The sequence below is a fragment of the Yersinia fenwicki genome, from assembly GCF_043099325.1.
GTDB lineage: Bacteria > Pseudomonadota > Gammaproteobacteria > Enterobacterales > Enterobacteriaceae > Yersinia.
This window is the reverse complement of record NZ_CP170755.1, coordinates 2,823,688-2,881,358: the sequence shown is the minus strand read 5'-3', so window position 1 is coordinate 2,881,358 and position 57,671 is coordinate 2,823,688. Positions and strand designations below refer to the sequence as shown.

Below are 57,671 nucleotides of genomic sequence, written 5' to 3'. Positions count from 1 at the left end.
GGTAATGGCGGCGGTGGCTGAATATTGCCCATAATCGGTTTTACAGGTGATATCAAAATCCAGATTGCGCTCGACTCCATTATTCAATGTGCTTGAGGTTACCAGGCCAAAATCGACAATTTTGGTACCGTCAAAAGTACAGGATGGGGTGCTGATAATAGTGATTTGGCCAATAACCAGTTTTTGTGCGTAGCTGCTTTCACTATTACTGTTCACCCAGTTGTAGGCCGCAGTACCCGCTGGTAAAACCTCCTGACCCGCAGGATTAGTCAAGGAGAGTGTCTCCTTGGTTTTATAAAACTCAATTCTAAAATAGGAGTTAGGTGGATATGTCCAACGGCCAATTTCAGTGGTAAATGACATTTTCGCGCTAGTATTGAACGTACCAAAGGCAGCCCCATTACTCCACATGGGCTTAATGGCAATACCGTCGATATTGGTGGCAAATAATCCCTTACCCAAATCTGCCCCTATCAAGGTGGCGACATTTTTGCCGTAAGGGTTACCAATGGCGCAATCGACATAAGTCACTCTGGTCCCTTGCGTTGCTGAATCCGCCTCGGCAATAAATTTGGTGGTATCGGCGGCTGCATCTGCATCAATAGTGATCGTTAAAGCAGATATATTCATGGTTGATGGCTGAGATCCGCCGTCTTTGCTTTCTGTATCAATGATACAGATGGCGCTTGCTTGCCCGGCAGTCATCGCGCCGAATGCCAATATAAAAAGCGTCCTTGTCATGGCTAACTACTCCTGTCCTGCATCAAGTTTAGAAATCAGTTCTGGTGGAATGATTTGCAGTAATTCACCAAAGCTTTTGCCAATGGTTTTTTCTGAGAAAGACAATAGCGCGATCACTGGGCTGCTAGGCTCGGTAGTTGCAAACCATTGGCGTACTTCAATGAGTCGAGATAAAGCGTCCGCGCGATTTTGAATTCCTTTTGGCGCGATTGGCACTTGTGCTACAACGGCTACTGGTGGTGGCGATTGCAATGGTGGCGACTGTGGCACGGGCGGATAAGTGGGCGTCGCAGTATCAGCGGGTACACTGATTGCGGTGACTATTTCCTCAGGCTGCCATTCCGGAGCTGCTGTATAGACTTCAGTGGCCTCGGACGCCGTAATATATTCAGGCGTTTCAAAGGCTGCGATAGGTGCGATATCGGCCATATTGCTTCCACCGAAGTGGCGTAACACCGTGGTCAATCTGACGAAGTCAGGGGTGACATCACCGAGAGAATGGTTAAGACGAGCGGTTAATTCTAATAGCAATGCATAAGCTTTTTGCAAAGAGAGGATCGCGCTATCGGAACGGGCCTGCCAATCATGTTCAATGGCTTGCAGAGTCGCTTCTTCCAGCGCACCTTCTTCGCGCGGGAACGAATATGCTTTCTCAAGCTCTTTGACTGATATTTGCATTCCTGCGGCTTTAGGCAGTGGTTGGTTGCGAAAATCAGCAATAAAACCATCGATATCGTCTAATTCCGCAAAAGCATTAGCCCGCATGAAAGGTTCAAATTCGCCTTCATCAAGTAACTGTGGATGCAGATCATCCGGCCAGGCACTCAGACACCACAGCAGGGCTTCCAGCCCTTCTTGCACCGCACTTACGCCAATTTGACGCATTCGACAGCGCATCAGAATAATCAGTAAACGGATGTCACGTGCTTTGCCTAGCAGCTCAAGGCATTTTCGCTCGGTATCGGTCCAGTTGGTAGGCTCCGCGACTTCAACAAAGTTGCCGTACTCAGCGGTCAGCTTGGGTTGCAGTTTTGTTTGCAGCATCAGAAATGCCGAGTCATATTCCAAACTTGGGCCGCAAGGATGATCACCCGGAATAGGCTGCATCAGGCGATGATAATAACCGGTGCTATCAGCGATACTTGGTACACTCATGTTTATTCCTTTCAACGCCATGGGTGGACGTCGTCAAATTTTTCGCTCTCGGGCTTAGCCGTGATGCTGATGGGTTAATAACGGTGCATTTCGGGTTCGAAACTCATTCCGCGTACGTTGGCTGAGACATCCTCCCGGGCTAACCAACTGGTGTATCCCAACTGGCTAGTGCCCTCCAACGTAGCGGTTGGAACCTCATTGGCGGTTAATAACAACTGCACTTCCCACGCATATTCAAATCCGACAAAGTTACGAACCCATTCACGTAATACCGGTAAATCCTGTCCTGATGGGCTGAAACGCAAATACTGTTGCAGGCTGAGCGGGCCAAGTATCAGCTCGAATTTATGCTGTCGGTCTAAAACGGTGTCGCCCAGAATGGCTCCGTCACCTAACAGCATCGCCGAGGCACTATCGCCCAATTGCGTCTGGTCACTTTTATCCAGAAAGATCCATTGTTGGGCGTATTCGACTATGCTGACCGGCACTTCAAAGTAGTATTGCAATGCACCGACTAAGCCTTCTGGGTTACGAGCTTCACGAATAAGGTGGGCGGATGAAGCGAGATGAGCATGCACTGGTAGCGCACTATGTGTCAGCTCCGCTGGATCTAAACCGACCAGGCTGCCGATATAAAAAGAGAATTTCTCATCATTTTGCCTGTCAAGCGAAGCAGTGTCTTGAGAGACAAACCATGCACGATAGAGCTGTGATAGCGCCCGATGATGAAACAGATCGGCAAAGTCGGTCAGTGTATGGTCATGCAACTCAGCTCGGGTGTAGGCCAGTTCGGTCATTTGTAACGGCATCGCGCCGTGAGGCCCCCAGATACCCAGACCAAAAAGCTGCAGGTCCATCTTCCCGTCTTTCATTTCAACATGTGCTATCTCACGAGGTGAGAACGCCATATTGGCACTTTGGCCGATACGGAAGGTTTCCTGTTTCGGCAGCATGGCTTTAGCGGGAGCGGGCATATCGGGCGTTCGGGCAGCATTCACCCGCATCATGCTGATAAAACCAGCATTCCAAGGCTCTGCTTGCTGATACCAGGTTTCCAGATTGAGTTGGCTCTGCTGCTGTATGCTGTCGTCGGGTTGCATCACAGCACTCCCCGGCGACCAGGACGGGCTTTCCACTGAGCGACACGTCCTCTTTGCATCGAGTGCAGTTCAGTCTCGGTAAACACATTAATCGCGGCATGGCGTGCCAAATAGTTTTCCATAATCAAGCCAAACAGATAGGGGCTGATGCCAGAGAACCCTTCCTCATCGACGGTCAGGGTGCAACAGATCCCACGACCATAAACCAGTAAGCCATTACCGGGTAGTCGTCTGATTACCGGCTCGCTTTTGCAGCCAACCAGTGCATCGATTTGTGTATTCGATTCGAGATCTGAGGCGCTAACAAACAGACGCAGCATGTTACGTAGCGACTCCCCTCCATTAGCATGGGTCATATCGGATAGCGGCAAGTAGTTGAAACTGAGCTGACGGATTAATCGCCAGGCTGATTCATCTATCGCAAAAGGAGCCCTAGGGGGGCTGGGCTGAAATACAAAGTGCGCACCGTGTACTGGCGCTGAATCCGACATGGTTAATTCAAAATTTCCATTACTGGTAATCAACCGTGGCAGATCTCGGTTAGTCACCTGCGCTTCAATGGATAAATACCGCAGATTATCGCCGTAGGGCGCTTCTTGTTGATCAACCAGCGAAACGAAGACCTCAGTACTGGCATAAGGCGTACGGGTGTCATATTTACGCTTATTGTTCTGACTCGTTCTGGGCTTACGGGTAATAGAAAAATAGCGACCAAAATTACCATTATCGCAATGGCGTGTTTGGTAGAGGGGGTTAAATACCACCTCGTTACTGGTTTCCGCTTGTTGACCAAAGACTTTCGTGATGGAGAAAACTTCGTAATCGAGCGGGCGGCTTCGGTCGGGCACCACATGAAAGTCATTCAGTGCACGATTAATCTCAATTTTGTCCATGCGCTTCTGGAATAGATTAATCACCGGAGTGCAGTTCAATAGGAAGCGAGAAGGGGCAACATGACTCACCAGCTCCTGTGGCAGCCGGTCCAGTAAGATAATAATCTCCGCTTCGTTGGTGTGATTATTGCGTAGACTTTTGGACAGTTGAGTCAGCGTGAAAAAATAGAACCGCTGGCGGCAAGTGAAGTATTCCTGCATCAGGTTATGGCCATGAAAAATATTCCACGACAACGGCAGTAGGCTTTGATCCGGGCTTAACCCCTCAAAAGCAAGAGCGTCATTACTTATCACGGTATCTTCAGCTGTCACGCCGTGCCCTGCACGGATGATAGTTGCAACATGGCTGGCATGCAGAAGTTCAAAGATGTGAGAGACTATCCTCTCGTCACCATTAATATAGATAGGCAGGCGATCCAATCCTGCTAGCTGCGAAAATTGCAGGTCGCCGACCAGTTTCAGCTTAATGCGCAAGGCACCCTTTAGCCGATGATAGGCGATACGGTGCTTTTCCAGATTAGGCATATCGGGAGGAATAGAGCTTAGGCGCGCTTCTGTTATCTCCAGTGGCCATAATCCGACATCCTGGCCACTGCGAAATTCACAGCGGGTCGTTTCACCTGGGGCAATATGGGTGAAAAACGAACTGCCACGAGGGACATTATAGCCCTGAGTCAGATCACCCTCTTTTAGGTTTGGCTTAAGTTGAATCACTCCCATTGAAGGGGTGGGGGAGTTGTAATTGGGATAAACGATATCCAGCAAGCGCTGAGTAAATTTAGGGAATTCGGCATCCAGCTTAATTTGTGTTCTGGCAGAGAGAAAGCAGAAAGACTCGATCAGGCGTTCGACATAGGGGTCAGCAACTTCAATCCCGTGCATGCCTAAGCGGCCCGCTATTTTAGGATGCTTATCTGCGAATTCCTGCGCCATTTCGCGCATGAAAGTCAGTTCTTTATTATAGTAATCAAGAAATTTGTGATCCACTTACTGCCTCAGTTGTTATGTCAGCTTTATTTCGTCTAATCAGTCGAGTCGTATCTGTTGATATTCACTTATTCGGATTTAACGTATTCAGCGATAACGAAACAACGGTTTTATAAATTATGTATATGCATGGGGGAATAATAAAATTAATTTTCATCCATTGCATTTATTATGCGGATGAAAATTCACAATAACTATTCTTTAAATCCTGTTTAATAGGTAAATTATTACACGCAAGATTTTTTGGCTCAATGCCATTTAAAGTATCGATAACTATTACATAGGTGCTTTCTGTTGAATATTCAATGCAAACAACGTGTTAAATTGTTGTCGATATGTAACTTTAGGACTTTGTTATGGGCGAAATTCCTAATTTAATTCAGTCACTCTTTCATGTTTTTCTCATTTTCTTTCTTATTTGTAGGAATTTTCGCTTATCGAAAAGTGAATTATCCTACATTAACTTTTTTAGTTTTTAGAATATGTCACTTTGCATGTTAAATTAATTTGAGCAAAATTCTTAAAATGCGCAATATTTAATAAATATACTTTCGTTTTTTATTTTACCCCTTTACTCTTAGCCCCACAAAAGTTCGTGGCGTAATAATAATGACCTCGCGATGCTCCGCAAATACGCATAAACATATAAGCTGATATACACATGTAGACATAAATACATGCAGGTGTGGATACAGTTAAAAAGACCAGGATAAACAACGTGGCTATTACAAGGAAAAATCTTTTCGGCAAACTGGATGCCACTCTTTTCAAAGGTATTGAAAGTGCCACAACGATTTGTAAGTTGCGTGGCAACCCTTATGTCGAGTTGATTCATTGGGTGAACCAACTTTGGCATCAAGAAGATAACGATCTAAAACATATTGTTCGCTATTTTGCTGTTGATGTAGATGCTTTTGAACGTGGCTTGGCTCAAGCACTTGCCCGTTTGCCCGTCGGGGCAACCAGCATCTCTGATTTTTCATACCATATCGAATTAGCAATCGAACGGGCATGGGTGTACGCCAGCCTGGAGTGTTTAGATACACGTGTTCGCAGCGGACATTTATTGCTGGCAATGCTAACCAATATGGAATTGCGCCGGGCACTGTTTGCTATTGCTCCAGAAATGGAAAAAATTCCACTGGAACATTTGAGCAGCGATTTTAACTTTATTACGCAGGGATCGCCCGAAACCAATGAAGCGGCCACCGATGGCAGCCCAATGTATGACGGCACATTACCCGGCGAAGCCAGCAATGCAATTAATGGAAAAAGTACCGCGACATTGGCGCAGTACACTACGGACCTGACTGCATTAGCCCGTGAAGGCAAGATAGATCCAGTACTGGGGCGCAACCATGAAATCAGTACGATGGTGGATATTTTACTGCGTCGTCGGCAAAACAACCCGTTGCTCACCGGCGAAGCTGGCGTGGGTAAAACAGCCGTAGTTGAAGGTCTGGCGTTGGCGATTGCTGCAGGTGAAATGCCTCCAGCACTGAGTCAGGTGAGTCTGTTAACTCTGGATGTTGTCGCTCTTTCGGCGGGTGCCAGTATGAAAGGCGAGTTTGAAGCACGCCTGAAGAATGTTTTAGACGAAGCAATGGCTTCACCAACTCCTGTCATCCTGTTTATAGATGAAGTTCACACGCTGGTCGGCGCGGGGGGAAATGCAGGAACCGGTGATGCAGCTAATTTACTCAAACCCGCACTGGCGCGCGGTCAGTTACGGACTATTGGCGCGACAACCTGGAGTGAGTTTAAACGCCATATTGAAAAGGATCCGGCGCTAACTCGTCGTTTCCAAGTTCTTCAGGTCGATGAACCTAATGAAGATACTGCCATTTCGATGCTACGTGGATTGACTCCAGCGTTAGAGAAACACCACGGCGTATGGATTATGGATGAAGCCTTGCAAGCTGCTGTGCGATTATCGCATCGTTATATTCCTGCTCGGCAGTTGCCGGATAAAGCGATCAGCCTGCTTGATACTGCTTGTGCGCGAGTTGCTGTCGCACAATTCTCGCAACCGGCAGAATTGCAGCAATTGACTTTCCAGAGTGAGACCGCGCAAACCGAGCTGTCATCGCTGGAAAAAGCCCGACATTTCGGAAAAGGGCAGGACGAGCGTGCAGCGCTATTAGAAGCTACGATTGCCCAGCATTCAGCAGCGGCAAACAAGCTTGAAGAACGTTGGCAGGCAGAGCGTGAATTGGTCGCTGCCATTACGGCTACGCGAACGGCGCTGTATGAACTGGTGTCGCAACCAACGCCTGATGAAGAAAAACGCCAGCAGCATCAGCAGCAATTGGCACAACTGGAAGAGCAATTATTGCTCATTCGCAGTGCACAGCCGTTGGTGCAAGCTGAGGTTAATGCGAATGTGATCGCCAACATTGTTGCGGATTGGACCGGGATTCAAGTAGGGCAAATGCTCAAAGACGATATTCGTGCCGTGATGGAACTGCCGCAACGTCTCGAAGAGCGAGTGATTGGCCAGCCTCATGCATTAGTCCAGTTAAGCGAAAATATTATGACTGCACGTGCGGGGATGGCAGACCCAAGGAAACCGCTGGGCGTCTTTATGTTGGTTGGTCCTTCCGGTGTGGGTAAAACAGAAACAGCATTAGCCATTGCGGAAAGTATGTATGGCGGTGAGCAAAACCTTATCACGATTAATATGAGTGAATACCAAGAGTCACACACGGTTTCCTCATTAAAAGGCTCGCCTCCGGGCTACGTGGGATACGGCGAAGGTGGTGTATTAACCGAGGCAGTCCGTCGTAAACCTTATAGTGTCGTGCTGTTAGATGAAATTGAAAAAGCACATTCAGATGTCCATGAACTGTTTTTCCAGGTATTTGATAAAGGTCAGATGGAAGATGGCGAAGGGCGGTTTATTGATTTTAAAAACACTATTTTGCTGTTAACCAGCAATGTGGGTAGTGAACTATTAAGTAACTTATTCGCTGATCCGGATACTGCCCCAGATCAAGATGGAATATTAAGTGCTTTACAACCTGAATTGCTGAAAGTTTTCCCAGCAGCATTTTTAGGTCGCGTCACTGTGATTCCTTATTTACCGCTACAGCAGAGTGCGTTGCAGCATATTGTTCGATTGCATTTAGATCGTATCGGCCAGCGGTTGCAATCTCAGCATCAGTTGACCTTGCAATATAGCGATGTGGTCGTTGACGATATAGTTAGCCGTTGCGCGGTAGCAGAAACCGGCGCCCGTATGCTTATTCGTTATATTGAACAGAATATTACACCAGAAATTGGTAAGTTTATTTTACGTGACCACGATGCAATGCCAAATCAGATTGTATTCGTCGATAAGGTTGAAAATAAATTCACAGTTTCTGTGCAGAGTGAAAAAGATAAATAACAAAAGACATCAAGTTTAATGTTGTCAGCTGAATAGTTTATCTCAAAAAGGAATTTGCTGTTTCTTGTCAAAATGAAAGGCAAAAAAGAATAGGGCGTATCTGTTATACAGATGTTAACTATATGTGCTGTATTTAAATAATTTAATTGGATAGTAAACTAAAGGATGAAAGTAATGCGTAAAGTAAATCTGGCTGTATGTGCACTGGCTTTGGCTGTTTCTTCAACAACCGCTTTTGCTGCCTCAAATGGTACTGTTACCTTCGACGGTTTGTTGCAAGATAATACTTGCCAGATTGAAACGGGTAAGGAAGATGTGCTGGTAAAACTGCCAACACTTTCTACTAGCGTTCTGACCAAAAATGGTGATCAAGAAGGTTCCACAAACTTCACTATTTCTGTCGTGGATTGCCCAGCAGCTGTGACTAAAGTTTCTGCCCACTTCAACGCAATTAACAGCGATGGTGTTAACCCAACTACGGGTAACCTGACCAATAGTGCTACTGGTGGAGCAACTGGGGCTGAAGTACGTTTGTATAACCTGGATAAAACTAGCTCACAAATCCGTGTAGGTGATACTGGTGCAGCGTTCAATGTGACTCCAGGTACTGGCGAGGATGCTAAAGGTTCTGCGACTCTGTCTTACGCTGGTGGTTACTATGCAACAGCAGCAACCACTCCAGGTGTAGTGGCAGCTAAAGTTCAATACGTACTGTCTTATAATTAATCACTCATTGAGTGATAGGTTTACGACCCAACTGTAATTGGGTCGTCATACCAAAGTAGTGATAACAACTTGTTGCTAAAGTTACAACAGCATTCATTAGTAACGAGTTGTTATATCACCAGACGTACAGCTCTAACTCATTATTATTTGGTAACGTTATGTTTTATAAAACGATTATTTTAGTGTTGTCGCTGATTGCTGGCAACATCCCAACGTATGCTGCTATGACCATCAGTGGTACACGTGTGATATTCCCAGCGGCTCAGAAAGAAGTTAACGTACGCACGAATAATAAAGGTAAGGAGCCCGCATTAGTACAGGTCTGGGTTGATGATGGAAGTAGTAATGCCAAAATAAATAATGTCACTATTCCTTTTATTGTGACGCCGCCCGTATTTCGTGTTGAGAGCGGTAAAGGGCAAAGTGTTCGTATGATTTATAATGGTATGGCTTTGCCGCAAGATAAAGAATCGGTCTTCTGGCTTAACATGCTAGAAATACCAGTAGTGCAAAAAGACAGTGCTGATAAAAATAAATTAGAATTGGCATTTCGTACCCGAATTAAAATTTTCTATCGGCCAACAGCTTTAAATAGCAGCAGTGCAGAACAAATTGAAAAGCTGCAATGGGAATTGATTAACGATAGCCAAAAAGGTCAGGGCGTAAAAGTAACAAACTCATCGCCTTATTACTTTTCCTTTGACTCCGGCATTGTGACTGCTGGCGGGAAAAAAGTTGATCTGAAGACAGATATGCTGGCGCCACTTTCCAGTTCGGTATTTTATCCGGAGAGCAAAGTTTCAGGCATTTCTACAATGAGTTACAAGTTATTAAATGATTACGGTGCAGCGATTGATGGAAATATATCTTTTGCACAAGGTAAAGGAGTCGTTGTCAAAAAATAATAAAACGCTGCGTAGCAAGGATAAGCGTGTCGGATAGGAAACCGGAAGCTATTGCTATGAAATGGCAGGTAAGCCGTAGGGTATTAAAGGGAGCTTTTGCTCGTGAATCATTCATGTATAACGCGCTACTTAAAAAATAAAATCGATAGATTAGTGAATTTACCTTATAGAAATTCATTGGGCTTTACGTTAACAATTATAAGTACGACTTTGTTCTTACATAAGAGTGTGATAGCGGCACCATTAGTGAATGAAAATAATGAGACTGAAGTTACCGCAGTCGAGTTTAATCCTGAATTTATTCGCGGTTCAGGGATTGATGTAGCAAAATTTATGAATGAAAACCCGGTATCCCCCGGAGTTTATGATGTGATGGTTATCGTTAATGGCAAGATGAGCGGAAAGCAAAGTATTCGCTTTGAATCCGTTGCTGGCGAATCCACCGCTGAGCCTTGTTTTAAATTGGACCAGCTTGATGCAATAGGTCTGAGAATCGAACTGAATGGTTCGACCAAGATAGCGAATGACGTAAAAGAAGCAGCGAAAGATCAATGCTACAACTTAAGAGATTTAATTAAAGACAGCAGTACGCGTTATAACTCAGGGGACTTTGAACTTTCAATTACTGTCCCACAGTTTAATTTAGTGAAACATCCGCGAGGCTATATTAGCCCCAGTTTGTGGGATGCAGGGGCCGCAGTCGGTTTCCTGGATTATAACAGCAATGTTTATAGCGTTTTTAACGGTAATAGAGATGACGGGCCAAAATCGAATTCCTATAACGCCAATATTGGCTTGATTACCGGTCTCAATCTTGGTGAATGGCGGTTAAGAAAACGTCTTAATACCCGTTGGAGCAATGATGGTGGTGCGCAAACCCAGAGTTTATATGGTTTTGCGTCCACAGATGTTATCTCGCTGAAGAGTCAGCTAACTCTGGGGGATAGTGATACCCGCGGGAGTTTATTTGAAGGGTTTGGTTTACGAGGTGTTCAACTGGCATCCGATAACCGAATGTTAGCTGAAGGGATCCGAAATTACTCACCGGTTATACGGGGAGTGGCGGAAACAAACGCCAGAGTCACGGTGACTCAGCGTGGACAGACGATATATGAAACAGTCGTTACGCCAGGGGCGTTCGAGCTGGCCGATATCGGCACCATGTCCTACGGCGGTGATTTAGAAATGACGGTGACTGAATCTGATGGCCGTACCCGTAGCCAAAGAATTCCGTTTTCAGCGCCGCCGATGTTGCTTTATCAAGGGGTATCTCAGTTTGATATCGCCGCTGGCCGATTGAATGATAATTCGGTAAATGCGAATCCGACGATTGTACAAGGTGCGTATTACTACGGTCTTGGCAACACTTATACGCTGTATAGCGGAGCGCAACTGGCAGAGAATTACAGTTCGGTAGGGATCGGTAACGCATTTAATACCCAAATTGGGGGGATTTCATTTGATGTCACGCACGCAAGAAGTGAATTGAGTGATGACCGCCGTTCATCAGGTAATAGTTACAAAGTTGACTATACCAAATACGTTGGCGAGACCGATACCAACCTGACATTGGCGGCATATAGATACTCGTCCAACGGTTTTTATACTTTTAGGGAAGCGAGTCAGGATCACTACGGCAGCATAAACGCTAACAGCGCTTTTGATTCTCGTACCCGCAACCGTTTATCGGTGAGTGTTTCTCAGCGGGTCACTGACAATATGTCGCTGAACCTGAATAGTAGTTTTTATAGTTACTGGGGAGGGCAGGATGCGTCACAGCAGTATGCCGTGACCTTTAATCATTCGCTGCGTTATTTCTCTTATGCGCTGACGGCAATGCGAACCAGTAATAGCAGTTACACCGGTAGTAATGACAACAGCAGTAATAACGATTACCAAAACAGTTATATGGCGTCTATTAGCATCCCTCTGGGTGGCAGTATCGTGAAGCGACCATTGTTTAACACATTGTATTCAATGGCCAGCCGTGATGATGCAGGAAATACGCTAGTGCAGATGAATGCCAGTGGTAGCCAGGGTGATCAGAGTGAGCTGGGTTATGGTGTCGGGACGTCGTATAGCAGTGGCAATGACTCTGCAGCACGTAAGACGGTGGTCGGTAACATGAGTTACAAGACCGGAGTAGGCCAGTACGGGATGACGGCATCAGCGAGTAACAACTCATCTCGTCAGTTGTCTGCCTCGGCCAACGGTAGTTTAGTTGCTCATCAGGGAGGAGTAACTATCGGCCCACGCCTTGGCGATGCACCTTTTGCTATCGTGCATGCTGAAGGCGCTACGGGTGCTAAGTTGTTTAACGGTAACGGTGCAACAATTGATAGTCGTGGTTATGCCGTTATGCCGTCGATGACTGCATACCGTGAAAATACAGTGGCAATTGATTACAAAGAATTACCTGATTCGGTAGATGTGCTGGAGAGTCAAAAAGTAGTGGTACCGAGAACAGGAGCAATGATCCCGGTCGCGATGAAGACCATTATTGGCGCACCATTGGTTCTTATCGTCAGGGATGAAAATAAAGAGTTTCTCCCTATTGGTACGGATCTATTGGATGCAGATGGTGTGAGTCAGGGGATCGTCGGGCAAGGTGGTATGGCATTTATTCGCGGTTGGGGGACGGGTTCACAACCCCTGCAGGTCATCAGAAATGGTGGTAAAGATAAATGCCGTATTCACTCAGGCACGGAAGCAAATGCTACAGCGAAGGCAGAACGTACGCATATAACACAGTTGGAGGTGGTATGTCTTCGTGGTTAAAAAGTAATGTTGTACTGAAACTTTTATCGTTTCTGCTATTGCTGGTTGCGGCTTTTATTGCGCGTCAGCCCGCTCAGGCAGCCAGTGCATGTGCTGGGGCGGCAGATTGTAAAGTTCAGGTTTCATTTACCGGTGAGTATCTGGAAGATACCTGTGAAGTCAGTATTGATGGCGGTTCTTCTTCAGAGTCAGTTTTATTACCGACTTTGTCGACCACCGAATTAAAAATCGATAAAGCAGAAGCTGGTAAAAAGCAATTTCAAATTGCGCTGAATAAATGTCCGGTAAATAGAACAGTGTCATTACGCTTTATCGCTGCTGGCGCTACCATGCCGGATGCAACAACCGGAAATTTACAGAATGAAGTGGCTGATGATTTCAGCAAAAACGCGCAAATCAGATTAAGTAAAGCTGCAGGGCAACAAATGGTGGTTGGCGATGAAAATAGTGTACAGGAATATGTTATTTCCAGTTCTGGTGCAGATGTCACACACTATTTTTTAGCGGGTTATTATGCAAAAGGTACGAATACGGTAACCCCAGGGCAGGTTAGAACAACTGCTGGTATTGAGTTGGTTTATAAATAGGGGAGCACGTTTTAGTATCATTTTTTACATTTGATCTCTCCAATAGCGGTTCAGGAAGCTTATTTCCTGATGATTTTACAATACGTTTTGAATAAAAGGCATATATGGTTAGTAAAAGTAATTCCCAAAAATTTATCGCTCGTAACCGAGCGCCACGCGTACAGATTGAATACGATGTGGAAATATATGGTAGTGAGAAGAAGGTTGAATTGCCATTCGTCATGGGCGTGCTGGCTGATTTATCCGGTAAACCTCTTGAACCTTTACCTTCTGTAGCAGATAGAAAGCTGCTGGATATTGACATCGATAATTTCGATGAGCGTATGAAAGCAATGAAACCACGTGTTGCATTTGCTGTGAAAAATACGCTGACGGGTGAAGGCCAGTTGATGGTGGATATTACTTTTGAGAGCCTGAATGACTTTTCTCCCGATGAAATTGCCAAGAAAGTCGATTCTCTGTCTCAATTGTTAGATGCCCGTACTCAATTGGCAAACTTGCAAACCTATATGGATGGCAAGGCAGGTGCAGAGGAATTAGTAATGAAACTTCTGAAAGACAAATCATTACTGGCAACACTGGCATCCGCACCGAAAACAAAGCAATCCGCTGCTGATGCTCCACAGTAAGATTGATTAAGAAGAGAAAAACCATGTCCACTTTAGAAGCAAAAAATAAACCAGCCGCTGTTGCGACTGAATATAGCGACTTTAATTCGTTATTGACCAAAGAATTCAAGGCTAAGTCTGAGCAGACCAAAGCGGCAGTAGAAGGTGCCGTTAAAACATTGGCTGAGCAGGCGCTGGCTAACTCGGTAACTGTATCTGACGATGCTTATAAGAGCATTGCCTCAATTATTGCAGAGATCGACAGTAAATTGTCTGAGCAGATCAATTTGATCTTGCATCACCAAGAGTTTCAGTCTCTAGAAAGTGCCTGGCGTGGCCTGCACTATTTAGTGAATAACACCGAGACTGATGAGAAATTGAGATTGCGTTTTCTCGACATCTCTAAAGATGAATTACGCCGTAATATGAAGCGTTATAAAGGTGTGGCGTGGGATCAGAGCCCATTATTCAAAAAAATCTATGAAGAAGAATACGGCCAATTGGGCGGCGAACCTTATGGTTGCCTGGTGGCAGATTACTACTTTGACCATACTGCGCCTGACGTTGACCTGCTGGCTTCAATCGGTAAGGTTGCTGCATCTGCACACGTACCTTTTATCACGGGTGCTGCACCGTCCGTATTACAGATGGAATCCTGGCAAGAGCTGTCAAATCCGCGTGATTTGACCAAGATCTTCACACAGAATCTTGAGTATGCTGCCTGGAACTCACTGCGTCAGTCTGAAGACTCTCGCTATATTGGCCTGGCAATGCCGCGTTTCCTGGCGCGTCTGCCATACGGTATTCGCACTAACCCAGTAGATGCCTTCCACTTTGAAGAGACTACTGACGGCGCTGACCACGGCAAATATGTGTGGTCCAACGCGGCGTATGCCATGGCTGTTAACATCAACCGTTCATTCAAAGAATATGGTTGGTGTACCCTGATTCGTGGTGTGGAAAGTGGTGGTGTGGTGGAAGGCTTGCCATGTCATACATTCCCAACTGATGATGGTGGCATTGATATGAAGTGCCCAACAGAAATCGCTATTTCTGACCGTCGTGAAGCGGAATTGGCTAAAAATGGCTTTATTCCTCTGGTGCACAGAAAAAATACTGATTATGCGGCATTTATTGGCGCGCAATCATTGCAAAAACCTGCTGAATATTACGATTCAGATGCAACAGCTAACGCTAACTTGTCGGCGCGTTTGCCGTATCTGTTCGCCTGTTCACGTTTTGCCCATTACCTGAAATGTATCGTGCGTGACAAAATCGGCTCATTCAAAGAGCGCGATGAGATGCAACGCTGGTTGAACGATTGGGTTATGAACTATGTAGATGGTGATCCAGCAAACTCTTCTATCGAGACTAAAGCACGCCGCCCGTTGGCCGCAGCTGAAGTTATTGTTGAAGATGTTGAAGGTAACCCAGGTTATTACCAGGCTAAATTCTTCCTGCGCCCACACTTCCAATTGGAAGGTTTGACTGTATCACTGCGTATGGTTGCTAAATTACCTTCACTGAAAGATGTTGCGTAATTAAATAGATGACAACAGGGCCGAGGGTAATATTTCTCTGCGTCATGTTGAAGAATATGGAATTTACATATATTTAATTATTGTTTAGTGGAAAGTATGTGTTTTCGTGCAATGCATCGCGCGAGGCCTTACGTCATTCAAGGCATGATATTGAATGACGTTAAAAGAAGTGGTGTATACGTAAAGTATTGTAATAGTCAATAATAAACTATTTGTAATGCTTATTTTCATAGGAAAGGGATGTGTTTTCGTAAATTTATTACGTGGGCCTTCCTACGCTCGATGTTTTTCATTGAGTGAAATTAATAGAAGTGCGAGAGAGGATTATTATGTCGCAAGATATGTTTATTAAAATTGATGGTATCGAAGGCGAATCTTTAGATGCTAACCACAAAAACGAAATTCAGGTGCTGGCTTGGAAATGGGACGTTTCTCAGCACTCAAATATGCACAGTGGTTCAGGTGGCGGTTCAGGTAAAGCGACTGTTTCTGACTTCTGTTTCACGCATTATATCGATAAAGCAAGCCCGAACTTATTGAGCTATTGCTTATTGGGTAAGCATATTAAGAATATCCAATTCGTTTTGCGTAAAGCAGGTGGAGATCCACTGGAATATCTGACTATTAAATTTACCGATGTAATCATCACTCGTGTTGATATGGCCGGTTCTCTTGAAGATGAGACTCGTCCACGTGAAGAGATTCGTTTCTCATTCACCAAGATGACTCAAGACTACGTTATGCAGAATGCTGAAGGCCATAAATCTGGCGTTATTTCTGCTAACTACGATGTTAAAGCTAACCAGCAAAGCTAAGCAATGCTGTTTTAGAGCAGACATTAAACTTGCCACTCTCGGGTGGCAAGTTTTCTCAGTGACGGAGCTTTTCCGTAATAGGTCTTCACCAAGATATAGGTTTTATCCACAATAGATGTAACAGGCCTGATAGTAGCGCAGGTAATAGGCAAAATGATGAATCTGCCGGTGACTATATTATTGTGGATAAAACTTAATGTTTTTTATTTGATTAGGTTGAGTATGAAAAAAAATATCCGTTGGTTTAATCGGATTACACAATACTTTTTCGTGGCATTGGTCACGCTATTAGTCATGGCATGTAGCTCGAAGCCTCAACCTGAACCGGTTGATAAATTGGTCGTCGAACTGACTACGGCAAAAAATATCAATCCAAATGACAAAGGTGTCGCTAATCCATTAAGGATCACAGTTTATACCCTTAAGAATACGGATGAATTTAAGTCGAGTGATTTCTTCACTATTACCGAAGAGGGCACACCATCACTGAAAGAGCAGATGGAGAAAGTGTTTGACGGAATCATGCTACCAAATGAGACAAAAACAATAGAACTGACGCTAAACAGTGGGATCACTGCGATCGGCGTTGTTGCTGCTTACCGTGAAATTGAGCAGGCGGAGTGGAACGCGGTTTTTAGTCCGTTACCCAAGAAACGCGTGCAGCCCTGGTATAAAAAATGGTGGTCAGGGAAACAAAACGATCCGGTAGTCAAGGTGCGCGTTGAGCGTCTGTCAATATCAATCAAAGAAATGGACTAAGTCGTGAGAACTAACAAAGTCGTTTGGAGTGAGGGTCTTTTTCTTCGCCCGCAACTTTTTCAACAGCAAGAGCGTTATCTTGAATATTACGCTCATAAACGAGCCGCCACGATTACCCCATTCTTCTGGGGATTCGCGCAATATGAAATTGATCGCGAAGCGCTCTCCTATGGCAAGTTGGTACTGCGATCTGGCAAAGGGGTGTTACCGGACGGTACGCCTTTTGATATTCCTGGTCATGCAGAACTGCCTGAGCCACTTACCATCACACCGGATCATTTAGGCAAACTAATCTATCTGGCGGTTCCATTGCGGCTGGATAACAGTGATGAAACTATTTTTGACGAATATGACATGAGTTCATTGGCGCGTTTTTATGCCTATGAAGCAGACCTCAGTGACACTAATGCTATTCGTCAGGGGCCGAAGCCGGTGCAGCTGTCGCGGCTGCGGCTTAAATTGGTTTCTGAAAGCGAAATGACCGAATCATGGATTGGGTTGCCACTGGCTAAAGTCAGGGCGATTCAGCCTGATGGTAGCGTATTGCTGCATCTGGAAGATTACATTCCTCCAGTGACGGGATACGCAGCGAGTTCACTGCTGTCAGAGTGGCTGACCCATCTTAATGGCTTGGTCAAAATGCGTGCCGATATGTTGGCTAAACGTCTGTCAAACAGCGATGGCAAAGCCAGCGCCAGTGCGGAAATTGTCGACTACTTACTGCTGCAAATTTTTAATAAATACGAGCCAAGTCTGGATCATCTGCGCAATATCCCAGAATTGCCGCCAATCGTGCTTTATCAAGAGCTTGCCAAGTTTGCCGGTGAATTATCCACCTTTATTCGTACCAAAACGCGTCGACCGCGCCCGGCTCCAGGATATGACCACGGTAAACTCTACCCGTCAATTCGCCCATTGGTGGACGATGTGCATGAATTGCTCAACCAGATTCTGGTACGTGCGGGGCAGATGATCCCGCTGGACCCAAAAGGGAATGGCGTGTGGTCTGCCTCTGTGCTGCCTAATGAATTACGTTCGTTTTCCAATTTGGTATTGGCTGTTCATGCGCAATTGCCAATGGACGTATTGCAGCATCAATTCTCAGTACAGACCAAAATCAGTGCACCACAGCAGTTGCATGAATTGGTGCGCTCACATTTACCGGGTCTTGAATTACAGCGGTTGCCGGTTCCACCGCGGCAAATTCCGTACAGTGCGGGATACGTTTATTTCGAATTGATGAAAAGCGGGCCGTTTTGGGACAAAGTTTCCAATGCTGGGGCCATTGCACTACACGTGGCTGGCGATTTCCCTGCATTGAAAATGGAGCTCTGGGGGATTAGAGATTCATGAGTGATAGCAGTGAATTGAACCCTGGGATACCGATGCCCTCATTTGATCAAAGCAGAGATGCGGATACCAATCCGCAGGCGTTAGGCCACTTCTTGCTTGATGAGCCGGGTGTCTACACCGAGAGCACACAATCTGGTGCGGCGTTCAGCCATGAGGCTACGCGCTCACCGGGTTTTCAGCCTTATGATACCGCCCAACTTCGGGGTGAAAGTGTCCAGCAGCGCGTGGCTAAAGCGGTCGCGTCTCCCACGCCATTATTGGAGGCGGCACAGCCGTTATTGCGCGCCTTAAGCGAGATGCCACAAGAGATAGCGGATGCCTCGCAGGTTCAGATATTAAAAGAGAGCCTGAAGAACGAGATAACCCTATTTAGCGTGGTATGTGATGAAGCCGATATCTCGTGGAAGAAAATGGCGATCGTCCGCTATTGCTTGTGTACCGCGCTAGATGAAGCGGCTCACACCATGTCGTGGGGCGTCATGTCAGGTTGGTCGCAAAGCAACCTGCTAAACCATTTTGAAGGTGACAACGACGGCGGGAATAAATTTTTCCTGTTAGTCGGTCGTCTCTCAATGAGCCCACATGAATATGCGGATTGCTTAGAGGTATTGCTGAGGATTTTAGGGCTGGGTTTTGAAGGTCGTTACAGCATTATCGAAGAGGGTGACCGGCAATTAACCAAAATCCGTCAGGGATTGTTGACGCTACTGCAAAGTACCCGCGATACGGTTCCTACCGCACTTTCTCCGCATGGATTAATCGCGCATCAGTTCCGGAAACGGCGAGGGATCTTTGTTCCGGTTCGTGTGTCGATGCTGCTGTGTGGTTTCTTGATTGCGGCCACCTTTATTGGCAGTAAATATTTTCTCTCTGTACCCGAAAGCGACTTGCTGAAGAGAATGGAAGCCTTGCAACGTCCAGTTATCGTGCCACCCGTTGCAGTGCAAAAACTACGTCTGGCTATTTTGTTAAAAGACGAAATAGCGAAGCAGTTAGTGAGTGTTGATGAAACAAGCAGTAGCAGCAAAGTCATCTTCAAAGGCGACACCATGTTCCAGGTGGGTTCGGATAAAGTCCGGTCCGAAATCATGAGTGTCATTGAGCGTGTTGCGCAGGAAGTTCATCGCGTACAAGGGACGGTGCTGATTGTTGGGCATACCGACTCTATGCCGATTAACAAACCAGGTTTCCCCAATAATCTGGTGCTTTCTGAGAAACGTGCCGCCAACGTTGCACGCTTTATGGAGAAAGCGGGTATCCCGACTGACAAAATTCGGTTTGAAGGGAAAGGGGATACGCAGCCAGTCAGTAGTAATGACGATGCAGCTGGGCGCTCACAAAACCGCCGTGTAGAAATCTTTGTTAATTATTGAGATATAGAATGTCTTATTTGAATCGATTGTTTTCTGGCTGGGCCATGAAACGAATATTGCTGGTGGGCTGCTTTCTGTTACTGGCTGCCGCAATATGGTTTTTGGGGCCTTTCCTCGGATTTGGCGAGGTGCGACCGCTCGAAGGTTATGAACCCAGAATCATTTTCTTACTGCTGGCTCTGGCTCTGTTATTGGGCTTTTGGTTTAACGTGCCGCGCTTTGTTATGTTGGCAGTGGTTGCCTGCGCCGCGGTATGGGTCATTGCGCCCTTTATATTAGTAGGGGATAACCATCCGCTGGAAGACCCATTGCGTCGTGGCGCAATTATCGCTTTTATTGCCTTTATCACCATTCTTTATGGTGTGTGGCGTTTTATGCGGGCTTTAGCGCTCAACCCTGCGCTACTGGATAACTTTATCAACCCGAAGAAAGCTCAATCTGAACTTGAACCTGACCTTTCTGAAATCAATGCGGTGATTCGCAATGGCATAAATTATGTCCGCCGTATTCACAGTGGCATTCCAACCTGGAAGCGTTTTTTTGTTTCCAGCCGCTGGCGTAGCGAACTGCCTTGGTTCATGGTGCTGGGCACCAAGAGCGCCGGTAAAACCTCGCTGATCTTCTCATCAGGACAAGATTTCCCTCTGCCTGAGCAGTTGGATCGTATTGGTAAAGAAAATGCACCGACTCAGCATTGCGAATGCCTGTTCTCTAATGATGCCCTGTTTTTAGATACCGCCGGTAAGTACATTGATGACGGCAAAGAGCATCAAATTGAATGGAATGGCATCTTAAAGGCATTGAAAAAGTATCGGCCGGTCAAGGCGGTTAACGGCGTTATTGTGGCTATTTCAGTCACCGATATTTTGGGTAAAAGCAAAGCCGAGTTATTGACGCTATCGGCTACGCTACGCGCACGTCTAGATGATGTTCGTGGCGCGCTCGGTGTTCGTTTCCCGGTATATGTGACTATTACCAAACTGGATCAACTATCTGGTTTTGATGAGTATTTCCGTAATTTAACCGCCGAAGATCGCGAACAAGTTTGGGGCGTGACTTTCCCTTATAACGAGGAGAAAGGGCGCGCGGATATGGAGCTTGAGCAGCGTATCAGCACTGAGTTGGCACTGCTTGAAAATCGCATCAGCAATAACATGCATGTGCGTCAGCAAGAAGAGTATTCCGTCACTGATCGTAAAGGCATGTATGCGTTACCTCAGGATTTCAGATTATTGTCCCAACGGGTGACTGAAGTCTTGCAGAATGTATTCTTTGCTTCACGTTTTGATGAGACAAAGTTCCATACTACGTTGCGTGGGATCTATTTTATCAGCAGTTGCCAACCTGCGAATATTGGGCTGTTAAATAACAGTACCTTGGTACAGAAATGGCGCAATGTTATTAGTCATACGAAGCCTGCATCCCCGGCCTCGCTTTCTCAAAGAAGTGATGATGAAGGTCAATTGATCAGCGAAACGGCTTATGGAAAACAATATTTCCTCAAGCAGCTATTCCGCGACGTCATCACCCAAGATGGGGATTTGGTGAGCTATAACCTTAAAGTGCAATCCAAATACCGTTTCCAGAATTTGTTGGGACACATGGCTTGTATTGGGCTCGCAGTGTGGCTGGTATGGGCATTCCTGATCAGTTTCCAGCACAACGATGGCTATTTACAGGCGGTTGGCACTAAGCTCCAGACCTTAGAGGGCAGCGTTAGCCGTTATGTTAAAACCACTAATGAGCAGATGTTACCCACGTTGTTGAACGCCACTCAGCAGTTGCCTGAGTACGGTACACTGGATGTGGAAAACCCGAGTCTTGATTGGCGTTATGGTTTATACACCGGCGGTGCGGTATCTCGTGGTGCGAACAATTTGTATCAGTTTTTCCTGCAAAAATACCTCTTCCCGATGGTTGAACGTGAGGCCGAGGTCTCATTAAAAAATGCGATCAAGGGTGGCGATTCTGAAGCAGTCTATGTCGCGTTAAAACTCTATCTCATGCTGACCGATGAAGAGCATTTCGATCAGAATTATGTGGTCGATAAAGTCACTCAAGCTTGGCAAAAGAGCGGGAAAATCGAGCCTTATGAGGAGAAAGGTATTTTCGCCTCCCATTTGAATACGCTGTTCACCCAAAAAGCGTGGCGACAATATGGACAAGCGGCAGATAGCGAACTGATCAAACAGGCCAGGGCAATGCTGGCAGAAAAAACGGAGACAGCCAGACTGTGGGGGCGCGTTCAATCTAATTTACAGGCGCAAGCGCCCGCCAATCTGACATTGCGTAAAATGGTGGGTGAGAATGCGACACAGGTTTTTACCCTATCGGATGACGAATTACTACATGAAGGAGTTCCGGGGTTATATACCCACGCCGGATATCATCAGGTGGTTAAAAAAAAGCTTACGCCATTGCTGATGCAACTTCAGCAAGAAGATCGTTGGGTGATGGCTCAGCCTTTGACTTCTCCATTTGATCCTCTGGCGCTACAGCAAGATGTGTTAACCCTGTACTTGAAAGAATACACCGATTACTGGAAACGCTTCCTCTCCAGTGTGCGCCTGATTTCTGTTGATGCTGACAGTGGAGAGTATGCAGAAGGGTTATCTCTGGATATTGCGCTGCTGAGAACGCTGGTGTCAGAAAACTCGCCTTTGCTCAATTTGGCAAAGCAATCGGTGAAAGAAACGACGTTAGTTGAAACCGTAAAAGAGAAAACACTACTCGACGATATAACAATAAGAAATCAGGGTAATTTAGTTAACCAAGCTAAAAAAGTGCAGGAAAAGATCGCTTTTCGTGAGAATAAGCTGGTTCAGGAATTTGTTGATAGTCAATTCGACGGACTGCGCGTTTTTGTTAAGGGTGAACCGAGCGATGGGGAGAATAACAGTAACCTTTCTGTGATTCAGGGCACCCAGATGAGCCGGGTTATTGGTGCGTTGAACGATCAATATACTCGTCTGGTGGTGTTTAACAGCGCGTTCGAATATGGCGATATTCCTCCGATCTCTCATGGTGGGGAGCGTATCGCGATTGAGTCACAAACATGGCCGGATCCGTTTAGCAATATCATTGCTCCACTTTTAACCAGTTCATCGCAGAAGTTTGAAAATAAAGTGATTACCCACACGTCGAAGGCCATCGATATGGGGGTTGGTGAGATATGCCGCAATACCTTACAGGGGCGTTATCCCTTTGCTGATAGTCAGAAAGTAGTCAGTTTGAGTGATTTTGAGCGCTTCTTCGGCGCTGGTGGCACGGTGGACAGTTACTTTAAGAAGAACCTGGAAAGTAAAGTCGACACCAGCACCACGCCTTGGCGTTATAAGGGCAGCGCAAGCCGTGATGGTCTGGAATTTTTTGAACAGGCGGCGGTTATCCGCAATGCATTATTTAATGCCAATGAAGGCCGTAAAGTGGCTTTGGACTTCTCGGTGTCCGTGCGTTATTTAGCCCCCTCAATTACGCAATTAATCATGAATTTTGACGGGAATATTGTGCGCTATGCCCATGGCCCGGTGACGCCATCATTCTTCAAATGGCCGGGCGTTCGTCAAGGAACAATAGTGAGTTTAACCGCTCAGCGTCAACAAGCTTCAGCGATGCCCGACATCCTGCTACGTGGCCCTTGGGCATTGTTGAAATGGGCTGATAAGGCTGATGAAGTGGCACAAGATGCCAGTGGGATGCAACTTTTGACCTATGTCATGGGCAAAGATCGCGTCGTGCTGGAAGTGTCCGGTTTGACTTACGGTAATGAGAGTATCAGTGAACTGCTTAGAGGTTTCCAATGCCCGAGTGCGCTCAATGATGACATGCCTGAAGTTTGGTGATTTAACAGGAAGTTAAAGCTTACAAGACTATGGATTTGGAGGTGTGTAGGTATGGAAAATTAAGGGAATAAACCGATTCATCATGATGCACCAACCATTAAAAGTGTAATGAACACTTTGCGATATTAACCGGATATTAGGTATTAGTATGTCAAGGACAATAAAGTTGAGCAGCCCGGCCATGCCCTATTTATTGGGTGAGCCTGCGCTGGTACTGTCGAAGTTAGAAGGAGAGGAAGCCTTTTCGACTTTGTATTCATATACCATCACGGCAAAAACGCCGGCTAATCCCTCCATTCCTTGGCAGACAGCCTCTAATGTCGATCTCAAAGCCTTAATTGGTAAAGAGATGACCATTGAAATGGAACTGGATGGTAACGGTCTCGATTATGTGAAAGGTGTCGGTAAAGGCACGCGTGAAATTTCTGGTTTGGTCGAAAAAGCCCGATTTATTGGCCGTGATGCCAATCAGGCAATGTTTGAAATTGTCCTCCGACCTTGGTTTTACCTCACAGACTTAACCTCTGACTTTAAGATTTTTCAGAATAAAAATGTAGTAGATATTATTGATGAAGTGCTTGCTGACTATAACTTTCCGTTTGAAAAACGGCTGGCGACGACTTATCCAATACTCGACTTCCAGGTGCAATACGGTGAAACCGACTTTAACTTCCTCCAGCGTTTAATGGAGGAGTGGGGTATTTACTGGTTCTTTGAACATGATGATCATAAACAGAAATTAATTCTGGTCGACCATGTCGGTGCTCACAAACGCTATTTCAGTGAAGCTTACCATACCATTGAGTATCTCTCAGATGAGCCAAAGGCTGGGGAAGAATACATCACCCAATTCCAGACTCAGGAAACGCTAACCACTGGGCGATGGGTCTATAACGACTACGATTTTACCAAATCTCGTGCTGATATTTTGACGATGGACAGCAAGCCACGCAAAACCAGTTTTAGTGATCTCGAGATTTATCAATGGCCTGGGGATTATGATCAGCCGGATATCGGGGAACATCTGGCGCGCGTACGTATCGAGGAGCGTGGTGCATTGGGTTCGCGTGCCGTCGGTTTCGGCGAAGTTCGTGGCATAGTCTGCGGCGCTAACTTCGAACTGGAAGGCTTCCCAGTTGATAAAGCTAACCGCGAATATATGGTTATCTCCAGCCGTTTGTCGGTTTGTGAAGTAGCACAGCTATCCCGTGGGGATGAATTTCGCTATGAAACTACCTTTACGGTTCAGCCAACCACCAAGATCTATCGTCATCCACAACTCACACCAAAGCCAAAAACCAGCGGGCCACAGAATGCTATCGTTGTGGGGCCACCGGGTGAAGAGGTATGGACTGATGAATATGGCCGGGTAAAAGTACGTTTTGTCTGGGACCGCTACGGCAAAAACGCAGAGTCGGACTCATGCTGGTTACGGGTGAGCCAGGCTTGGGCTGGGAACAGTTTTGGTGGCATTTACATTCCGCGTATTGGTCAGGAAGTGCTGGTGGACTGCATCAACGGCGACCCGGATCGCCCGCTGGTCAGTGGTAGCCTCTACAATAACGTGACTCGCCCACCTTGGGATTTACCTGCGAATGCCACACAAAGTGGCATGGTCAGCCGTACCATTGGCGGAGGGCTAACCAACTATAACGGTGTGCGTTTTGAGGATAAACCTGGCCTGGAGCAATACTGGGAACAGGCAGAGCGCGATATGGCGCGTCTGACGAAAAATGATGAAACGCAAGTCATTGGTGCTAATGCTGATCTGAGTGTGGGGGCCAATCGCAGCGTTATTGTGGGCGCTAATTCCACATCAACTGTTCTTGGTGCTTCAGCGCAATCCATCGCTTTGGCGTCTTCAATACAAGTTGGGTTGGCACGGAGTGTGGTGGTGGGTGCCACGCATGCTCTGAATGTCGCTTTAGCCAATGCCACCAACGTGGGTGGTGCCAACCTGACCAACGTCGGTGGTTACAACGCCCTTTCTGTCGGTGGTGCTCATCAGGTAGCGGCCGGCGGTGCTGCAACACTGGTTGCCGGTGGTGCTGTGGCAATCGGTGCGGGTGGTGAGTTGGTACTCAGTGCCGATACCATCAAGATTGTCGGCAAAAAGAAAGTCATTATTCAAGGGGGAGAGATCCACCTTAACTCTGATGACTGTTGTGGTGGCGGTGGCGGCGGTGCGGGTGGTGGCTTAGCCGCGCTTTCAAGTCTGGCGGGACTGAAGTTACTAGGGGGAGGCATCGGGCTGCCATTGCCATTACCACCATTGCCGATACCGCCGATTATTGTCCCGACGGCACCGCCAATTGATCCAACGCCGACCGTAACGCCAGCGCCGACCGTAACGCCAGCGCCGACCGAGACGCCAGCGCCGACCGTAACGCCAGCGCCGACCGAGACGCCAGCGCCGACCGTGACGCCAGCGCCGACCGTGACACCAGCGCCGACCGAGACGCCAGCGCCGACCGTGACGCCAGCGCCGACCGTGACACCAGCGCCGACCGTGACACCAGCGCCGACCGTGACACCAGCGCCGACCGTGACGCCAGCGCCGACTGAAACGCCAGCGCCGACCGAAACACCAGCGCCGACCGAAACGCCAGCGCCGACCGAAACGCCAGCGCCGACCGAAACACCAGCGCCGACCGTGACGCCAGCGCCGACCGAGACGCCAGCGCCGACCGAGACGCCAGCGCCGACCGAGACGCCAGCGCCGACCGAGACGCCAGCGCCGACCGAGACGCCAGCGCCGACCGAAACGCCAGCGCCGACCGAAACGCCAGCGCCGACCGAAACGCCAGCGCCGACCGTGACGCCAGCGCCGACTGAAACGCCAGCGCCGACCGAAACGCCAGCGCCGACTGAAACGCCAGCGCCGACCGAAACGCCAGCGCCGACAGAGACGCCAGCGCCGACAGAGACGCCAGCGCCGACTGAAACGCCAGCGCCGACAGAGACGCCAGCGCCGACAGAGACGCCAGCGCCGACAGAGACGCCAGCGCCGACTGAAACGCCAGCGCCGACTGAAACGCCAGCGCCGACTGAAACGCCAGCGCCGACAGAGACGCCAGCGCCGACAGAGACGCCAGCGCCGACTGAAACGCCAGCGCCGACAGAGACGCCAGCGCCGACTGAAACGCCAGCGCCGACCGAGACGCCAGCGCCGACTGAAACGCCAGCGCCGACAGAGACGCCAGCGCCGACCGAGACGCCAGCGCCGACTGAAACGCCAGCGCCGACCGAGACGCCAGCGCCGACTGAAACGCCAGCGCCGACCGAGACGCCAGCGCCGACTGAAACGCCAGCGCCGACCGAGACGCCAGCGCCGACCGAGACGCCAGCGCCGACCGAGACGCCAGCGCCGACAGAGACGCCAGCGCCGACAGAGACGCCAGCGCCGACCGAGACGCCAGCGCCGACTGAAACGCCAGCGCCGACCGAGACGCCAGCGCCGACAGAGACGCCAGCGCCGACCGAGACGCCAGCGCCGACCGAGACGCCAGCGCCGACCGAGACGCCAGCGCCGACAGAGACGCCAGCGCCGACAGAGACGCCAGCGCCGACTGAAACGCCAGCGCCGACAGAGACGCCAGCGCCGACAGAGACGCCAGCGCCGACAGAGACGCCAGCGCCGACAGAGACGCCAGCGCCGACTGAAACGCCAGCGCCGACTGAAACGCCAGCGCCGACCGAAACGCCAGCACCGACTGAGACGCCAGCGCCGACAGAGACGCCAGCGCCGACTGAAACACCAGCGCCGACGGAGACGCCAGCGCCGACTGAACCACCAGAGACACCAGAACCAACGCCAACGGATGAACAGACGCCTCCGCCTTGATTCTGAGAAAAACTGAACTCAGCATATTCGGTATGAGCCTGAACCATCGGACATGCCGATATGCTGAGATAAAAATTATTGAATGGTTATGCCGTTAAGAGAGATGAAATATGTTTTGTGCAGCAAGAATGGGCGACGCTACCAGTTGCGGTGCGATATGTAGCGGTTCACCCAATGTATCAATTAACGCAATTCCGGCTGCTATTGCGGGCGGGAGCGCGGCATCGTCCTCGTTAGTTGGGATGACCAGCGTAGTCACAGGTTCCGGAACCGTTTTTATTAATAAGTTTCCAGCCGCTCGTGTGACTGATGTGGCTGGAGATGGTGCCGCAATTGTCTGCGGATCGCCGAATGTCTTTATAGGCGGTTAATAGGCATGTTACTTGTATTAACCTGGCCACGGATGTCGCAACAGTTTCAGCTTAATGATGCGATTACGGAGCAAAATGCTGTCTGTTTCAGTATGGAAAAAGGGGAGTTTACTCCCCATTCTATGGGGGATGGACAAAATGAAATCCGGTTTTACCGGCATGCATCTGAATCAATGATCATTAATCAAAGTAGTGATTTCATCTGTATTATCAATGGAAAAGAGTTGAGTCCAGGTGAACATCACCCTGTGTCACTTGGCGCGGAAATTAAATTTGGTCATTTTGTCATTACCGCCAAAAAAGCCTCTGGGCAAGCAGCAGGTAAGAGTTTTACTGACAACCTGTTAATGCTGGAACATCCCTCGATATGTGATACGACCGACTTACCGGAAATAGAAGATATTTTGTCTCATGGTGGTCATTACATCTCTTATTTCGATGATGTTAATGAGGTGCAAACTCATGGGCAGCAGGGGCCCGATATCCTGAAAAGCCTGGAGTTAGAGTACAAACGTTTTTTAATGTGGGGTGAGCAAGGCCGGGAATTCTCAGAAAAAGATAAACGGCAGGTGACAAAATTATCTGCCAATGATGGTTTTTTAGAGAATATAAGGGAATGCGTAAAGGATAAAACGCTGACGCAATGTATTTTAGATTCCGGTGGACTTATCGAAAAAGTCACCAAGGAATTAAGTGTCATAGATTATCTGGACACATCCCATAATGACGAAAAAGTTGATTTATTAAAACTGTTGGCACCAGAACACCTCACTACAAAAGAAAAAAACAGTGTGCCTGCGCTGGTATTCCAGGAACTCTATAAGTTAGGGCTAGATAGCCATTTATAAATTAAAATATGGAAATAACAACTTAATGAATACGACCAACTTAAATGAATTATTGAAAAGCAGCTCATTGGCCGAAATACAATCGGATGTTATTGCCAAGTTGAAAGCTAAGCCGGCGGATACCAACGCACGCGAGCTATTATTTAAGCTCTATTGTCTGGCTGGATTATGGCAAAAAGCGTTATTGCAACTTGAAACGCTGACTAAGTTTGCCCCAGATATGACCAAGCAGGCAGAGCTGTATAAGAATCTTGTCTTGAGTGAGACGTTACGTGAAGATGTGTTGGCAGGAAAGCGCGATCCGGGAACCTTAGGTAACCCACTGCCTGAGTGGGCGGTATTGATGCAGCAAGCTAACCAACATTTGCATGAAGGTGATTACCCGCAGAGCGAAGAACTGCGTCAGCAAGCATTGTCACAAGCACCCGAAAGTGCTGGGGAAAGTAGCTCAGCGACGCCCTTTTCATGGATAGCGGATAGTGATAGCCGTATCGGGCCAGTTTGTGAGTTCATCAGCGCGGGCGGTTATCGTTGGGTACCTTTCTCTGATGTTCAATTAATGGCGGTTTCTAAGCCTAAAAATATTACAGACTTGGTCTGGGCACCGGCACAATTGACAGTGAATAATAAAGTTTGGTACGGCTATATTCCGGCACGTTATCCGTTAACTCTCGATGCTGATAATGACACTAAACTTGGCCTTAAAACCGAATGGATCCAACCGGCAGACTCACTCTATATTGGTTCAGGGCGGAAAATGTTTATTACCGACCAAAATGAGTATGCATTATTCGATATAGAAGAGTTTCGATTTGATGTTGAAAAATTTGGTTTTGACGAACAAGGCTAATTAATGGAAAAGAAGAGACAGTTTTTGCCTACTTTGCTTGAGCGTTTACTTGATGATGAGCCTAAGAAATTGTTGGAGCCTCATGATAAGTTTTTTTATGACTCACGCATGATGCGAAAACTGGTGCAGCGGAATATCGCTGAAATATTAAATAATGCCAATATTGACGACAGGCTTGATGAACAGCGCCACAAATGGGTGGCGAAGTCGGTCTTAAACTACGGCATTTCGCCACTGGTGGGGAGGCATTCAACTCCCCATAATTGGACGACTATCGAGCGAATTATCCGCGAAGCAATCATTCGCTTTGAACCCCGGATCATCGCAGAGTCTTTGGTCGTCAATCAGCAGCATAATGCGAGAAATGGCATTATTATGTTTGAAATCAGAGGTCTGATTGAGTGGGATCCGTATCCTATTGATTTGTGTATCGGGGGAGCCTATGACGTTGAAACCGATCAGGCAGAACTTAGCGCACGTTAGTTAAAAAGGCCAGTTATTGCTATATAAACAAAAGGTTAATTTGGGGAGCCCGGTACTACTGGCTCCCCATTCAGTTGTCAGGTGATCAATAAATGTACGTCAATTGAACACCTGAACTGAAGAATGGATAATTATTTGCTCTTATCCTGTAAGCCACGTGCAGCCAGATTATTATTATCCACCTGTGGCAATCCTACCTCTGCCGAAGCAGATAATAACCCAGTAGTGGCGTAGCTGAAGAGCTTCTTCCGTGTATCGGTGATATCCAGATTACGCATAGTCAGCTGGCCGATACGGTCATCAGGTGAGAACACTGAATCACCTTTCTCCATCGTTAAGCGCTCTGGCTGGTAAGTCAGATTTTCAGACACAGTATTCAGGATGGAATAATCATTACCACGACGCAATTCCAGAGTCACTTCACCGGTGATTTCGCTGGCAACCCAACGCTGCGCCGAGTCACGCAGCATCAGCGCTTGTGGATCGAACCAACGGCCCTGATACAGCAAGCGGCCCAGTACACGGCCATTAGCATGATATTGCTCAATGGTATCTTCGTTATGAATACCAGTCAGCAGACGCTCATATGCGATGTGCAGCAACGCCATCCCTGGGGCTTCATAAATACCACGGCTTTTAGCTTCAATAATACGGTTTTCAATTTGGTCGCTCATGCCCAAACCATGACGGCCACCAATACGATTGGCTTCCATCATTAGCTCAACGCTATCGTCAAACACCACACCATTGAGTGCAACCGGGTAACCGCGCTCAAAACGGACAGAAACTTCTTCCGCTTTCACCACCACATTTTCGTCCCAGAACTTCACCCCCATAATCGGATTAACGATTTTGACGCTGGAGTTTAGGAATTCCAGATCTTTGGCTTCGTGAGTCGCGCCCAGCATGTTTGAGTCAGTGGAGTAGGCTTTCTCGGTTGACATCTTGTAATCGAAACCGGATTGAATCATAAATTCGGACATTTCATGACGGCCGCCGAGTTCATCGATGAAATCGGTATCCAGCCAGGGCTTGTAAATTTTCAACTCAGCATTAGTCAACAAACCGTAACGATAGAAACGCTCGATATCATTACCTTTGTAAGTACTGCCATCACCCCAAATATTCACGCCATCTTCTTTCATGGCGGCAACCAGCATGGTGCCAGTGACAGCCCGGCCCAGTGGGGTGGTGTTAAAGTAAGTCACACCCGCAGTGGTGTTATGGAAGGCACCACATTGAATAGCGGCGATCCCTTCAGCAACTAATTGTTTACGACAATCAATCAGGCGAGCTTTCTCTGCACCGTACTCCATCGCTTTGCGCGGAATGGCATCATAATCGTCTTCATCAGGCTGACCCAGATTAGCCGTGTAGGCATAAGGAATTGCCCCTTTTTTCTGCATCCATAACAGTGCTGCACTGGTGTCTAAACCACCAGAAAAAGCAATACCAACACGTTGATTTATAGGAAGGTGTTTGAGAATAGTTGTCATCAATTAAATCCTGTATGAATGAGGTCTGTCTGGCAAAAGTTTCAATGCCTACATTGATATCGCAAAACCGGTGTTCGAGTCAAAGACATTTTGCATATTTATGTGTGTTATGTTGCATAACTATTTCATTGTGATTCATATGAAATGATGTTTCATTTAAAATAGCTTGCCATTCTGTTATGATGTTCACATCGACTTGTATCGAGTATATACCCTAAATAATTCGAGTATATTAAGTTGAAAATCTTTTGCGAAAATGCATGGTATAAAAAGCGGAAATCCTATCGAGTATTATTTTGGCGTGAGATAACGCCGCTGGCGATCCCACTGTTTATTGAAGGGTCGTGTGTCTTACTTATGGGGGTGTTTAGCACTCTGTTGGTCAGTTGGCTGGGTAAAGAAGCCATGGCCGCGGTAGGGTTAGCTGACAGCTTCAATATGCTCATTGCTGCTTTTTTTACCTCTGTGGCGCTCGGCACATCGGTGGTGGTGTCTTTCAGTTTGGGGCAACGTAAGCGCAAACAGGCACAAACAGCGGCGCGCGAATCCATCTCTCTACTCGTCTTAATCTCATTACTGTTGGTGTTACTGGTCCATTTTGCCGGAGAAGCCATTATCAATCTGATGGCCAGTCAGGCTGATCCTGAAGTAAAAGTGATGGCGCTGACCTACCTGCGTTTAACGGCGTGGAACTATCCGGCGATGGCAATAACCTTGGTGGGATGTGGCGCATTACGCGGTGCCGGTAACACGCGACTGCCGATGTTTATCAATATCAGTATGAATATTCTTAATATTGCTATTAGTAGTGTGCTGATTTACGGCGTGGGGAATTGGCAGGGGCTGGGGTTTATTGGCGCGGGTATCGGCATTTCAATTACCCGTTATTTAGGCGCTTCGGTGGTGGTGTTAGTGCTGATTTTCGGGGCCAATAATACCTTACGCATTCCCTTTAAATCTTATTTTATGCCTTTTACCTCCGCCATTATGTTTGAGGTTTTGAGTATTGGTATTCCTGCCAGTGTTGAGTCGGTGATGTTTAATATCGGCAAACTGATTACTCAGCGTTTTGTTGCGGGTATGGGAACAGAAGTCATTGCCGGTAACTTTATTGCGTTTTCCATTGTTGGGCTGATCAACTTACCGGGTAATGCGCTGGGGTATACCTCGACGATTATTATCGGTACCCGTTTGGGGAAAGGGCAGATTTTACAGCCTATCCGTCAGATTAAACATATCTTCTGGCTATCAACCCTAGGGGTGTGCTTTATCGCCTTGCTGTCTATCCCAAGTGCTGGATTTCTGGCGTCGTTGTATACTCATGAACCGGGGGTTGTCGACGTTGTTAAGCACCTAATTTGGATCAATGCGCTCTTTATGCCCATTTGGGCTGCGGCCTGGGTGTTGCCTTCTGGGCTGAAAGGCGCGAAAGATGCTCGTTACACCATGTGGGTGGCGCTTGCGGGGATGTGGGGCTGCCGTATTGTCGCCGGTTATATTCTGGGCGTGACATTAGGGTTTGGTGTCACCGGTGTCTGGATGGGAATGTTCCTCGACTGGATAGTGCGCGGTGTACTGTTTTATCGCCGTATGGCGAGTGGCCGCTGGTTATGGCGTTATCGGCCAGCGGCGGGATAGCCGAAACGCAAAGGTTAATAGGCAAGTTGCGCCAGCACTTTTGCTGCCAAATACAGACCGATACCAAAGCTGGTATGCGCAATTAAGCTTCGCAGCCGGGCAATAGCGGGTTGCGGTGTTTTTGCCGCCGCGATCCCCGCGCCCATACCCGGTTGCAGAATGAAAAAGGGGGCAACCACAGTGATAACACCGAACAACAGCGCGGTTATCAAACCCGGTTGCTGAACCCAGTCGGGGCCACAGATAGCCAATAGTATGGCGGCAAAAATAATTCCAATGGCATAGTGCGCACTCCAGCCGATAGCCCACTCACCGGGTATTGCGGGTGATTGGCTAATATTCTGATGGATAAAACGCCCTTGTGGGAAATGCCCTATCCAGCGGCCAACCATGGCATAATTTAATGATGGCACGCCAAAGTACCTTTTTTGTATCAGTGCCCACAAGTCCATAACAATCGTCGCCCCCACCCCAATAAAGACCGTGTTTCTGATAAATTCCCATTCGATATTCATTGGCTTGTTCCTTGTGACCAGCTCCACTGGAGCATTGGCCTTTTTTAAGCTAATATTACATTCAATTGATTAATTGAATGATAGGGCGGGAATTTATTATGTCAACGGAAATACTGCCATCCACTTTGCTGACTTTTACTGAAATGGCTGATGTGGGGCGGGTACTGGCTAATACGCACCGCTTGATTCTGCTGGACCATATCGCGCAGGGAGAGCGCTCTGTGGAGAATTTGGCTGAACTCGCCGGTTTGTCTGTGGCTAACACATCGCAGCATTTACAGCATTTAAAACGCGCAGGTTTTGTGCTCGGACGGCGGGAAGGGAAGCATGTGTTATACCGCTTGGGCAAGGGGCCGATATTGCCAGTGTTGGATGCTTTGCAACACTATGCTGTACATAATCACTCTGAGATTCGTGGGTTGGTGGCTGATGCTTTCCGTCGTCGTGAATATCTGGAAGCTATTACACATGATGAATTGCTGAGTCGAATGCAAGAGGGCAGTATTATTTTGCTGGATGTGCGGCCTGAAGATGAATACAACCAAGGACACCTGCCTGGCGCCATTCATATCCCCGTGGAGGAACTCGACAGTCGTCTGGTTGAACTTGCGCCAAATCAAGAGGTGGTCGCCTATTGCCGTGGTGCTTATTGTATGTTGTCAGAAAAAGCCGTTGCTCTGTTGCGGGCAGAAGGTCGCCTGGCCCGGCGCTGGATTGCGGGCTTCCCCGAATGGAAAGCCGCCGGACATAAAATAGAAACTGGCTCACCCAAAAAGTAATTCACGGCTGGCACCCGCCGCCTATTTATCTTTTCATGACTCACTGATACCGCTCGGCATCGCCTGATGTTGGGGTATCAGTTCCAAACGTCCTTATTTTCCCTGTGTTTCTTTTTTACCCAAGATATCAAGTCGCAATAATTTGAACTTCATCACGAAAACAATAAAACAAAATAAAACAACAAAATACCATTTTGTGGTTTTTAATGCTTTTAAATCCTGATTTAAAAGAGTATTGGTTTTATTTTTTGATTGTATTATTTGATTTATAGAGATGTTGGCTATTCAAGTAATAAGGTTAATCAGTGGGTTTATGTTGTTTAATGTTGCTTTGAATTGTTGTTTCTGTGATTGTGAATTGCAGTTAAAACATAATAACACTTTCTAACATTTCTTATCTTTTGAGGCCCGACATGAAAAATGTAGCAATACTCGGAAGCAGCGGGGGAAATTTGTTCAATCTCGGTGGTGCATACCCCGAAAGACTTCTACAAGAAATCTATACCCAACTTCACTCTGCAGGGGTAGGTGTCAGTGCTGTACAATTTATTGCAGCAGAAGAATCGATGGATGTGGCCAAACCGACCACGTCCGCCGCAGTGTATTCAATAATCGCCGAAGAAAAGGATAAACCCCAGATTAGTTTCCAGGGAAAACTGTCTGAGGTGAATGACGCGGTAAAATCCTCGGATGCCGCCATTGCGGCGCAAATCCGTGCTGGTGATATTGATGGCATCATCATTATGAGTGCCGATCCCGATCGCAGTAATAAAGAAGCTATTCTGGCGGCGATAGAAAAGAAAACTCCCATTGTAGGTACTGGCGGCACCTCAATGGCGATTATCACCTCCAAAGGCGCAAATGTCATTGCTACTTCTGGGACCACTGGCACCAATAGCCGTACCCGCGCTATCTCTTTTACCGCCTCGTTATGCAAATACTGGCAGATAAAATATACCCCGGTTTTGGGTAGTGGCGATGCCACGCTACCGGGCAGCGACAAGAGTCTGCTAAAAAGAATCAATATTCGCAGCATCATGATCCCAGCCTTACCCGGCTTTATCGCGATGGCCATTGTGTTAGCGCTCAGCCATATCCCAGGGCTGCAATCACTGAATGCTATCTTTGAATTGTTGCTTAAGGGGCTGCCGGTGATTGTCGCGGTTATTGCGGCTAAACAGGTTTCCGAACTGGATGAAGTATCGATTGTGGCCGGTGTGGTTGCTGGTGTGCTGTCAGTGGAAGGAGGATTAATTGGCGGTATTTTGGGCGGTATTTTGGGCGGGATTGGCGCAGGCATTATGGTGCGCTATCTGTTCGGATTGTGCCTGAAATGGCAATTCCCAATGACGACGATCAATATCGTAGCAGGTGGTTTGTCCGGCTTATTCTCTGGTTTAGTGATGTATTACCTGCTCAGCCCATTGGCTTTAGCCGCCGGTGACTATATCAAATTGGCCATCGAAGCCACTTTGGCCTTTAGCCCAATATTAGCTGGACTGCTGGCGGGATTGGTTATTTGGCCAGCTATTCTGGGGGGTGTTTATCACGCGGTTATATTGCCGCTGGTCTTACTGGAAATGGAAAAGTCCGGTGTCAGTTTCCTCGGTGCAGTCGATATGGTTGGGTTGGTTATGGTAGCGGCAGGCATTAATCTGGCAAACGTCATCGCGCCGCGAGAGAAAAGTGAAGCCGCTGTTGCTGCTCCGGGGCTGTTAATTAACTTAGGTTTCGGAACGTTTGTCGAATCGGCTTATCCATTCATGTTCTCTAATAAAGTCGTCTTTGCTGGCGCGATATTCTCAGCCGGTGTCGGGGGAATGTTGTTGGGATTATTGAATATTAAAGGCGTGGCTTATGTCCCTGCTTTCGCCTCACCATTCTTATCAAATAACGCTTTCTATATGGCGATAGTGATGGCGGTAACGTTAGTGTTGACTTGCGTCATCACCTTATTAGCTAACAAATTTGTAGCAATTAAAAAGGTAGTACCCGAATCACCAACACCAGGGATTTCGGCTAAGAGTTAACAATTAAAAAAGCAATTTTATATAAATCAAGTAGAGGTAAATATGTTCAACGCTGATATGAGTAAGAAACGGTCCGTCGCTATGGATAAAGTACGAAACGCAATTGCGTTACATGGCGGTCAAACTATTCTAAGTACGGGAATAACCGGAGATGACGCTCGCTTAGCGAAAGCAGTATGCGATTCTGGTGTTAAATTGTTAGAACCGAATCACCCGGCATTGGCATTAGCACGTGGCCATAATGGCGTCACTAATATGCATGCCGCAGAGCGCATTCGCCATGAGATAACTATCGGGCAAATGGCGGAAGCAGTGCAGGGTGTACGTAATGTGGTGGCGGATGATATTTTTATTACTGTCGGGATTGCCGGGGGCTTTACAGAAACTGTACCTACGCCGGTAACTGAACAGGATATTTTATTGATTGCTCAATCAGGCGCTGATGGTTTACATACCCATAAATCCAGTTTTGAGGATTTAAAAGAACTGGTCGATTTAGCTCATAAATATGGCCTGACAGTGGATGCATATATTGGTCACCCAAGCGATTTGCACACCTTCGGTATTGCGGCTGAAACTCCTGCTGACGTTGCTGAAGTGGCCAAAAAAATGGAAGAGCTAGGGGTCGATATGATTGGTTTAATGACCGGCATGAGCTACGAAGGGGTTGGCGCTGGCGATATTCCTGATGTTATCAAACAACGACTTCTGGCCTTGGTCGGGGCAGTTTCAGTACCCACATTAGCCGAAGGCGGTATTAATCTGGAAAATGCGAAAGCATTCAAAGATACCGGTGTCAATATTCTGGTTGTGGGTACCGCTATTGATAATGTTGTCTGCAATGCTGCTAAGGAAGTTGTATCGCGGTTTATTACCCACTGATTATAGGATGTCAGCCAAGAGGGGGGATGTATTAGCAATAATATATTCTCCTTTTTTATTGGAGTTACAGTATGTATAAGTTACTGGCCCTTGATCTTGATGGAACTTTACTCAATCAGGAAAATAAAATATCAACTCAGAATATTAACGCAGTAAAGCGTGTTATTCATCAGCATGGCACAGTGGTTTTATGTTCAGCCGTCAGTATGGGCGATCAGGAAAATGATATCAGTATGTTTCAGTTTTCAGCCGTCGGTGTGGCAATGGGGAATGCCAGTGATTTTGTCAAATCTTGCGCGGACAAAGTGAGTCAGGATAACAATCACCACGGAGTTGCTTTTGCCATTAATCAACTCTGGCCACTGTGACGTAATCGCCTTTTGTTTCATGAAATTATTGCGTAGAATGGCAAGTAAAATAGCCTAATAAAATAGGCTCTAAATGTATCGTACAGCTTCGGGCCGCTATTCTCATGAATCAGATCAAACGTAAACAGTTTATTTTGGAAAAGCTGGATAGCCTTGGTGAGGTTTCTGTTATTGGTCTTTCCGAGGAATTGGGGGTGACATCTGAAACGATCCGCAGAGATCTTTCCTATTTGGAAAAGAGTGGTGAGGTCACCAAAGTCCACGGCGGTGCGATAAAAGTTCAGAATATACAAGAGGGCAGTTTTGCTCAACGAATGGATTTAAACCGCCAGGAAAAAATGCAGATTGGTCAATATGCGGCTTCACTGGTAACTGAAAATGATAGTTTATTTATTGACTCTTGTACCACAACACTTATTTTTGCTTCATTCTTGCCGTTAGTGAAATTTACTGTTTTCACCAATTCATCTTTAATTGCCGATCAAATAAAAAGTAAAAATAATATGGCAATTGTGCATGTGTTGGGTGGCGAATATAATCATATTTATAAAGCTAACTTAGGTATTCAAACAATTGAACAAATGAGTGATATTCACACCGATTTTAGTTTTGTGGGCGTTGGCGGTATAGACAGTGATTTTGGCGTGATGGTAAAGAATCTCGACGAAGGGCGTATTGCCAAGAAAATGCTGGCAATGGGTAGGCAGAAAGTGATTTTATGTGATACCAGTAAATTCGGTCAAAGTGGGTTAATGAAAATAAGTGACATCAACGATATTGATATTATAGTCACCGATAAAAAGAAGAATCCTCATAAGCAAGCAATTGAATCGCTTTATTCAGATAAAATCATCTACGCCAATTAATTTGATTTAACGCTCCCAGATATTCGCTGGGGGTGTTGTACTATTTTGCTATTTTTCTCGTCTTATCGGGAAGCATAAATTGCATCGCGTAGGTCATCGACGAATTGCCCGGACATTCCCTCATATAAAGTATTAGTCAGTGCGACCACACTTAGCTCCTGCACCGGGTCGACAAACCATGAATGCCCATAAACCCCGCCCCAACTCCATGTGCCGATAGATTCCGGTGAAGCTGCTTCAAGCGGGTTTCTCAGTACGGAAAATCCTAAACCAAAGCCTATGCCAGGCGCATCTGGAAGGGGGATACCGCCCGTTTGATCTCGCCCCATTTCATCAACTAATGCGGTAGGAAGTAGTGGTGCGCCACCTTGTCGCAATGTTTCTAATAAATGTAACAGGTCACTGGCGCTACCCACCATACCCGCACCACCCGAAGGGTACGATTGAGCATTGAGTGCGCGGGCGGGAGAAAATCTCACGCCAATTTCCTCGGGTGAAAAAGCAACGCATTCACCTTCTTGTAGCAGTCGCGGTGCAGGGAGATCATTAACATAGGGCGTGGCTAAACGGTCAATATCGCGGGTAAAAAAATCGGTATCATTCATCTGTAATGGTCCGGTCACTAATGCGCGAATGGCCTGATTCAAAGGCTGCCCGCAGACTTGCTCGATAACCGCGCCAATAACATCAATCGCCAGAGAATAACGCCAGGATGTTCCCGGTGCGAAGTGCAGTGGTACCGTCGCTAATCGACGCAAATTCTCATGCAAAGTTATTTCTGACTTATCCATACCATCGGATACACCGGCGCGGGCATAGGGGCCATTGTCATCGATTTCAGAAAAGCGATAGCCTAAACCGGCCGTATGGCTGAGTAACTGACGCACCGTAATATGAGCTAGTTCTCCCTGTGCGAGCCGTGGCTGAAAATCCGGCAGCCAACGACGAATATCGCCATCAAGCTCAAGTTTGCCTTGTGCAACCAATATCATTGCCGCAGTGGAAACAATGGGTTTACTGATAGATGCCAGGCGGAATAGCGTGTCAATCGTCATCGGGCGCGCAGTCTCGCGATCAGCTAATCCCGCCGCGCGGCAGAAATGTATCTCACCATTAAGTGCGATAATGACGACCGTACCCACCAGACGTTGCTCCGTGAGCGCCTGATCAATGGCAGCATTAACTCTTATCGGCAGATGCTCTGGGCATATTGATACAGGCGAACTTGCGGACATAGTCGCTCCTTAATCTGGGTGAATAATAAAATCACTATAACCCGCAGCCTAACAGGTGATTGGCATCCAATAAATGGTTAAAGAATTATTCTTAAGTTGAATTATTAAGCATTCTCCGCATATTGCCGATAATAATAAGGAGATAAGTTCCTCCATTGGAAAAAGGTATCGGGGAAGTATGGATAATTTTCAAAAAGAGATAGAGGAGAGAACCAATCTCACCTCCTCCAACAGATTTGAGCTGTTGCTGTTCCGTTTGGGGGAATCCCAAGAGGAGCAACAATCGGAGTTATACGGCATTAATGTGTTTAAATTACGTGAAATAGTCCCGATGCCAACCTTAACCAAAGCGGCAGGTATGGCTTCACCGATGATGGGCATGGCGAATATTCGTGGAGAAATCATTCCCGTGATTGACCTTCCGGCAATTGTCGGCTGTGTACCCAAAACCGGATTAAACATTCTGCTAGTGACCGAATATGCCCGTAGCACTCAGGCATTTGCGGTGGAATCTGTTGACGATATTGTCCGTTTGGAATGGAGCCAGGTACTGGCGGCTGATGCGGGTGTCAAGAGCCGTAATATCACCAGTATTGCGCGTCTCGACAACGATAAAGCCAGTAATCGCCTGGCGCTGGTCTTGGATGTTGAGCAGATTTTATATGACATTATTCCAGCTAACCGCAATGTTCAAATTGATAGCAAGAAGACCAAAGCCTTTGATTTGAAACCGGGTGCGGTCGCTATTGTGGCAGAAGACTCAAAAGTCGCTCGCTCTATGCTGGAACAAGCCCTGAAAATGATGGATATTCCTGCCGCTATGCATATCACCGGTTTGGAAGCATGGAATAAAATCAAGAAAATAGCTGATGAAGCAAGAGCAGAAGGCCGTCCGGTTTCGGATAAAATTTCATTTGTATTAACCGATTTAGAAATGCCCGAGATGGATGGCTTTACTCTAACACTGAATATTAAGCGGGATGAATTCCTGAAGAATATTCCGGTGATTATTCATTCCTCATTATCGGGTAGCGCGAACGAAGACCATGTGCGTAAAGTAGGAGCTGACGCCTATGTGGCAAAATTCGAAGCTAACGAATTGGAAGCCGCTATTCACAGTGCGTTGGACTCTAAGAAAGCCTTGAATCCGTAACATAGAACATTATCTTCTGGTAGTCGCCCTTTCCTGCTAACTGAGTAGGAAGGGGCTGATGATAATATGTGAGCGTTAAATTATGACTCTTCCCTCAATAAGGCTTTTTTAGCTGCATCAAGAAATTCATCCGACAGCTTATTTCCTGCTGTCGCGCGTGCCAGTGCTAGTGCACCGGACATCATCGCAAACTGCGCCAGTGCGTGCTGTCTGCGCTGTTCGGGATCTTCTATATTAGAGACAGACTCTAATCTCGCCAGCATGGATTTCACCCCACTAAGATAGACCTCACATACTGGATTATCATCATTCTCACGTGCCACATCACTGGCTAATGCTGTAATCGCACAGCCATTTTCGGCATGGTCACGGTGGGTCGGTGAGAGATAAAACTCCACCAGCGTGCGCAGGTTATTCTGGTCTGGTTCGCTGCTGATTTCTTGCCAGCGGGTGCTGGAGTCATCGAGTGCTTTGCGGCTGGCAATCGCCGCGAGTTCATCTTTAGAAGCAAAGTGCCCGTAGAATCCGCCATGTGTCAAACCGACCGCAGCCATTAAATCGTTGACACTGACACCATTCAAACCCCGAGCACGGAAGAGTTGCGAAGACGTCTCGACGATTGCCTCGCGATGGAGTGCCATTTGTTGCTTTGATACCCGGGCCATACATTTCTCCTAATTGAACAGGTAGCATCATAAAGTATGCCATGTCAGCGCATCAATAGATGTCGCCTCTCATCAATGCATGATTTATTCCTGCAAGTGAATCCTCGTTGACACTTAGATGATACTGATCATAATATCAATAATAGATGACGATCGTCATTTATAAATTATCTATAAGAGAGCAAAATTCATGAATACGATCCCCGCGGTTCTTATTACAGGTGCGTCATCCGGTATTGGTGCCACTTATGCTGAACGCTTCGCACGTCGCGGACATGAGCTGGTCTTGGTTGCTCGTGATGGTCCCCGATTAGAAACATTGGCAGCCCAACTTCGTCAGAACTATGGCATCACTGTTGACGTCTTACCGGCTGATCTGACGCAGCCCGATGAGCTTGCTGCCGTAGAAACACGGTTACGCGATGATAAGCGTATTGGGATCCTCGTCAACAATGCAGGTATGAACATTAGCGGTAGTTTTATTGAACAGGCCATAGATGATATTGAGCGGATTACTACCCTTAACACTACGGCACTCGCGCGGCTTGCGAGTGCCATTGCGCCACGGCTGGCGGCAGCAGGTGAGGGGGCAATCATTAATATTGGTTCGGTCGTCGGCTTGGCACCCGAATTTGGCTCAACGGTTTATGGTGCAACCAAAGCATTTGTACTGTTTCTTTCTCAAGGCCTCAGTCTTGAACTTGCGCCTCAAGGTGTTTATGTTCAGGCAGTATTGCCTGCCGCCACACGGACCGAGATTTGGCAGCGTTCGGGTACCGATATCAGCACTATTTCGGCACTGATGGAGGTAGGGGAATTGGTGGATGCCGCATTAGTGGGCTTTGATCGCCGTGAGCCGGTAACCATTCCACCGCTGCATGATATCGCGCAGTGGGAGGATTATCAGGCCGCACGGCAAGGAATGCTGCCGGGTTTTGCTCAGGAGCTTGCTGCGGAGCGTTATCGGATTATCTCTGAGTGATACAACCGAAAATTAGACGAGTATTTATATCCGGTTAAAGGGGAATTTAATGTAAGAGTGCGGGTTCGTCAGCTTGTTAGTACTCGGAACCCGTACTCGAATTTATAATCCTGCAGCGTAGCTGTGCAGTGCCGGATCGACATCTACCTGATATCCTTTTACCAGCCGGTTGGTTTCATTTGCCATGCCGATAATTGCCAGCAGCTCATTGCGCTGGCCTACTGTCAGCCCAGCCTTGCGTGCGGCTGCCAAGTGTGACACTGTACAGTAATCACAGCCATTGGTGATCGAAACCGCCACGTAAATCAGCTCTTTGGTTAACGCGTCTAACTCTCCGTCGGGGGACATTATCGCTTTCAGGCTCGACCAGGTGCGTTCCAGTGCCGCAGGATCATTAGCCAGTGCCAGCCAAAAATTGTTAATCGTCTCGACCTGCCGTGTCTGTTTAATGTCATCAAAGATCGCTTTAACGCGCGGCTCTGCTTGCGCTTCATCAATATAATTTACTAAGGCCATATTGGCTCTCCCGTTATTTAGCCGCTTAATGCACAGCGGCATACATGATTTTTGTTTCATCGGCTTGGTCGACAGCAAACTCTTCAACGATTCGGCCTTGCCGTGACACCAAAACACGATCAGACAGCGCCAGAATCTCGGGCAGATAAGAAGAGATAACGACCACCGCCAGGCCGTCATCCGCCAACTGGTTAATCAACTGGTGAATTTCGTTGATCGCGCCAACATCTACACCGCGTGTAGGTTCATCAAAAATGATTAAGCGCGGCTGCTGTACCAGACTTTTGCCGATCACCACTTTTTGCTGATTACCTCCCGACAGCGCCACCACCGGCTCCAGTGGGTTGAGGGCGCGAATGTTAAGTCGCTGTTGCCACTGTTCTGCCAGCGCCGATTGCGCCCGTCGGCTAACCAGCGGTGAATGGTGTAGGTTGGAGGCCAGCAATCCGGCATAGAGATTCTCAGCAACGGTTGCTGTTTCAAAAAATCCGTCTGATTTACGGTCTTCGGTCACATAGACGATGCCATCTTTCATCGCCTGACGCGGTACACGATAGCGTACTGGTTGTCCATTCAGCTCAATTATGCCGCCGCGTGAGAAGTCTCGTTTATCGATGCCCGCAATAATACGTGCCGTTTCGGTACGTCCCGAACCCACCAGACCAAAAATGCCGGTGATTTGGCCGCAATAAAGAGAAAACGCGTTATTACGCACCACATTGCCTCGTGAGAGGTCCTGGACACTGAGGATTTTCTGCCCCGCAGGGCGCGGTGTGCGCGTCGTTGCCACTGGGACATTCTCTGCCGTTCTTCCGATCATATGGGCAATAATACTTTCTCGGCTAAAGGCATGAACGTCGTCGGTGATAACATGCTTACCGTCGCGCAGAATAGTGATGCGATCCGCCAGTTGCAGTGCCTCTTCAATAGCGTGACTGATAAATACCAGTGTGATGCCTTGTTTCTGTAAGCGGCGAATAAGGGCGAAAAAGTGTCGTTTCTCCTCTGGCGTTAATGTGGCTGTCGGCTCATCGAAAATGATCACTTTGGCTTGCAGGCGTACTGCGCGGGCAATCTCCACCATTTGCCGTTTTGCCGCGCCCAAAGTGGCCACTTGCGCGGTAGGGTCAACAGGGAAATTAAGGGTTTGCAAGAATTGCTGCGCAGCAATATAGACCCTGCGTAGGGGGTTAAAGGTTTTCTCATCACCCAGCCAGATGTTTTGTGCCACGGTCATTGACGGGATTAGACTCGTCTCTTGAAAGACCATGGCAATCCCCTGTTTACGCGACTCGGCAGGAGAGGTGAAACTGACGGTGCGACCTTCCCAGCGGAGTTCCCCCTGTTCCGGTGTAACCACCCCCGCCATGATTTTACTGAGTGTTGATTTCCCCGCGCCGTTCTCACCGAGCAGTGCGTGGACTTCACCGGCGCGTAGGCTAAAACTTACATCATTCAGCGCTTGCGCACCGTGATAATGCTTACTGATGTTATCTAATGTCAGTAGCTCATGCATGGTGTGTCTCCTGGCGCAAATTAATCAGCACATCGCCGCCGCGTGATGCTACCCACAGTGCATCGCCGGTATCGAGTACGCTGTTTACACCGTGTCGTTGTCCATCGGCACGGCTGTGATAACTGGCAATCGGCTGCCCTTGTTTATCCAGTCGTATCACCAGTCCCCACGAGCGGCTAGGTGACCAGGGTTTGTGTACTCCCATAGTTTTGACCGCTCCGCACTGAAGCGGCTCAAGAAAACTGTGGCCGGATGCATAAGCGGGCGCAATCCATAATTCTGGTGGTACTTCAGCCAGCATCGCCAGCCGATAGGCTTTCTCTTGTAAAACAAACTCGACCAGTCGGTTGCGTGGGGCAAAGCAACTCAGCCAATAGCCGTTGCCGTCGCGGCTGGCGGCAATGCGTGAGGGATAAGCAGGCAACTGGTCCAGCACTACGCGGACGCGAGGGCGGGTAAGTGTTAGTTCTATCACCCGGTGACGCCAACTTTCCGTCACCAGCAGGGTATTGGCCTGAGGGCCATGGGTAATACCTTGCGGATAGCCCAACCCGTCAGCCAGACAGCGCGCTTGTTGGTTGCTGAGATCCCACAGCCACACTGCGCCTTCCCGATGTTTTAGCAGCAGATCGCGCGACCACTCGGTGCTAGGCAGTCGCCCTGAGCCGATGCTCAGCACCAGTTGTTGTCTATCCAGAAACAACATGGCGGTGATACAGCGTACGGCATCATGCGGGCATATTAATGGTTGTGGCGTTCCGTCCAGCCACAGCCATAATGAATCATCTGCTAATGCCAATGCCAGCCCGCCACCAGGGCGTGCGGCGATACTGACAATCGGTTGCGAAAATTGCCACCGCAGAGTTGGCGCATGGTGCGGTTCCTTAGATAACTGCAATAACTGGTTGCCGCTGGAGAACAGTACCTGTTCACCGTCGGCGGTTAAATTATCGGGCTGTGACGTTGCCAGCCAGATGGCCGCATCATCTAGCGCGCTGTTTGGTTGCAGTGGCCCATCCAGTGGAGGAATAGTCAGTGCTTTACCGCGAAAAAGATCAAGCAATGAAAAACGACTCATACGACGCTCCCCCAATAAGATTGATAGCCCGTCCAGTTAGGATCGGCGTTGGGCAAACGGTAGCGGCCAATACGGTTATTCAAGATGCCACCAACGTAGAGGTATCCTTTGTGTTCGCGCATTGACGTGACCATCGGATGACTCATGCCGCCCAAGTTACCCAGCACATCATGAATCCCGCCTTGCTCACTGAATTTCACTACGCCGCCGGTATTGATGTTGGGGAACAGCCATTCATCTTGTACCAGCCGTCGGGTCATGCGCCGCCGCATCCCTGGATGACGTAATGCGAGATCGAAAGTGGGGGTACGCATGCCGAGCCATGCCATCCAGTAACGGCCGTCCGATGCGCGATTGATGTTATCGGGATAGCCTGGCATATCGCGAATAACACACTCCAGTTGCCCTTTTTTCGGCCCGTCGAACCAGTAGCGGTGGACGCGGCATGCCCAGGATTCTGCCAAAAATAGCGACAACCCATCGTGGGCGATACAGACGCCGTTGGTGTAGCGCAGGCCAGTGAGCAGTGTTTCAGTTTCACCGCTATCGGGGGAATAACAGAGCAGACGGCCGGTTGGGCGGCTTTCGATGCTATCCAGCGCCCATTCGTGCGCGTCATAACGCGTGGTGGAATCGGTAAAGAACACCCGGCCATCCGGCGCGATATCACAATCGTTGGGGTCACGCAGCCGCGCATCATCTACCACAGACAGCCACGAACGGCGGGTTTGAGTGGAAAGTTGCGTTACTGCGCGATCGCTTGCCACAGAATACAGCCCCATTGCGCCGACACAGATTTTTAGCGATTGGTCTTTATCCAGCGCCAAACCTAAGGGAAAACCACCGATATGGGTGAAAACCTCAGAGCGCTGATAATCGGGCGCGAAGAAACGGATGATCTCGCCGTGACGCGTGCCGCAGTAAAGATTGTCATTATTATCGAGAATCACATCTTCCGGTCCCTCCAGCTCGCCCAGGCCAATAAATTCAGTGTCAGCCAGTTTATCGTTCAGTGACCAGGCCGATTGCGCTGCCGGTTCTGCTGACAGCGTTTTGCCCATGCGGGTATAAATCGGTGCTACATAAACATTCGCTAGCACTTTGTGGCGGTTCTTCAGCCAGCGAATATCAAGAAAGACGGCGGCAATCAGCACCACACCCAACACCATTTGGGTACTGCCGCTGGGCAGCCCGAGGCGGATTAATCCATTGGTTAGCAGCAAAACAATGATAGCCCCGAGGATACCTTTCATGATTGAGCCACGTCCGCCACCGAGGCTATTACCGCCGACAACACCCGCGGTGAGCGCCATGATCTCCAGCCCTAATCCGGTGCCTGGGCCTACGCCGCCCATCCGTGTGGCGAGTAAAAAACCCGCCAGCCCGCAGCACAAACCGGAGAGTACATAGGTGATAAACACGGTGCGGCGCACGGCAATACCGGTGTTCCATGCCGAGCGGCGCGAGCCACCCACTGCTTGAATGTGCCAACCGAGGCGCATGCGGCTGAGCAGCAGATGCAGACCGGTGGCCACCAACACCGCCAGCACAAAACTGATCGGCAGTGGCCCGATACCCTCTTCACCGATAAAATTCCATTGTGGGTTATCCACTGGCGACTGTTGAATTTGCGAGGCGTATTTCACCACCAAGATATCGAATAATGTGCGCAGGAGAATAAAACTGACCAGTGTGGTCAGAAAGGCCCGTAGCCGCAAATAACCAATCAGCAGGCCATTAAAGGCACCAGCCAGAGCACCAACTGCCAATGTCAGTAGCAACGATTGCCCCAGCGGTAACCCCAGCAGAGCGTTGGCCGAAACGGCGGTAAAGGCGCTAAGGGCAAAGATAGCGCCGACGCTGAGATCGATACCGCCGCCGAGCATCACGATGCTCATCCCCATCACCACCAGAGCAAATTCACCCCACTGCCGCGAGGTGTCACTCAGGCTAGAAACAGTGAAAAACCCAGGTAAAAAATGGCCGAGAACCGGTAGCAGAATTAGCAAAAATAACAGCGGAATTACATTGTCTATCCAGCGCTTGGTCAGAAGTTCGCCGATGAGATAACTGGGAATGATATTGTAGCGGAGTCGTGCCGCCCGTTCGCGCATAGACATGATGAGTGACCCGATAAACGAAGTGATCAGCCGCGTACGGCTGATCGGGAGTGATTAGGCCGCTGCGTTGGCTTTGAGAGACCAGCAGGTGCCAGGTTTCACGTCAGCGCGTGTAGTGATGGATTCCGGTGTGTAAATCCAGGTTTTAGCGCTGCCTGCCTGTATCCCACTTTGCAGCAGATATTTCACTAGCGTGCTGATATCGCGCGATTGATTAGGTACATCGGTGGAGACCAGTGCATCAATCACGCCATTGCTGAGACGGTCACAGTCGGCCTGCTCACCGCCACCGGTTGTGGCGAGAAAGATTTTGCCGGTTTTACCCGCATCGCGGATGGCCGCACCAGTACCTTGTGCGGTGGTGGACCAGAAATCAACAATGCCGCACACATCAGGATGCTGTTGGATCAACGTACTGGTGACGTTACGTGCCGTGGTTTCATCCCAGTTGGAGTAGGGCGCAGCAACCACTTCAAAGCCCGGATGTTTTTTCAGTTCTTCCTGCAAGCCCGCCCACTGATCAAGGCTGGAGGCGTTAACCTGATCGCCCTGAATGACACCGATTTTTTGGGTTGAATTGGCACCACAACCGCTAACGACGGCCTGCGCTTCTAGCTGGCCCACGGTGGCCCAGTGACTGCCGACAAAAGCATCTGAAGAGAAGTTACTCGGGTTATCCACTTGAATGACATAAATCCCTGCTTGCTGCGCCCGCTTATAAAGGCGCGAATAGGATTGCAGGTCGGGTGATTGCACGATAACCGCAGCGACCTTGCGGTTGATTGCGTCGGTCAGTGCTTCTGCGCCATCGTCTGGCTTCCAGTTGGGATCTCTTGTTTCAAAGTGGATACCTTCTGCTTTTAGCGAATTGCCGATGTAGTGCGCCCAACCTTGCGACAAGTCCATACCCATCGCCATTGGGATCAGTACCACCGTCTTATCTTTGAAATGCTCGGCTACGCTGGCGGGGCCGGGATCGTCGCGACCAAATGCACTGCCACCCCATACACTGAGTGCTAAACCCAGCACGAACACTTTCTGCCATTTTTTCATGTTCTCTACCCTGTGGTGAATAAATAATGACTCAGATATCGCCCTGTTGATCGGTTTGCTCATCACGAGGGTTAATGACCCCGTCGATAATCAGGGCAATTAAAAGAAAACTGGCTTTGATCAAGTTTTGATAGAGGTCTGAAATATCGAGAATGGTTAAACCATTTATTAACAGCCCAATAAGGAGCGTGCCGTAAATAACATTACGCATGCCACCTTTGCCACCCGATAAACCAATTCCACCTACGACCACCACTAATATCACGTCATACAGTAATGTAGAGTGAATAATACGGGTGTTAATGGAGTGCAAACTTGCAACAATCACCAGGCCGGCAATAAATGCCACCAGCGCAGAAACGGTATATTGCAAGGTAATAAGTGGGCGAACTGGAATACCGATATTACGCGCCGCCTGTAAATTATCGCCCATTAAATAGAGATAACGGCCATACTTAAAAAATCGGAGCAATAAGGCCATCAGCGCGGCTAGCACGAAAAATAATACTATCTCCAATGGGACAGGGCCGAGTGCAGCCTCGCCCAGTCCGGCAATGGTATGCTGAGATTTTGGCAAATAGATAACATCCTGGCTTATCAATTGTGACCGACCGATGCCGTAGATCAAAATGCCAGTAGCCAAAGTGGCGAACAGAGCCGGAATCTCTGCGTAGGCAATGAGCAGGCCGTTCACCATGCCAATAGCAGTGACTGCCAGCAGAGTTAATGGCAGTGCCACGGCAAGTGACACCTGCTGATTAAGCATATTCAATAACCAGGCAGTAGAGATCGCCATGACTGATATTAATGAGAGATCGATGCCGCGACCAATAACAATCATTCCCATTGCCACGGCGAGAATGCCGAGAAGTGTGACACTTCGAACTAAATTAATCAGATTATCCGTGGATAAAAAACGGGGTAAGAAGAAGGCGAAAACGATAAAAATCGCTATCGATAAAATAAGTACGATAATTCCCTGCCGGTCGTGCCGGTAAATTTCACTGATATTCATTGTTAACTCTTTTTATAATCTCAATAGGCAATGAGATAATGTTTTTGTTTTTATATTAGAGCTAACAATTAAAGTCAAAGCAGTAAATCGTCTAGCGATAGAACAAAAAAAGAAAAAGAAAAAACATATGACCTATGACAGTTATTTAAATTTTTTCAGCAGGTGCCTTGAATAAAGGTGTCCACAGGATGAGGGTGATTAATATGAATTTATATTTCACGCTATCAACAGGGGATCCTGCTGACAAAAATCTACCAAGTGCTCAATTAGCGCCCGAACTCTGGCAGGAACATAGCGTTGTTGCGACCATACGGCGTAAATTTCGCGAGAGGGGCCTTGCCATTCGGGTAATACCTGAATGAGTTCGCCGCAACGTAGTGAGTTATGACACAAACTGATTGGGCAGAATAAGATACCTAATCCTGCCTGTACGGCTTGTAGCGCCAGATAAACGCCGTTAACACAAAATTTTCCCTGTGGTTGCCAGCGTACGGTTTCCCCGCTCTGGCGGTGTTGCAGTGCCCAGGTCGATAATGGCGCGCTGATCACTAAATCATGTAATCGCAGTTCATCCAAGGATTCAGGCATGTCGTGCTTCGCGAGATAATCAGGCGAGGCGACCAACACTATTTCCTTGCTTTGTCCCAGTTTTCGCATATTGAGTAATGAATCTGGCTGAGCACCCACGCGGATCGCCACATCAGCACCGCTACCAATCAAATCTTGTGTGTAATTGTTCAGTTCCAGCTCAAGCTGGACTTGTGGGTATCGCGTCAAAAACGACATCCAGGCGGGTGCCAGATTGTCATTGGCTAAATCTGCCGGTGCCAGCACTCGAATCCGACCGCTGACCTGATGAAGTGTAATATCGAGTTTCGCTGTTGCTTGCTGTAAAGAGTGCACCAGCGGGCGACACTGTTCGTAGTATTGCCAACCTTCACTGGTCGGGGTCATACGCCGTGCGCTGCGGTGTAGCAAGCGGCAACCCAGATGTTGTTCCAGCTTCTGCAAGCGGCGCGTCAGGGTCGACGGTGGAATAGCGGCTTTTTCCGCCGCCGCCCGCAAACTTCCCATTTCAACAATACTCACAAAAAGCGCTAATTCATCCAGCATGATTTCATATTCGGAATTTAAGATTTAATTTATCAATCTAGTTTCATTAATCCGCCTTGTCTAGAATTTCTTAATCGTTGCTTTGACGCTCTTTTCTACAGCTAGAGTGACCAGAAAACGGATCGCAATTTACCGTGCGTCCAGCATTGCATTTATCACGATAGGAAATCCCATTATGCAGAGTTATCGTTTCAAACAATTTGGTGATATTGACCACTTAGCGCTTTGTCAGGAAGAGATGCCGGTACCTGAGGCGCGAGAAGTGTTAGTGCGCATACGCGCCACGTCACTTAATTATCGCGACCTGGCTATTATGAATGGGCAATACACTTTGCCGTCTCACCCTGGGCATATCCCACTATCTGATGCGGCCGGTGAGGTTATCCAAATTGGTCAGCGTGTCGAGCGCTTCAAGGTGGGCGATCGGGTGGTGAATACCTTTATGCCGCGCTGGTTTGGCGGTGCTTTTCTGGCTTCAGGGCGCGCTGAACTTTACGGCAGTGATCGCGACGGTTGGCTGACGGAATATAAAGTGGTTAGCGAAGAGTCACTGCTAGCGTTACCTGATTATCTCAGCTTTGAGCAGGGCGCAACGCTTCCCTGTGCCGCAGTCACCGCGTGGTCGGCACTTAATGGTGACCGGCCAGTTAAAGCGGGGGAGACAGTGTTAACTCTGGGTTCTGGTGGCGTTTCACTGTTTGCTATCCAACTGGCAAAAGCTATGGGGGCGCGGGTCATTGCCACGACGTCCAGTGAAGCTAAAGCCGCACAGATGAAAGCACTGGGTGCCGATGAGGTTATCAGCTATGTTCAACACCCTGAATGGAGCCATGAAGTGCTGCGCCTAACTGCAGGGCTTGGGGTGAATAGAGTGGTCGAAGTCGGCGGGCCGGGCACGCTGAATCAGTCCATTCGCTCTATCTGTATTGGCGGCGAGCTGGCGTTGATCGGATTTGTGGCTCACGATGCAGTGGCAATCGATTTTTTCAGTTTATTCAACAGCGCTGCCCGCTTTCGGGTAATAAATGTTGGCTCACGTGAGGATTTTGAACAGATGAACCGCGTGTTCGAACAACATCAAATTATGCCAGTCATTGACAGTACTTTCCCGTTTGCCGATGCTAAACAAGCCTGGCGACACTTTGATTCACGCCAGCATGTGGGGAAAATCGTTATCAGCCATTAGTCCATTAACGCTGACAGGAACATGAGAGATCCGTGTTCATCGTATTTGAAATGCCAAAGCTTACTTTTAAGATGCGGTTTCAACAGTAGGAATACTGGGAAGGTATGCGGATCTCTTTACCATTGAGGTAGAATCGAGGCACTTATATTATTGAGTCAATATTTGAGCCAGTTTCTTGATACCGTCAACAATTTCTGATGGAGAATGTGCGGCAAAACCTAACAGGATGGCTTGGCTTGTCGGTTGTGTTTGGCAGTAGCGTGAAAGGGGCTGTGCGCCCAAATCCACTTTGCGGCATTGCTCAATCATATAAGATTCCTGAATTTCTTCAGATAACCAACAGACAATATGAATACCTGAATCCGAAGGTTCTGCGTGAATAATTTCTGGAAGATACCATTGTATGGCCTTAATCGTAACCTGTTGGCGTTCATGACAGGCTTTTCTGACCCGCCTGACGTGACGCGCATAATGCCCCTCAGAAATAAATGCAGCCAGTATTGTTTGTTCTAAATAAGGTGTACCCGTATCTGCATAATATTTGGCAATTTTAAACGACTCCACTAGATTTTCAGGTATGACTAGAAAGCCTAAATGAAATCCCGGAAACATCATTTTAGAGAATGAACCAGCGTATATAACTCGCTGCTGTTTATCTAATCCTTGCAGTGCTTGTATAGGTTGTGCTGTGTATCTAAATTCACTGTTATAATCATCCTCAAATATCCACATTTTATTTTCAGAGGCCCAGTCAAGTAGAGCAATTCTTCTGGACAAACTTAATGTACCGCCAAGCGGAAATTGATGGGATGGCGAAGTGAAAATCATTTTTGCATGTGGCCAATGTTTTATAGCATAGGAAATATCCATACCATTCTCATCACTGATGACGGGGCAAACTTTGGCTCCTCTAGAAGTAAATGCGCCTAAAGCGCCATCATATCCCGGTTCATCGAGCCAAACTTCATCTCCTTTTTGCAAAAGAACTTGCGCTGCAAGATTCATTGCTTGTTGGGTTCCATTGACAATAAGTATCTGTTCATCAGTACAATTCAGGCCACGTGTTGTGCGAACATATTCACTAATGGCCAATCTTAATGGTTTAAATCCCAAAGGTTCATTGAGCCTCCAATCCTGGTGGCGAAACTGACGCCAGATTCGCCCTAATAATCGCCCCCAAAGTTCATATGGAAATAAATCTACACAACCCACACCAATATTAAATTTCATATTATTTCCGGCATATGGCGAGGTCATATCCCATATTTTTTTCATCATCTGCATATGAGGGTTAATATTTGTAGCGCTATTTTCATTATTTGTTTTTTCGTGAGGTGATAGGGATTTAACTTGAATAACTTCATCAGGGATTACTGATGTAACATAAGTTCCAGAACCTTTTTTTGTAACGAGATAACCTTCATCAATCAGGCGTTCGAAACCAAATAAAATAGAGTTTCTGGAAATTGACATCATTTCAGACAGTGTTCTGCTGGAAGGAAGCTTTCTTCCCGCTTTAAGCTGACCGTTCAGTATGAGTTCTTTTATAACTAAATAAAACTGCTCTTGAATTTTCCCTTTTTTTAGCAATAGGCTGGGGAAGCTAGCAACGTTTTTTTTCATTATCAAAGTGGATCCGTAAAAAATCAAAAAAGTGTACCTTATATGATACCACTACAAACGCTACTCTTTCATTTCCAGATGGGTGACATTCCAATAAGGTGTTTGATATGACTGATGAAAATGTAAAGATTTCTGTAGTGCCAGTACAAGAAGAAGATTACTCAAAATGGTTATCTTACTGGCTAAACTATCAGCAATTCTATGAAGTTCAGCTGCCTGAAGAGACGACAATGGAAACATGGAAGCGTTTTTTAGATGCAGATAAAGACATGCATTGTGCAGTTGCCAAAAAAGGGCAGACAATTCTTGGGTTCGTTCACTATGTTTTTCATGGTTCAACATGGTCTGTAAATGATTTCTGTTATTTAGAAGACCTGTTTGTTGCAGAAGACAGTCGGAGTCAAAATATAGGAAAATATCTTATTGAGCACGTTAAACAAAAAGCCAGTGAGCGACAATGTGGAAGATTATACTGGCATACACAGGAAAAAAACCTAACAGCACAGCGGCTTTATGACTGGATAGCAGAGAAACCCGGTGTTATAGAGTATAGATTACCCTGCTAAGCTTCACTTACTCAGTATTTGATTAACGAGTTATTCATATAAATATGTGAGCGGAGGAGTATTCACGATACTTTTCCGCAGAAGAAGTAAAAAGCCCGCTCAGGTTTCCCCTGAGCCTTGGCGTGATTTATCTTGTGAATAGCTAGCGATACAGTAGTGGAATGATGAATGGCTATGCTGATAGTTGTAAGAGCAGTACCGCTATCCTTCATCTTAATATGTCTGTTTCTCGACGAAACGTTACCGTTGAGAAAAATGCAGCGTGCGCGGTAATTGCTACCGACGTAGTGATGATGGGTTAATCAAATCAGGAGAATGCGAATGTCTGACTATCCTACGATTGCTCTTATTGGTCCGGGTGCTATCGGTACCACCATAGCGGCCGTACTGCATGAAATTGACCGCACGCCAGTCCTCTGCGGGCGCACCGCGCATCCACAGTTGATTCTGCGTCACGATGGCGGTGAAATTGTAGTGCCAGGTCCGGTATTGAGTCAGCCGACGGCTATCAGTCAACCGTTCGATCTGGTGTTTCTAGCGGTGAAAACCACCCAGATTGCTGACAGCGTACACTGGCTGGCTGCGCTGTGTGATGAAAACACGGTGGTATGTGCGCTGCAAAATGGTGTCGAACAGAAAGCGCGGTTGGAACCCTTAGTCAAGGGTGCAAAGGTACTACCTTCAGTCGTGTGGTTTCCGGCACAGCGCGAGCCGGATGCTTCAGTCTGGCTGCGCGCTAAACCGCGCCTAACGCTGCCGGATGTGCCGCAGGCAACGCGAGTCGCTGATGCGCTCAGCGGCACCAGATGTGCGGTAGAGCTGTCAGCCGATTTTCTCTCCATCGCCTGGCGCAAATTGTTGCAGAATGCGGTCGCAGGTCTGATGGTACTGGCTAATCGTCGTGCTGGGATGTTCTCACGCGTGGATATCACTGAATTGGCACTGGCATATCTGCGGGAGTGTCTGACGGTAGCGCGAGCGGAAGGCGCCGTATTGAACGATAACGTTCCACAGGAGATCGTTGACGGTTTTCATCATGCCCCTGCGGATCTCGGCACTTCCATTCTCGCCGACCGTCAGGCCAACCGCCCACTGGAGTGGGATATTCGTAACGGCGTGATACAGCGTTATGGTCGTTTACAGGGTATTCCTACGCCGATCAGCGACGTGGTCGTGCCACTGTTGGCAGCAGGGAGTGACGGGCCGGGTTGAGGTCGTTAACTACCGGCGTATTCTCTAAATTTGTCGCATCTGACCGGGATGGTATTAGCCATTAACTGACTGATATTTAATCCGAAGAAGAATGCTCTTTCTATCAAGAGCACCAGAATGACTCCCCTTAGTTGCAGGTTACGTAAAGCAGGTTAGCTGCATGTGGTGATCGTTACTAGGGTGTAACCTGTAAGGGAAGTACAGTCAGAGCGGCTTCTTCTGTTGGAGCTTGATAGATTACGTTCAGACTGCCAGTGACAGCTTTGTAATCCCGCCAATACGCCCTGATGCCTGGCATCAGGGCGGCAATATTAGAATGACTGCAGCGCACTAATTTTGCCCTGCTGCCAGTCACTTTCGGATCGACGCAGAGCCTGGCTAATATCGACCAGCTTGTCGGATGGCAGGGTCTTAGGTAACAAATCTAACCCAACGCTAGAGATAATCTGCCCATAGCTGTTACGCAGTTCCGCATAGGCCAGATCCTGACGCAAGTCGGCGTTCAGCGCATTCAACTCCCCCTGAATCAGTTGTAACTCACCAATGCTGTTAGCCTGATAGCGATTTCTTAACTGCTGGGCGATTTGTCCATCCAAATCACGCAGTTCAGCGCTGGTTTTATACTGCCGTAGCGCTTCGTTGTAGTTGGCACGAGCCACATACAACTGCGCCATAATGGCTAACGACATGGCCTGGCGCTGCACTTCCGCGACTTGCTCGTTCGCCTCTGCCGCCTTTCGTGCCGCAGGGCCTGACATTAGGTTAAACAGATTCCAAGTGGCTTTGACCCCGACATCTGCCCAACTGTTGTTAGTCAGGAAGGAGTTACTGTCGTAATGACCACCGGCACTTAACTCAATGCCCGGTAACATCCGCAGTAGAGCTTTACGGGTTTCGGCAGCGTGAATACGCACTTGATAATCCTGTTCACGCAGTTCGGGACGGCTGACCAACGCTGCTTCTTCCAGCGTTTTTGCATCCACGTTTAGCTGTGGCACGATCTGTTCGCTGCTGCTGGGTAGTGCCAATTTGTACGGCGTATCCAGCGGAAGGTTCATTAAGGTGGCAAGCTCAGTTTTGGCCAAGGAGAGCGCCCGTCGTTGTTCTTCCAACTGGCGGGTGGCATCGATGAGCGCCCGACGATAGCTCAGCGCCTCAATAGGATCGCCGACCTGCTGCGTTGTCATACGCTCGCTGGCCTCACGCGCCTGGTCCACTCGGGCGATTAACCCGTCGATCTGCCCCAGCAACCGTTCGGCAGCTACCGCACGCCAGTAAGCAGAACGGACATCTTGAAGAATGGTGTGCACCACCTTGCGTTTGCGCTCTTCGGCAATCCAACGCTGATCAGATTTCTGCTTTGCCGTGACATAGCTGACACCAAAGTCGAGTACATTCCACACCATGGTCAAATCAGCCACATTACGATCGCGGTCTTGTGAGGTGGATGGCTCAAGGGAAGTTCGCCCCGTTTCGACGCTACGACTGCTGGATGCGCTTACATTATTACGTCCTACGTAGCCGGCGGATGCCGCCAGTTTTGGCAGCATGTCATATCGTGCTAAGTCCAACTGCTGTTGGGCCAGGGCTTGTTCCATCACTTTTAAGCGCGATTCGAGGTTATATTTCAGCGCACGCGCCATCGCATCATACAGACCAATAGGGGCGGTAACGGGTTCCTGCTGACTGAACATCACCACGCGATCCTGCTGGCTGCGTTGCTGACTTTCTGCCTTGGTTATGGGGTCACTGGTGACGGCGCAACCGCTGAGTGCCAGCACCAATGCACTTAGACTAAAAAGCTTGCGCCCCTTTACCACTATTCCACTGCCGCTTACGGTCGTTACTGTTGACAACCGTTTTACCATCAACATTCTTGTCATAAAATACGTGCCTTCTGCTGTAGTCTTGTTGTTATTCCTGCTGCTGCCCCCGATCGTGCAGCGCCTGTTTAATCGTTGCCAGACGTTGTCCTTCTGCTTCTCCGATCTGTTGTAATTGCCGATGCAACGATGGGGTGAATGCTACGCCGGCTTGTGTTGTTGTCTCCTCTGCGCCTTGCATCGAAGCTGAGACGGTATTGATACCGATGTCTTTCCAACTGCCGCGGGTAAATA

At 47.9% G+C, this 57,671-nt stretch carries 45 protein-coding genes and 1 pseudogene (2 of these 46 only partly in view); 28 read left to right on the top strand and 18 right to left on the bottom strand.

From position 1 onward, the window contains the following. The 4 genes from ACF3VQ_RS13190 to tssF all read right to left on the bottom strand — a co-directional run. Window positions 1-741, bottom strand: partial view of a fimbrial protein gene (locus ACF3VQ_RS13190; RefSeq protein WP_392431439.1) — the 5' portion only. 264 nt of this gene lie to the left of the window's left edge; the window shows 741 of its 1,005 coding nt (coding positions 1-741); it begins with the start codon at window positions 739-741; its stop codon lies off the left edge, out of view. Between the two features lie 6 nt (window positions 742-747). Further along, the gene (locus tag ACF3VQ_RS13185) at window positions 748-1,896 is read right to left on the bottom strand and encodes an ImpA family type VI secretion system protein (RefSeq protein WP_392431437.1); all 1,149 of its coding nucleotides are present in this window, start codon (window positions 1,894-1,896) and stop codon (window positions 748-750) included. A gap of 74 nt (window positions 1,897-1,970) precedes the next feature. After that, the gene (gene tssG / locus ACF3VQ_RS13180) at window positions 1,971-2,996 is read right to left on the bottom strand and encodes a type VI secretion system baseplate subunit TssG (RefSeq protein ID WP_392435578.1); all 1,026 of its coding nucleotides are present in this window, start codon (window positions 2,994-2,996) and stop codon (window positions 1,971-1,973) included. Continuing rightward, window positions 2,996-4,876: a type VI secretion system baseplate subunit TssF gene (tssF, locus tag ACF3VQ_RS13175; protein ID WP_392431435.1), complete on the bottom strand. Its 1,881-nt coding sequence runs from the start codon at window positions 4,874-4,876 to the stop codon at window positions 2,996-2,998. Before tssF ends, tssG begins: the two co-directional genes overlap by 1 nt. A 718-nt stretch (window positions 4,877-5,594) precedes the next feature. Here tssF and tssH point away from each other — a divergent pair. From tssH to ACF3VQ_RS13090, 17 genes and pseudogenes are all read left to right on the top strand, one after another. Further along, window positions 5,595-8,264 carry a type VI secretion system ATPase TssH gene (tssH, locus tag ACF3VQ_RS13170; protein WP_392431434.1) on the top strand — a complete coding sequence of 890 codons (2,670 nt, stop codon included), beginning with the start codon at window positions 5,595-5,597 and terminating at the stop codon, window positions 8,262-8,264. 174 nt (window positions 8,265-8,438) lie between these two features. Next, complete coding sequence (locus ACF3VQ_RS13165; protein WP_392431432.1) at window positions 8,439-8,990, top strand: fimbrial protein; 552 nt, start codon at window positions 8,439-8,441, stop codon at window positions 8,988-8,990. Between the two features lie 158 nt (window positions 8,991-9,148). Next, window positions 9,149-9,895, top strand: coding sequence for a fimbria/pilus periplasmic chaperone (locus ACF3VQ_RS13160; RefSeq protein ID WP_392431430.1), 747 nt, complete (start codon window positions 9,149-9,151; stop codon window positions 9,893-9,895). Window positions 9,896-9,997: 102 nt separating this feature from the next. Beyond that, complete coding sequence (locus ACF3VQ_RS13155; protein ID WP_392431428.1) at window positions 9,998-12,673, top strand: fimbria/pilus outer membrane usher protein; 2,676 nt, start codon at window positions 9,998-10,000, stop codon at window positions 12,671-12,673. Next, window positions 12,658-13,260, top strand: a complete 603-nt coding sequence (locus tag ACF3VQ_RS13150) for a fimbrial protein (RefSeq protein WP_392431426.1) — start codon at window positions 12,658-12,660, stop codon at window positions 13,258-13,260. The genes ACF3VQ_RS13155 and ACF3VQ_RS13150 overlap by 16 nt, the downstream gene beginning before the upstream one ends. A 104-nt stretch (window positions 13,261-13,364) precedes the next feature. Further along, on the top strand, window positions 13,365-13,889 hold the full coding sequence (gene tssB / locus ACF3VQ_RS13145) for a type VI secretion system contractile sheath small subunit (protein WP_005157572.1): 525 nt from the start codon (window positions 13,365-13,367) through the stop codon (window positions 13,887-13,889). A 23-nt stretch (window positions 13,890-13,912) separates the two neighbouring features. Then, window positions 13,913-15,409, top strand: coding sequence for a type VI secretion system contractile sheath large subunit (tssC, locus tag ACF3VQ_RS13140; RefSeq protein ID WP_392431424.1), 1,497 nt, complete (start codon window positions 13,913-13,915; stop codon window positions 15,407-15,409). A gap of 329 nt (window positions 15,410-15,738) precedes the next feature. Continuing rightward, window positions 15,739-16,224, top strand: coding sequence for an Hcp family type VI secretion system effector (locus ACF3VQ_RS13135; protein ID WP_013649664.1), 486 nt, complete (start codon window positions 15,739-15,741; stop codon window positions 16,222-16,224). Between the two features lie 222 nt (window positions 16,225-16,446). Next, complete coding sequence (gene tssJ, locus ACF3VQ_RS13130; protein ID WP_392431422.1) at window positions 16,447-16,983, top strand: type VI secretion system lipoprotein TssJ; 537 nt, start codon at window positions 16,447-16,449, stop codon at window positions 16,981-16,983. 3 nt (window positions 16,984-16,986) lie between these two features. Continuing rightward, on the top strand, window positions 16,987-18,336 hold the full coding sequence (gene tssK, locus ACF3VQ_RS13125; RefSeq protein WP_005157555.1) for a type VI secretion system baseplate subunit TssK: 1,350 nt from the start codon (window positions 16,987-16,989) through the stop codon (window positions 18,334-18,336). Continuing rightward, window positions 18,333-19,709: a type VI secretion system protein TssL, long form gene (tssL, locus tag ACF3VQ_RS13120; RefSeq protein ID WP_392431419.1), complete on the top strand. Its 1,377-nt coding sequence runs from the start codon at window positions 18,333-18,335 to the stop codon at window positions 19,707-19,709. The genes tssK and tssL overlap by 4 nt, the downstream gene beginning before the upstream one ends. 8 nt (window positions 19,710-19,717) lie before the next feature. Continuing rightward, a complete protein-coding gene (tssM, locus tag ACF3VQ_RS13115) occupies window positions 19,718-23,551 on the top strand; it encodes a type VI secretion system membrane subunit TssM (protein ID WP_392431417.1) in 3,834 nt (1,277 codons plus the stop codon). 181 nt (window positions 23,552-23,732) lie between these two features. Further along, window positions 23,733-26,345, top strand: a pseudogene (tssI, locus tag ACF3VQ_RS13110) (type VI secretion system tip protein TssI/VgrG); the annotation flags it as partial. A gap of 1,160 nt (window positions 26,346-27,505) precedes the next feature. Next, on the top strand, window positions 27,506-27,766 hold the full coding sequence (locus ACF3VQ_RS13105; RefSeq protein ID WP_392431415.1) for a PAAR domain-containing protein: 261 nt from the start codon (window positions 27,506-27,508) through the stop codon (window positions 27,764-27,766). Between the two features lie 5 nt (window positions 27,767-27,771). Beyond that, the gene (locus tag ACF3VQ_RS13100) at window positions 27,772-28,614 is read left to right on the top strand and encodes a TagK domain-containing protein (RefSeq protein ID WP_392431413.1); all 843 of its coding nucleotides are present in this window, start codon (window positions 27,772-27,774) and stop codon (window positions 28,612-28,614) included. Window positions 28,615-28,639: 25 nt separating this feature from the next. Then, window positions 28,640-29,464: a type VI secretion system accessory protein TagJ gene (locus tag ACF3VQ_RS13095; protein WP_392431411.1), complete on the top strand. Its 825-nt coding sequence runs from the start codon at window positions 28,640-28,642 to the stop codon at window positions 29,462-29,464. A gap of 3 nt (window positions 29,465-29,467) precedes the next feature. Then, window positions 29,468-29,947, top strand: coding sequence for a type VI secretion system baseplate subunit TssE (locus ACF3VQ_RS13090; RefSeq protein ID WP_392431409.1), 480 nt, complete (start codon window positions 29,468-29,470; stop codon window positions 29,945-29,947). 131 nt (window positions 29,948-30,078) lie between these two features. Here the strand turns inward: ACF3VQ_RS13090 and argG are convergent, their stop codons facing one another. Beyond that, on the bottom strand, window positions 30,079-31,443 hold the full coding sequence (gene argG, locus ACF3VQ_RS13085; RefSeq protein WP_392431407.1) for an argininosuccinate synthase: 1,365 nt from the start codon (window positions 31,441-31,443) through the stop codon (window positions 30,079-30,081). Window positions 31,444-31,680: 237 nt separating this feature from the next. Between argG and ACF3VQ_RS13080 the strand changes: the two genes are divergently transcribed. Continuing rightward, window positions 31,681-33,081, top strand: a complete 1,401-nt coding sequence (locus ACF3VQ_RS13080; RefSeq protein ID WP_392431405.1) for an EmmdR/YeeO family multidrug/toxin efflux MATE transporter — start codon at window positions 31,681-31,683, stop codon at window positions 33,079-33,081. Window positions 33,082-33,095: 14 nt separating this feature from the next. Here ACF3VQ_RS13080 and ACF3VQ_RS13075 read toward each other — a convergent pair whose 3' ends face one another. Further along, window positions 33,096-33,596 (bottom strand): DUF2938 domain-containing protein, encoded by a 501-nt coding sequence (locus ACF3VQ_RS13075; RefSeq protein WP_392431403.1) that lies wholly within the window; start codon window positions 33,594-33,596, stop codon window positions 33,096-33,098. A gap of 98 nt (window positions 33,597-33,694) precedes the next feature. Here ACF3VQ_RS13075 and ACF3VQ_RS13070 point away from each other — a divergent pair, with 98 nt between their 5' ends. The 5 genes from ACF3VQ_RS13070 (at window position 33,695) to ACF3VQ_RS13050 (ending at window position 38,521) form a co-directional block, all read left to right on the top strand. After that, window positions 33,695-34,375 carry an ArsR/SmtB family transcription factor gene (locus tag ACF3VQ_RS13070; RefSeq protein WP_392431401.1) on the top strand — a complete coding sequence of 227 codons (681 nt, stop codon included), beginning with the start codon at window positions 33,695-33,697 and terminating at the stop codon, window positions 34,373-34,375. 413 nt (window positions 34,376-34,788) lie between these two features. After that, complete coding sequence (locus ACF3VQ_RS13065; protein ID WP_392431400.1) at window positions 34,789-36,405, top strand: PTS sugar transporter; 1,617 nt, start codon at window positions 34,789-34,791, stop codon at window positions 36,403-36,405. Window positions 36,406-36,447: 42 nt separating this feature from the next. Continuing rightward, window positions 36,448-37,287, top strand: coding sequence for a histidine biosynthesis protein (locus tag ACF3VQ_RS13060; protein ID WP_392431398.1), 840 nt, complete (start codon window positions 36,448-36,450; stop codon window positions 37,285-37,287). A gap of 71 nt (window positions 37,288-37,358) precedes the next feature. Further along, complete coding sequence (locus ACF3VQ_RS13055; protein ID WP_392431396.1) at window positions 37,359-37,655, top strand: HAD hydrolase family protein; 297 nt, start codon at window positions 37,359-37,361, stop codon at window positions 37,653-37,655. Window positions 37,656-37,759: 104 nt separating this feature from the next. Then, window positions 37,760-38,521, top strand: a complete 762-nt coding sequence (locus ACF3VQ_RS13050; RefSeq protein WP_392431394.1) for a DeoR/GlpR family DNA-binding transcription regulator — start codon at window positions 37,760-37,762, stop codon at window positions 38,519-38,521. 62 nt (window positions 38,522-38,583) lie between these two features. On the opposite strand, the gene ACF3VQ_RS13045 is transcribed toward ACF3VQ_RS13050, so the two are convergent. Then, window positions 38,584-39,756: a serine hydrolase domain-containing protein gene (locus ACF3VQ_RS13045; protein ID WP_392431392.1), complete on the bottom strand. Its 1,173-nt coding sequence runs from the start codon at window positions 39,754-39,756 to the stop codon at window positions 38,584-38,586. A 178-nt stretch (window positions 39,757-39,934) separates the two neighbouring features. Between ACF3VQ_RS13045 and ACF3VQ_RS13040 the strand changes: the two genes are divergently transcribed. After that, window positions 39,935-40,909, top strand: a complete 975-nt coding sequence (locus ACF3VQ_RS13040; protein WP_392431390.1) for a chemotaxis protein — start codon at window positions 39,935-39,937, stop codon at window positions 40,907-40,909. 80 nt (window positions 40,910-40,989) lie between these two features. Here the strand turns inward: ACF3VQ_RS13040 and ACF3VQ_RS13035 are convergent, their stop codons facing one another. Beyond that, window positions 40,990-41,574: a TetR/AcrR family transcriptional regulator gene (locus ACF3VQ_RS13035; RefSeq protein ID WP_392431388.1), complete on the bottom strand. Its 585-nt coding sequence runs from the start codon at window positions 41,572-41,574 to the stop codon at window positions 40,990-40,992. A gap of 190 nt (window positions 41,575-41,764) precedes the next feature. Here ACF3VQ_RS13035 and ACF3VQ_RS13030 point away from each other — a divergent pair, with 190 nt between their 5' ends. Continuing rightward, a complete protein-coding gene (locus ACF3VQ_RS13030) occupies window positions 41,765-42,556 on the top strand; it encodes an SDR family NAD(P)-dependent oxidoreductase (RefSeq protein ID WP_392431386.1) in 792 nt (263 codons plus the stop codon). Window positions 42,557-42,658: 102 nt separating this feature from the next. Here the strand turns inward: ACF3VQ_RS13030 and ACF3VQ_RS13025 are convergent, their stop codons facing one another. The 7 genes from ACF3VQ_RS13025 to ACF3VQ_RS12995 form a co-directional block, all read right to left on the bottom strand. Further along, the gene (locus ACF3VQ_RS13025; protein WP_392431384.1) at window positions 42,659-43,072 is read right to left on the bottom strand and encodes a carboxymuconolactone decarboxylase family protein; all 414 of its coding nucleotides are present in this window, start codon (window positions 43,070-43,072) and stop codon (window positions 42,659-42,661) included. A 25-nt stretch (window positions 43,073-43,097) separates the two neighbouring features. Further along, window positions 43,098-44,588, bottom strand: a complete 1,491-nt coding sequence (locus ACF3VQ_RS13020; RefSeq protein ID WP_392431382.1) for a sugar ABC transporter ATP-binding protein — start codon at window positions 44,586-44,588, stop codon at window positions 43,098-43,100. Next, complete coding sequence (locus tag ACF3VQ_RS13015; RefSeq protein WP_392431380.1) at window positions 44,581-45,666, bottom strand: hypothetical protein; 1,086 nt, start codon at window positions 45,664-45,666, stop codon at window positions 44,581-44,583. Before ACF3VQ_RS13015 ends, ACF3VQ_RS13020 begins: the two co-directional genes overlap by 8 nt. After that, a complete protein-coding gene (locus ACF3VQ_RS13010; RefSeq protein WP_392431378.1) occupies window positions 45,663-47,786 on the bottom strand; it encodes an ABC transporter permease in 2,124 nt (707 codons plus the stop codon). Before ACF3VQ_RS13010 ends, ACF3VQ_RS13015 begins: the two co-directional genes overlap by 4 nt. A gap of 54 nt (window positions 47,787-47,840) precedes the next feature. Then, window positions 47,841-48,839, bottom strand: coding sequence for a sugar ABC transporter substrate-binding protein (locus ACF3VQ_RS13005; RefSeq protein ID WP_392431376.1), 999 nt, complete (start codon window positions 48,837-48,839; stop codon window positions 47,841-47,843). A 31-nt stretch (window positions 48,840-48,870) separates the two neighbouring features. Then, a complete protein-coding gene (locus ACF3VQ_RS13000; protein WP_392431374.1) occupies window positions 48,871-49,854 on the bottom strand; it encodes an ABC transporter permease in 984 nt (327 codons plus the stop codon). Between the two features lie 216 nt (window positions 49,855-50,070). Continuing rightward, a complete protein-coding gene (locus ACF3VQ_RS12995; protein WP_392431372.1) occupies window positions 50,071-50,967 on the bottom strand; it encodes a LysR family transcriptional regulator in 897 nt (298 codons plus the stop codon). A gap of 175 nt (window positions 50,968-51,142) precedes the next feature. On the opposite strand from ACF3VQ_RS12995, the gene ACF3VQ_RS12990 reads away from it, so the two are divergent. Then, window positions 51,143-52,153: an NAD(P)-dependent alcohol dehydrogenase gene (locus ACF3VQ_RS12990; protein ID WP_392431371.1), complete on the top strand. Its 1,011-nt coding sequence runs from the start codon at window positions 51,143-51,145 to the stop codon at window positions 52,151-52,153. Between the two features lie 147 nt (window positions 52,154-52,300). Here ACF3VQ_RS12990 and ACF3VQ_RS12985 read toward each other — a convergent pair whose 3' ends face one another. Beyond that, window positions 52,301-53,776 carry a PLP-dependent aminotransferase family protein gene (locus ACF3VQ_RS12985; protein WP_392431370.1) on the bottom strand — a complete coding sequence of 492 codons (1,476 nt, stop codon included), beginning with the start codon at window positions 53,774-53,776 and terminating at the stop codon, window positions 52,301-52,303. A gap of 107 nt (window positions 53,777-53,883) precedes the next feature. Here ACF3VQ_RS12985 and ACF3VQ_RS12980 point away from each other — a divergent pair, with 107 nt between their 5' ends. Together ACF3VQ_RS12980 and ACF3VQ_RS12975 are read left to right on the top strand one after the other, a co-directional pair. Continuing rightward, complete coding sequence (locus tag ACF3VQ_RS12980) at window positions 53,884-54,342, top strand: GNAT family N-acetyltransferase (RefSeq protein WP_392431368.1); 459 nt, start codon at window positions 53,884-53,886, stop codon at window positions 54,340-54,342. Between the two features lie 321 nt (window positions 54,343-54,663). Then, window positions 54,664-55,554: an oxidoreductase gene (locus tag ACF3VQ_RS12975; protein WP_392431366.1), complete on the top strand. Its 891-nt coding sequence runs from the start codon at window positions 54,664-54,666 to the stop codon at window positions 55,552-55,554. A gap of 311 nt (window positions 55,555-55,865) precedes the next feature. Here ACF3VQ_RS12975 and ACF3VQ_RS12970 read toward each other — a convergent pair whose 3' ends face one another. Further along, window positions 55,866-57,374 carry a TolC family protein gene (locus ACF3VQ_RS12970; protein ID WP_392435576.1) on the bottom strand — a complete coding sequence of 503 codons (1,509 nt, stop codon included), beginning with the start codon at window positions 57,372-57,374 and terminating at the stop codon, window positions 55,866-55,868. Window positions 57,375-57,468: 94 nt separating this feature from the next. Next, window positions 57,469-57,671 carry the final stretch of a putative Ig domain-containing protein gene (locus tag ACF3VQ_RS12965; protein WP_392431364.1) on the bottom strand. It continues 6,769 nt past the right edge of the window, so 203 of the gene's 6,972 nt are visible here — the last part of the coding sequence; the start codon falls outside the window, past its right edge — the gene reads right to left on this strand; it ends in the stop codon at window positions 57,469-57,471.

Bases quoted from the DNA above. Each gene is read 5' to 3' on its own strand.
- ACF3VQ_RS13185 (WP_392431437.1), bottom strand. From the start codon at position 1,896: ATGAGTGTACCAAGTATCGCTGATAGCACCGGTTATTATCATCGCCTG.
- tssG (WP_392435578.1), bottom strand. From the start codon at position 2,996: ATGCAACCCGACGACAGCATACAGCAGCAGAGCCAACTCAATCTGGAA.
- ACF3VQ_RS13165 (WP_392431432.1), top strand. From the start codon at position 8,439: ATGCGTAAAGTAAATCTGGCTGTATGTGCACTGGCTTTGGCTGTTTCT.
- ACF3VQ_RS13160 (WP_392431430.1), top strand. From the start codon at position 9,149: ATGTTTTATAAAACGATTATTTTAGTGTTGTCGCTGATTGCTGGCAAC.
- ACF3VQ_RS13150 (WP_392431426.1), top strand. From the start codon at position 12,658: ATGTCTTCGTGGTTAAAAAGTAATGTTGTACTGAAACTTTTATCGTTT.
- tssB (WP_005157572.1), top strand. From the start codon at position 13,365: ATGGTTAGTAAAAGTAATTCCCAAAAATTTATCGCTCGTAACCGAGCG.
- tssC (WP_392431424.1), top strand. From the start codon at position 13,913: ATGTCCACTTTAGAAGCAAAAAATAAACCAGCCGCTGTTGCGACTGAA.
- ACF3VQ_RS13135 (WP_013649664.1), top strand. From the start codon at position 15,739: ATGTCGCAAGATATGTTTATTAAAATTGATGGTATCGAAGGCGAATCT.
- tssJ (WP_392431422.1), top strand. From the start codon at position 16,447: ATGAAAAAAAATATCCGTTGGTTTAATCGGATTACACAATACTTTTTC.
- tssL (WP_392431419.1), top strand. From the start codon at position 18,333: ATGAGTGATAGCAGTGAATTGAACCCTGGGATACCGATGCCCTCATTT.
- tssM (WP_392431417.1), top strand. From the start codon at position 19,718: ATGTCTTATTTGAATCGATTGTTTTCTGGCTGGGCCATGAAACGAATA.
- ACF3VQ_RS13105 (WP_392431415.1), top strand. From the start codon at position 27,506: ATGTTTTGTGCAGCAAGAATGGGCGACGCTACCAGTTGCGGTGCGATA.
- ACF3VQ_RS13100 (WP_392431413.1), top strand. From the start codon at position 27,772: ATGTTACTTGTATTAACCTGGCCACGGATGTCGCAACAGTTTCAGCTT.
- ACF3VQ_RS13095 (WP_392431411.1), top strand. From the start codon at position 28,640: ATGAATACGACCAACTTAAATGAATTATTGAAAAGCAGCTCATTGGCC.
- ACF3VQ_RS13090 (WP_392431409.1), top strand. From the start codon at position 29,468: ATGGAAAAGAAGAGACAGTTTTTGCCTACTTTGCTTGAGCGTTTACTT.
- argG (WP_392431407.1), bottom strand. From the start codon at position 31,443: ATGACAACTATTCTCAAACACCTTCCTATAAATCAACGTGTTGGTATT.
- ACF3VQ_RS13075 (WP_392431403.1), bottom strand. From the start codon at position 33,596: ATGAATATCGAATGGGAATTTATCAGAAACACGGTCTTTATTGGGGTG.
- ACF3VQ_RS13070 (WP_392431401.1), top strand. From the start codon at position 33,695: ATGTCAACGGAAATACTGCCATCCACTTTGCTGACTTTTACTGAAATG.
- ACF3VQ_RS13065 (WP_392431400.1), top strand. From the start codon at position 34,789: ATGAAAAATGTAGCAATACTCGGAAGCAGCGGGGGAAATTTGTTCAAT.
- ACF3VQ_RS13060 (WP_392431398.1), top strand. From the start codon at position 36,448: ATGTTCAACGCTGATATGAGTAAGAAACGGTCCGTCGCTATGGATAAA.
- ACF3VQ_RS13055 (WP_392431396.1), top strand. From the start codon at position 37,359: ATGTATAAGTTACTGGCCCTTGATCTTGATGGAACTTTACTCAATCAG.
- ACF3VQ_RS13050 (WP_392431394.1), top strand. From the start codon at position 37,760: ATGAATCAGATCAAACGTAAACAGTTTATTTTGGAAAAGCTGGATAGC.
- ACF3VQ_RS13045 (WP_392431392.1), bottom strand. From the start codon at position 39,756: ATGTCCGCAAGTTCGCCTGTATCAATATGCCCAGAGCATCTGCCGATA.
- ACF3VQ_RS13040 (WP_392431390.1), top strand. From the start codon at position 39,935: ATGGATAATTTTCAAAAAGAGATAGAGGAGAGAACCAATCTCACCTCC.
- ACF3VQ_RS13035 (WP_392431388.1), bottom strand. From the start codon at position 41,574: ATGGCCCGGGTATCAAAGCAACAAATGGCACTCCATCGCGAGGCAATC.
- ACF3VQ_RS13030 (WP_392431386.1), top strand. From the start codon at position 41,765: ATGAATACGATCCCCGCGGTTCTTATTACAGGTGCGTCATCCGGTATT.
- ACF3VQ_RS13025 (WP_392431384.1), bottom strand. From the start codon at position 43,072: ATGGCCTTAGTAAATTATATTGATGAAGCGCAAGCAGAGCCGCGCGTT.
- ACF3VQ_RS13020 (WP_392431382.1), bottom strand. From the start codon at position 44,588: ATGCATGAGCTACTGACATTAGATAACATCAGTAAGCATTATCACGGT.
- ACF3VQ_RS13015 (WP_392431380.1), bottom strand. From the start codon at position 45,666: ATGAGTCGTTTTTCATTGCTTGATCTTTTTCGCGGTAAAGCACTGACT.
- ACF3VQ_RS13010 (WP_392431378.1), bottom strand. From the start codon at position 47,786: ATGTCTATGCGCGAACGGGCGGCACGACTCCGCTACAATATCATTCCC.
- ACF3VQ_RS13005 (WP_392431376.1), bottom strand. From the start codon at position 48,839: ATGAAAAAATGGCAGAAAGTGTTCGTGCTGGGTTTAGCACTCAGTGTA.
- ACF3VQ_RS13000 (WP_392431374.1), bottom strand. From the start codon at position 49,854: ATGAATATCAGTGAAATTTACCGGCACGACCGGCAGGGAATTATCGTA.
- ACF3VQ_RS12995 (WP_392431372.1), bottom strand. From the start codon at position 50,967: ATGCTGGATGAATTAGCGCTTTTTGTGAGTATTGTTGAAATGGGAAGT.
- ACF3VQ_RS12990 (WP_392431371.1), top strand. From the start codon at position 51,143: ATGCAGAGTTATCGTTTCAAACAATTTGGTGATATTGACCACTTAGCG.
- ACF3VQ_RS12985 (WP_392431370.1), bottom strand. From the start codon at position 53,776: ATGAAAAAAAACGTTGCTAGCTTCCCCAGCCTATTGCTAAAAAAAGGG.
- ACF3VQ_RS12980 (WP_392431368.1), top strand. From the start codon at position 53,884: ATGACTGATGAAAATGTAAAGATTTCTGTAGTGCCAGTACAAGAAGAA.
- ACF3VQ_RS12975 (WP_392431366.1), top strand. From the start codon at position 54,664: ATGTCTGACTATCCTACGATTGCTCTTATTGGTCCGGGTGCTATCGGT.